The 57,344-nt window shown below is 57.4% G+C and carries 50 protein-coding genes (2 of these 50 only partly in view); 28 read left to right on the top strand and 22 right to left on the bottom strand.

From position 1 onward, the window contains the following. Together GNG27_RS00815 and GNG27_RS00810 are read right to left on the bottom strand one after the other, a co-directional pair. Positions 1-922, bottom strand: partial view of an MFS transporter gene (locus tag GNG27_RS00815; protein ID WP_142487795.1) — the 5' portion only. It extends 281 nt beyond the left edge of the window; 922 of the gene's 1,203 nt are visible here — the first part of the coding sequence; it begins with the start codon at positions 920-922; its stop codon lies off the left edge, out of view. 204 nt (positions 923-1,126) lie between these two features. Next, entirely contained in the window at positions 1,127-1,831 is a 705-nt protein-coding gene (locus GNG27_RS00810) for an autotransporter domain-containing protein (protein ID WP_156262665.1), read from the bottom strand. Between the two features lie 180 nt (positions 1,832-2,011). Here GNG27_RS00810 and tag point away from each other — a divergent pair, with 180 nt between their 5' ends. Next, positions 2,012-2,593, top strand: coding sequence for a DNA-3-methyladenine glycosylase I (gene tag, locus GNG27_RS00805; protein WP_156262664.1), 582 nt, complete (start codon positions 2,012-2,014; stop codon positions 2,591-2,593). Beyond that, a complete protein-coding gene (locus tag GNG27_RS00800) occupies positions 2,571-3,017 on the top strand; it encodes an N-acetyltransferase (RefSeq protein WP_142487792.1) in 447 nt (148 codons plus the stop codon). The genes tag and GNG27_RS00800 overlap by 23 nt, the downstream gene beginning before the upstream one ends. Here GNG27_RS00800 and GNG27_RS00795 read toward each other — a convergent pair. Beyond that, positions 2,980-5,307, bottom strand: coding sequence for a molybdopterin guanine dinucleotide-containing S/N-oxide reductase (locus GNG27_RS00795; RefSeq protein WP_156262663.1), 2,328 nt, complete (start codon positions 5,305-5,307; stop codon positions 2,980-2,982). The two genes, GNG27_RS00800 and GNG27_RS00795, sit on opposite strands and share 38 nt — an antisense overlap. A gap of 168 nt (positions 5,308-5,475) precedes the next feature. Here GNG27_RS00795 and GNG27_RS00790 point away from each other — a divergent pair, with 168 nt between their 5' ends. From GNG27_RS00790 to ghrB, 6 genes are all read left to right on the top strand, one after another. Then, positions 5,476-6,138, top strand: coding sequence for an OmpA family lipoprotein (locus GNG27_RS00790; RefSeq protein WP_142487790.1), 663 nt, complete (start codon positions 5,476-5,478; stop codon positions 6,136-6,138). A gap of 132 nt (positions 6,139-6,270) precedes the next feature. Continuing rightward, a complete protein-coding gene (locus GNG27_RS00785) occupies positions 6,271-7,287 on the top strand; it encodes a substrate-binding domain-containing protein (RefSeq protein WP_142487789.1) in 1,017 nt (338 codons plus the stop codon). Positions 7,288-7,389: 102 nt separating this feature from the next. Then, positions 7,390-8,139, top strand: coding sequence for a sugar phosphate isomerase/epimerase (locus tag GNG27_RS00780; protein ID WP_142487788.1), 750 nt, complete (start codon positions 7,390-7,392; stop codon positions 8,137-8,139). A gap of 4 nt (positions 8,140-8,143) precedes the next feature. After that, on the top strand, positions 8,144-9,082 hold the full coding sequence (locus GNG27_RS00775) for a sugar kinase (protein WP_156262662.1): 939 nt from the start codon (positions 8,144-8,146) through the stop codon (positions 9,080-9,082). Positions 9,083-9,158: 76 nt separating this feature from the next. After that, positions 9,159-10,439: an MFS transporter gene (locus GNG27_RS00770; protein WP_142487786.1), complete on the top strand. Its 1,281-nt coding sequence runs from the start codon at positions 9,159-9,161 to the stop codon at positions 10,437-10,439. Positions 10,440-10,466: 27 nt separating this feature from the next. Beyond that, positions 10,467-11,441 (top strand): glyoxylate/hydroxypyruvate reductase GhrB, encoded by a 975-nt coding sequence (gene ghrB, locus GNG27_RS00765; protein WP_156262661.1) that lies wholly within the window; start codon positions 10,467-10,469, stop codon positions 11,439-11,441. A gap of 55 nt (positions 11,442-11,496) precedes the next feature. Here the strand turns inward: ghrB and cspA are convergent, their stop codons facing one another. Then, positions 11,497-11,709: an RNA chaperone/antiterminator CspA gene (cspA, locus tag GNG27_RS00760; RefSeq protein ID WP_032615822.1), complete on the bottom strand. Its 213-nt coding sequence runs from the start codon at positions 11,707-11,709 to the stop codon at positions 11,497-11,499. A 269-nt stretch (positions 11,710-11,978) separates the two neighbouring features. Then, entirely contained in the window at positions 11,979-12,689 is a 711-nt protein-coding gene (locus GNG27_RS00755) for a DUF3053 domain-containing protein (RefSeq protein ID WP_142487784.1), read from the bottom strand. Positions 12,690-13,020: 331 nt separating this feature from the next. On the opposite strand from GNG27_RS00755, the gene GNG27_RS00750 reads away from it, so the two are divergent. After that, positions 13,021-13,311: an HTH-type transcriptional regulator gene (locus GNG27_RS00750; protein ID WP_142487783.1), complete on the top strand. Its 291-nt coding sequence runs from the start codon at positions 13,021-13,023 to the stop codon at positions 13,309-13,311. A gap of 41 nt (positions 13,312-13,352) precedes the next feature. Here GNG27_RS00750 and GNG27_RS00745 read toward each other — a convergent pair whose 3' ends face one another. The 4 genes from GNG27_RS00745 to GNG27_RS00730 form a co-directional block, all read right to left on the bottom strand. Continuing rightward, positions 13,353-14,972: an ATP-binding cassette domain-containing protein gene (locus GNG27_RS00745; RefSeq protein ID WP_156262660.1), complete on the bottom strand. Its 1,620-nt coding sequence runs from the start codon at positions 14,970-14,972 to the stop codon at positions 13,353-13,355. A 255-nt stretch (positions 14,973-15,227) separates the two neighbouring features. Continuing rightward, complete coding sequence (glyS, locus tag GNG27_RS00740) at positions 15,228-17,297, bottom strand: glycine--tRNA ligase subunit beta (protein ID WP_142487781.1); 2,070 nt, start codon at positions 17,295-17,297, stop codon at positions 15,228-15,230. A 9-nt stretch (positions 17,298-17,306) separates the two neighbouring features. Next, entirely contained in the window at positions 17,307-18,218 is a 912-nt protein-coding gene (gene glyQ / locus GNG27_RS00735; protein WP_003860141.1) for a glycine--tRNA ligase subunit alpha, read from the bottom strand. Positions 18,219-18,377: 159 nt separating this feature from the next. Beyond that, positions 18,378-18,674, bottom strand: coding sequence for a YsaB family lipoprotein (locus GNG27_RS00730; RefSeq protein WP_370462902.1), 297 nt, complete (start codon positions 18,672-18,674; stop codon positions 18,378-18,380). A 189-nt stretch (positions 18,675-18,863) separates the two neighbouring features. Between GNG27_RS00730 and GNG27_RS00725 the strand changes: the two genes are divergently transcribed. After that, positions 18,864-19,859 carry an acyltransferase gene (locus GNG27_RS00725; protein ID WP_156262659.1) on the top strand — a complete coding sequence of 332 codons (996 nt, stop codon included), beginning with the start codon at positions 18,864-18,866 and terminating at the stop codon, positions 19,857-19,859. 79 nt (positions 19,860-19,938) lie between these two features. On the opposite strand, the gene xylB is transcribed toward GNG27_RS00725, so the two are convergent. Both xylB and xylA read right to left on the bottom strand, forming a co-directional pair. After that, positions 19,939-21,393 (bottom strand): xylulokinase, encoded by a 1,455-nt coding sequence (gene xylB, locus GNG27_RS00720; RefSeq protein ID WP_156262658.1) that lies wholly within the window; start codon positions 21,391-21,393, stop codon positions 19,939-19,941. A 58-nt stretch (positions 21,394-21,451) separates the two neighbouring features. After that, positions 21,452-22,774, bottom strand: coding sequence for a xylose isomerase (xylA, locus tag GNG27_RS00715; protein ID WP_142487777.1), 1,323 nt, complete (start codon positions 22,772-22,774; stop codon positions 21,452-21,454). Between the two features lie 370 nt (positions 22,775-23,144). On the opposite strand from xylA, the gene xylF reads away from it, so the two are divergent. The 4 genes from xylF to xylR all read left to right on the top strand — a co-directional run bounded on the left by xylF (position 23,145) and on the right by xylR (position 28,130). Continuing rightward, positions 23,145-24,137, top strand: coding sequence for a D-xylose ABC transporter substrate-binding protein (gene xylF / locus GNG27_RS00710; RefSeq protein WP_142487776.1), 993 nt, complete (start codon positions 23,145-23,147; stop codon positions 24,135-24,137). A 71-nt stretch (positions 24,138-24,208) separates the two neighbouring features. Next, a complete protein-coding gene (locus tag GNG27_RS00705; RefSeq protein WP_142487775.1) occupies positions 24,209-25,750 on the top strand; it encodes a xylose ABC transporter ATP-binding protein in 1,542 nt (513 codons plus the stop codon). Then, complete coding sequence (xylH, locus tag GNG27_RS00700; protein ID WP_142487774.1) at positions 25,728-26,909, top strand: xylose ABC transporter permease XylH; 1,182 nt, start codon at positions 25,728-25,730, stop codon at positions 26,907-26,909. Before GNG27_RS00705 ends, xylH begins: the two co-directional genes overlap by 23 nt. Before the next feature lie 42 nt (positions 26,910-26,951). Beyond that, complete coding sequence (xylR, locus tag GNG27_RS00695; RefSeq protein ID WP_156262657.1) at positions 26,952-28,130, top strand: D-xylose utilization transcriptional activator XylR; 1,179 nt, start codon at positions 26,952-26,954, stop codon at positions 28,128-28,130. Positions 28,131-28,169: 39 nt separating this feature from the next. Here the strand turns inward: xylR and GNG27_RS00690 are convergent, their stop codons facing one another. Then, positions 28,170-28,994, bottom strand: coding sequence for a protein bax (locus GNG27_RS00690; RefSeq protein WP_142487772.1), 825 nt, complete (start codon positions 28,992-28,994; stop codon positions 28,170-28,172). Between the two features lie 313 nt (positions 28,995-29,307). Here GNG27_RS00690 and GNG27_RS00685 point away from each other — a divergent pair, with 313 nt between their 5' ends. Further along, positions 29,308-31,338, top strand: coding sequence for an alpha-amylase (locus GNG27_RS00685; protein WP_156262656.1), 2,031 nt, complete (start codon positions 29,308-29,310; stop codon positions 31,336-31,338). A gap of 176 nt (positions 31,339-31,514) precedes the next feature. Further along, positions 31,515-32,771: a valine--pyruvate transaminase gene (gene avtA / locus GNG27_RS00680; RefSeq protein ID WP_142487770.1), complete on the top strand. Its 1,257-nt coding sequence runs from the start codon at positions 31,515-31,517 to the stop codon at positions 32,769-32,771. 4 nt (positions 32,772-32,775) lie between these two features. Here the strand turns inward: avtA and GNG27_RS00675 are convergent, their stop codons facing one another. Both GNG27_RS00675 and GNG27_RS00670 read right to left on the bottom strand, forming a co-directional pair. Continuing rightward, positions 32,776-33,246, bottom strand: coding sequence for a 4Fe-4S binding protein (locus GNG27_RS00675; RefSeq protein ID WP_142487769.1), 471 nt, complete (start codon positions 33,244-33,246; stop codon positions 32,776-32,778). Between the two features lie 126 nt (positions 33,247-33,372). Then, positions 33,373-34,191: a helix-turn-helix domain-containing protein gene (locus GNG27_RS00670; protein WP_156265019.1), complete on the bottom strand. Its 819-nt coding sequence runs from the start codon at positions 34,189-34,191 to the stop codon at positions 33,373-33,375. Between the two features lie 226 nt (positions 34,192-34,417). Here GNG27_RS00670 and GNG27_RS00665 point away from each other — a divergent pair, with 226 nt between their 5' ends. Both GNG27_RS00665 and GNG27_RS00660 read left to right on the top strand, forming a co-directional pair. Beyond that, on the top strand, positions 34,418-35,818 hold the full coding sequence (locus tag GNG27_RS00665; protein WP_156262655.1) for an MFS transporter: 1,401 nt from the start codon (positions 34,418-34,420) through the stop codon (positions 35,816-35,818). A gap of 10 nt (positions 35,819-35,828) precedes the next feature. Beyond that, a complete protein-coding gene (locus tag GNG27_RS00660) occupies positions 35,829-37,784 on the top strand; it encodes a glycoside hydrolase family 127 protein (protein ID WP_156262654.1) in 1,956 nt (651 codons plus the stop codon). Positions 37,785-37,835: 51 nt separating this feature from the next. Here the strand turns inward: GNG27_RS00660 and GNG27_RS00655 are convergent, their stop codons facing one another. Beyond that, positions 37,836-38,576, bottom strand: a complete 741-nt coding sequence (locus GNG27_RS00655; protein ID WP_156262653.1) for a MipA/OmpV family protein — start codon at positions 38,574-38,576, stop codon at positions 37,836-37,838. Between the two features lie 119 nt (positions 38,577-38,695). Here GNG27_RS00655 and GNG27_RS00650 point away from each other — a divergent pair, with 119 nt between their 5' ends. Further along, on the top strand, positions 38,696-39,658 hold the full coding sequence (locus GNG27_RS00650; RefSeq protein ID WP_156262652.1) for a LysR family transcriptional regulator: 963 nt from the start codon (positions 38,696-38,698) through the stop codon (positions 39,656-39,658). On the opposite strand, the gene aldB is transcribed toward GNG27_RS00650, so the two are convergent. Next, positions 39,655-41,193 (bottom strand): aldehyde dehydrogenase AldB, encoded by a 1,539-nt coding sequence (aldB, locus tag GNG27_RS00645; protein ID WP_156262651.1) that lies wholly within the window; start codon positions 41,191-41,193, stop codon positions 39,655-39,657. The genes GNG27_RS00650 and aldB overlap by 4 nt on opposite strands. A gap of 167 nt (positions 41,194-41,360) precedes the next feature. Between aldB and GNG27_RS00640 the strand changes: the two genes are divergently transcribed. Beyond that, a complete protein-coding gene (locus tag GNG27_RS00640; protein ID WP_156262650.1) occupies positions 41,361-42,248 on the top strand; it encodes an ROK family protein in 888 nt (295 codons plus the stop codon). Here GNG27_RS00640 and selB read toward each other — a convergent pair. The 5 genes from selB to GNG27_RS00615 form a co-directional block, all read right to left on the bottom strand. After that, the gene (gene selB / locus GNG27_RS00635; protein ID WP_156262649.1) at positions 42,245-44,101 is read right to left on the bottom strand and encodes a selenocysteine-specific translation elongation factor; all 1,857 of its coding nucleotides are present in this window, start codon (positions 44,099-44,101) and stop codon (positions 42,245-42,247) included. The genes GNG27_RS00640 and selB overlap by 4 nt on opposite strands. Beyond that, positions 44,098-45,483: an L-seryl-tRNA(Sec) selenium transferase gene (gene selA / locus GNG27_RS00630; RefSeq protein ID WP_156262648.1), complete on the bottom strand. Its 1,386-nt coding sequence runs from the start codon at positions 45,481-45,483 to the stop codon at positions 44,098-44,100. Before selA ends, selB begins: the two co-directional genes overlap by 4 nt. A 103-nt stretch (positions 45,484-45,586) precedes the next feature. Next, on the bottom strand, positions 45,587-46,195 hold the full coding sequence (locus tag GNG27_RS00625) for a glutathione S-transferase (RefSeq protein WP_156262647.1): 609 nt from the start codon (positions 46,193-46,195) through the stop codon (positions 45,587-45,589). 93 nt (positions 46,196-46,288) lie between these two features. Next, a complete protein-coding gene (locus GNG27_RS00620; protein WP_142487759.1) occupies positions 46,289-47,425 on the bottom strand; it encodes an HlyD family secretion protein in 1,137 nt (378 codons plus the stop codon). 2 nt (positions 47,426-47,427) lie between these two features. After that, the gene (locus GNG27_RS00615) at positions 47,428-47,784 is read right to left on the bottom strand and encodes a DUF3302 domain-containing protein (protein ID WP_142487758.1); all 357 of its coding nucleotides are present in this window, start codon (positions 47,782-47,784) and stop codon (positions 47,428-47,430) included. A gap of 657 nt (positions 47,785-48,441) precedes the next feature. Between GNG27_RS00615 and GNG27_RS00610 the strand changes: the two genes are divergently transcribed. The 8 genes from GNG27_RS00610 to trmL all read left to right on the top strand — a co-directional run bounded on the left by GNG27_RS00610 (position 48,442) and on the right by trmL (position 57,183). After that, positions 48,442-50,355: a PTS mannitol transporter subunit IICBA gene (locus GNG27_RS00610; RefSeq protein WP_156262646.1), complete on the top strand. Its 1,914-nt coding sequence runs from the start codon at positions 48,442-48,444 to the stop codon at positions 50,353-50,355. Between the two features lie 108 nt (positions 50,356-50,463). After that, a complete protein-coding gene (gene mtlD / locus GNG27_RS00605) occupies positions 50,464-51,612 on the top strand; it encodes a mannitol-1-phosphate 5-dehydrogenase (protein ID WP_142487756.1) in 1,149 nt (382 codons plus the stop codon). Then, the gene (gene mtlR / locus GNG27_RS00600; protein ID WP_142487755.1) at positions 51,609-52,199 is read left to right on the top strand and encodes a mannitol operon repressor MtlR; all 591 of its coding nucleotides are present in this window, start codon (positions 51,609-51,611) and stop codon (positions 52,197-52,199) included. The genes mtlD and mtlR overlap by 4 nt, the downstream gene beginning before the upstream one ends. A gap of 59 nt (positions 52,200-52,258) precedes the next feature. After that, positions 52,259-52,621 (top strand): YibL family ribosome-associated protein, encoded by a 363-nt coding sequence (locus GNG27_RS00595; protein ID WP_156262645.1) that lies wholly within the window; start codon positions 52,259-52,261, stop codon positions 52,619-52,621. A gap of 270 nt (positions 52,622-52,891) precedes the next feature. Continuing rightward, positions 52,892-54,547, top strand: a complete 1,656-nt coding sequence (lldP, locus tag GNG27_RS00590) for an L-lactate permease (RefSeq protein ID WP_142487753.1) — start codon at positions 52,892-52,894, stop codon at positions 54,545-54,547. After that, positions 54,544-55,317: a transcriptional regulator LldR gene (gene lldR / locus GNG27_RS00585; protein ID WP_010436677.1), complete on the top strand. Its 774-nt coding sequence runs from the start codon at positions 54,544-54,546 to the stop codon at positions 55,315-55,317. The genes lldP and lldR overlap by 4 nt, the downstream gene beginning before the upstream one ends. Then, positions 55,314-56,501 carry an FMN-dependent L-lactate dehydrogenase LldD gene (gene lldD / locus GNG27_RS00580; RefSeq protein ID WP_156262644.1) on the top strand — a complete coding sequence of 396 codons (1,188 nt, stop codon included), beginning with the start codon at positions 55,314-55,316 and terminating at the stop codon, positions 56,499-56,501. Before lldR ends, lldD begins: the two co-directional genes overlap by 4 nt. A 211-nt stretch (positions 56,502-56,712) precedes the next feature. Then, a complete protein-coding gene (trmL, locus tag GNG27_RS00575; protein ID WP_142487751.1) occupies positions 56,713-57,183 on the top strand; it encodes a tRNA (uridine(34)/cytosine(34)/5-carboxymethylaminomethyluridine(34)-2'-O)-methyltransferase TrmL in 471 nt (156 codons plus the stop codon). Positions 57,184-57,215: 32 nt separating this feature from the next. Here trmL and cysE read toward each other — a convergent pair whose 3' ends face one another. Then, positions 57,216-57,344: the end of a serine O-acetyltransferase gene (gene cysE / locus GNG27_RS00570; RefSeq protein WP_103177740.1), read on the bottom strand. 693 nt of this gene lie beyond the right edge of the window; the window shows 129 of its 822 coding nt (coding positions 694-822); its start codon lies off the right edge, out of view; its stop codon occupies positions 57,216-57,218.

Raw genomic sequence — 57,344 nt, 5'->3', positions numbered from 1 at the left:
AGAAGGTCACTTCGTTGAGCGGGGCGAATAACAGCGCCGCCATGCCTACCAGCGACACCACCTGGCCGAGAGTAATTACGCGGATACGGGCAATCTTATCGGAGAGGATCCCCAGCACCAGGCGGCCAGAGAGGTTGGCGATAGAGATAATGGTGACCGCGTTGGCCGCCGTTGCGGCATCCAGTTTCACCATCCCCTGAGCGATATCTTTCGCCACGCCAATCACATACAGACCACTCATGCAGGCGGTCAGGAACATCACCGCCAGCATCCAGTACTGTGGTTTACGCATGGACTGGGCCAGGGTGAAGTCGTTCTCAACCACGCCGTTAACGGATTTAACTTCCTGCTGTGGGGCATCTTTCATCAGCGTGGCCCCGAACAGGATCATCACCAGCACGATAGCGCCCCAGATCATGAAGGTCTTTTCCAGACCGACGGTGGCCAGCAGATGGCTGTCGATAAACTTAAAGCCCAGGCTGCCGAGACCATAAGAGCCAATGGCGAAGGCGGAGATCAGCCCCTTACGCTCCGGGAACCATTTCACGCAGTTCGACAGGGTTAACAGGTAGCCAGCGCCATCCGCCAGCCCCACCAGCACCCCGGCGCTCAGCCACAGCATCATCAGGTTGCTGGAGTGGGCTGTCAGGAAGAAGCCGACCCCCAGCAAAATCCCGGAAGCCATAGTGACGCGCTTCACGCCGAAGCGTTCCTGTAATTTACCGGCAATGGAAGATGAGAGCGCCAGACCCAGGCTCAGCAAGCCAAAGGAGAAGGCGACCTGGCTGACCGGGGCATCGAGTTTTTCGGAGAGGGCGCTGTTAAACAGACTCCAGGTGTAGACTGAACCCAGGGCAAACTGGGTCACGATGGTGCCGATAAGGGTCAGCCAGCGGGTGCGGTTGTAATTTGAGGTATTCATGGCAGTTGTCCTGCAGCAGAAAAAAGGGAAATTCACTGCTGACAACGATAACCAAAACCCTACATGAGCAGGGGTAAAACGGCATGAAATGCAGAGGTGCCGGAATGAAATGCCGAAAATCAGGAATGAATGACCTGGACTGCTGTCTGAACCCGCCCCGAAAAAGATGAACCCGGAGTCGCTCAGGTCATTCATCCACGGGTTTCAGAACCTCGCGCTGACGCCGAGGGTATAGAGATAATCTTCTCCGGTGGACATGTTTTCGGCCTGCGACATCGAAGCATAGGCCGCCATATATGGGTTGATCAGCATATCGGCCCCGACAGTGACATCCATCCAGTTGCCGTACTGCGTTGAGGGTGCCAGGCGCCCCAACCCGGACTGCATCTTCCACTGGTTATCGCCGAACTGCTGGTTATAGCTGATTTGCGCCCAGGGCCGCACATCGCCCAGGCGCGTATCGACGCGCCAGCCCAGCGTACTCACGCTGGCATGCCACAGCGGATCGGTGAGCGACTGCGTGTTCACGCTGTCGCCAAACTCGTTATACATATTGGGCGTGGAGCCATCGTAATGCCAGGCGGCAACCGGTCCGGTGGTGAAACGGCGGGCAACGGGAATACTCCAGCCCACGCTCATCGTGCTGGTCGCCTCTGCCGGTGACGAATCGGGCAAATTCAGCGCCAGACCGGGCATATTCTGTGAAGAGAGGATCCGCTCTTTGAGAATATCCTCGTAACGCGGTTGGTGATCGTCATCCCATGTATAACGCTCAGTGGTATTACTTTTTGTATCCGAAACGATATATTCCTGTTGCCAGGCATTTGCTGTGTTGCCTGTCAGCAGACAGGCCAAGAAACTCACCAGATCGGTTACGGCATGGCGGCCACTTATTTTTTTTATAATCATCAAAGCGACTCCAGAGAAGAGCCGAATTCGGCGATATTTGTGATTGTTTATAGTGAGGCTACGCGGCTACATGAAGAATGTTGCGTATCAGCCTGTATTAACTATTGTCTCTTTAGGTGACACGTCAAGCCGGGTCGATTGAAATTTTTGTAATTTCAGGAGCAACAAGGGAGAGAACCGATGCAACGTTGTGGCTGGGTTAGCCAGGATCCGCTCTACATCGCCTATCACGATAAGGAGTGGGGCGTGCCGGAAACTGACGGAAAGAATTTGTTTGAGATGATCTGCCTTGAGGGCCAGCAGGCCGGATTATCCTGGATCACCGTGCTTAAGAAACGGGAAAACTATCGCCAGGCCTTCCACCGGTTCGATCCGGTTCTTGTCGCCGGGATGACCACTGCGGACGTCGACAGGTTAGTGCTGGATGCAGGCATTATCCGCCATCGTGGCAAAATCGAGGCCATCATTGGCAACGCCCGGGCTTACCTGGCGATGGAAGAGAACGGCGAGCGGTTCTGTGATTTCGTCTGGTCCTTCGTCGATAACACCCCGCAGGTGACCCAGGCGGCAACGCTGGCAGAGATCCCCACCTCTACGCCCGCCTCTGATGCCCTGTCGAAAGCGCTGAAAAAGCGCGGCTTTAAGTTCGTCGGCACCACCATCTGTTACTCCTTTATGCAGGCCTGCGGGCTGGTTAACGATCACGTCACCGCCTGCCACTGTCATCCTGGAGGTCAACATGATCCGCAAATGGCTCAGTGACGATGTCGAACCTCTGCTGACCCTCTGGCTGGAGAGCACCACCGTCGCCCACCCGTTTATTGATGCGCAGTACTGGCAGGAGAGCGAGGCGGTCGTGCGGGAAGTCTATCTGCCGTCGGCAGAGACCTGGGTGTGGGAAGAGGAAGGCCAGCTTCGGGGCTTCATCAGCGTGATGGAGTCGGCCTTTGTCGGCGCGCTCTTTGTCGATCCGGCGTATGCCGGAAAGGGGATCGGGCATGCGCTGATCCACCATGTGCAGCAGCGCTACCCGTCGTTAAGCCTGGAGGTTTACCAGAAGAACAGCCGGGCGGTGAATTTCTACCATGCTCAGGGCTTTCGGATTGAAGATAGCGCCTGGCAGGAAGATACCCAACACCCGACCTGGCTTATGAGCTGGCAGGCGGATCAAACGCCGTCAGCGTAAGCGTCGGCCCCTGATATTTTTCCAGCCACGCCAGCGCGGTATTCCCCGCACAGCCGTTCCCCAGCTTCGAGCTGGGGAGATCTTTGGTCAGCACGTTGACCGCCCCGTTCTTACAAATTCCGCCATTTTCAGCATCCAGGTCCGGCCACGCCCCCTGATGAATGCAGATCACGCCCGGCTTGATGCCATCGCTGACCACCGCCCCGGCCAGCACCTGACCGCGATGGTTCCAGACGCGCACCACGTCGCCATCGGCAATGCCGCGCGCTTTGGCATCATCCGGGTGTAGCGTCACCGGCTCGCGCCCGGCCACTGCATACTGCTCGCGCAGTGAGGAGTAGTTCAGCTGGCTGTGCAGACGGTGCGCCGGGTGAGCAGACAGGATCTGCAGCTGCTCCGGCTCGCCGTTACCATGCCATTCGTCCGGCTCCAGCCACATCGGGTGCGGCGGACAGTCGGCATACTGGTAGCTGGCGATACGCTCGGAGTGGATCACAATTTTGCCGCTCTCGGTTTTCAGCGGATGGCTCCCGGGATCGCGACGGAAATCAGCGAAGCGCACGAACTTCGCGTTCTCGTCAGACTCCGGCATTTCAACGATGGCATTGGCTTCCCAGAATTCGGCAAAGGGTGCCAGCGTCACTCCCTGTGCCGCGCCGCGCTGCCCGGCAATCTGATAGAAGGTCTCAAGCCACTCCAGATCGGTTTTGCCCTCGGTAAAGCGCTCACCGCCGCCCTGCTCCCAGCGCTCGCTCAGCTCGGCAAATACCTCAAGATCGTCACGCGCTTCATCGCGCGGCGGCACGACCCGCTTCATCGGCACCATATGCTGGTTGCTGTAGTCGCCGGTCATGGTCATGTCGTTACGTTCAAACGAGGTGGTGGCTGGCAGCACGATATCGGCATGCTTCGCCGCCGCGGTCCAGAAGCACTCGGAGATCACCACCAGCTCCGGCTTTTGCCAGGCGCGGATCAGACGGTTAGTGTCCTGGTGATGGGTAAAGTTGGCGCCGCCCGCCCACCAGACGAAGCGAATGTCCGGGAAATGGCGATCCAGCCCGTTGTGCTGATAGAAGCCGCCCGGGTTTTCCAGCGCCTCCACGATGCGGGCGACCGGGAATTTATCCACCGCGTCCGTCCCGCCCTTGACCGAGCCCTGCATGGAGGCCAGCACCGCCGCGCGCCGCGTCGGGTTTCCGCCGTTGGCAAAGTGGTACGAAAGACCAAAGCCGCCGCCCGGGGTGCCGATCTGACCGAGCATCGCCGCGAGGGTGACCAGCATCCAGTGTTTCTGCTCGCCAAACTGCTGGCGCTGCATGCCCCAGCCGGACATCAGCATAGTGGTATTGCTGTGGAACAACGCTGCCAGTTCACGAATTTTCGCTGCCGGAACGCCGCAGATGCCGGCAGCCCAATCGGCGGTTTTGGCGACACCGTCCGTTTCCCCGGTCAGGTAGTCGGCAAATTTTTCATAACCGCTGGTACAGCGCGCGAGGAATTCCTCGTCCTGCCAGCCGTTCTCCACCAGCGTATGGGCGATACCGAGCATCATCGCCACATCAGTGCCCATATGCGGGGCGATCCACTCGGCGCTCTCGCCAAAGAAATCCATGGTTTCGGAGCGCATCGGATCGATACAGATCAGGCGCTTGCCGCTTTTACGCAGCGCGTCGAAGTACGGAATCCCCTGCTCGTCGCTGGCGTTCCAGGCTATTTTCAGGGTGTTAAGCGGGTTGGCACTCCACAGCACCACCACGTCGCTGTGCTCCAGCACCAGCGGCCAGCTGGTCTGCTGCTGGTAAACCTCGTTGCCGCCCACCACATAAGGCATGATGGCCTGTGCCGCGCCGGTGGAATAATCCCCCAGATGACCGGTGTAGCCGCCCGCCAGGCTCATATAGCGTTGAAGCAGGGTCGCCGCCTTGTGCAGCACGCCGTTCGAGCGCCAGCCATACGACCCGGCAAAAATGGACGACGGACCATAGTTCTCACGAATACGTTTGTGCTGCGCGTCGATAAGATCCAGCGCTTCATCCCAGCTGACGCGCACAAACTCATCCTGCCCACGCATGCCCTGTGGATTATCCGGCGACGCCAAAAAGCCCTTACGGACCATCGGCCAGCGCACGCGGGCTTTGCTGTGCACCTGGTCGCGCACTGCGGTTTGCAGGGAGTTAGGGTGCTGCGTCGGCAACGCGCCACGGGATGAGATCACCGTATCGCCGTCGGTTTCGACCAGCATGGGCCCCCAGTGGGCTGCCGTCAGAATGGTTTTTGTAGAAGTGGTCACAGCGTGTGCTCCTGGATTGCCGGTTGCAGGTTTTCTCAGCCTTCATTGAGACTGTTTATGATTTGACACAAATTTAAGAGTTATCCCCGGAATTTTCTCCGTAACTGCACGTCATAATCAACCGCCACGCCCGTCGTGGCAAAGAATAAAAAAGCTTAAGGAAAGAAGATGAAAAAAAGCGCACTTATGATTGCCGCCGTAGTCAGCGGCGCACTGGTTGTTTCAGGCTGCACCACCAACCCATACACCGGCGAACGCGAAGCGGGTAAATCAGGCATTGGCGCAGGCATCGGCTCCCTGGTAGGCGCAGGTGTAGGTGTCCTCTCCTCCTCGAAAAAAGATCGCGGTAAAGGCGCCCTGATTGGTGCCGCAGCAGGCGCCGCGCTGGGCGGCGGTGCCGGTTATTACATGGACGTGCAGGAAGCGAAGCTGCGCGACAAAATGCAGGGTACCGGCGTGAGCGTCACCCGTAGCGGCGACAACATCATTCTGAATATGCCGAATAACGTCACCTTCGACAGCAACAGCGCAACGCTGAAACCGGCGGGTGCCAACACCCTGACCGGCGTGGCGATGGTGTTGAAAGAGTACGAAAAAACCGCGGTGAACGTGCTGGGTTATACCGACAGCACCGGCAGCCAGGATCTGAACATGCGTCTCTCCCAGCAGCGTGCGGACGCGGTAGCCAGCGCGCTGATCACCCAGAACGTCGCGGCGACCCGCATCCGCACCAGCGGCATGGGCCCGGCGAACCCAATCGCCAGCAACAGCACGGCGGAAGGCAAAGCGCAGAACCGCCGCGTTGAGATCACCTTAAGCCCGGTGCAGTAAGTTTATTGCCGGGTGGCGGCTTCGCCTTACCCGGCCTGGAAAATCTCGCTCTGACTCCGTAGGCCCGGTAAGCGTAGCGCCACCGGGCATTTTCGCGCTAAGGTGTACGCACCAATAGCAAGGAAATCAGCGATGAGTAAATCAACACGGCCCACCATCAGCGACGTGGCGAAAGCCGCGAAAACCGGTAAAACCAGCATCTCCCGTTATCTCAACGGCGAAAAACACCTGCTTTCCGACGCGCTACTGGCCCGTATTGAACACGCTATTGCCGAACTCGACTACCGCCCGAGCCTGATGGCCCGGGGTCTGAAGCATGGCCGCACCCGTCTTATTGGGCTTATCATCGCCGATATCACTAATCCCTACTCCGTTAATGTCCTTAGCGGCATCGAAGCCGCCTGCCGGGAAAAAGGATTCACCCCGCTGGTGTGTAATACCAACAACGAAGTCGATCAGGAGCTGCACTACCTCGATCTGCTGCGCAGCTATCAGGTGGAGGGCATCGTGGTCAACGCCGTGGGGATGCGCGAGGAGGGGCTGAACCGCCTGCAACAGTCCGCCCTGCCGATGGTGCTGATTGATCGCAAAATCCCCGATTTCGCCTGCGATGTGGTGGGACTGGATAACACTCAGGCCGCCACTACCGCCACCGAGCACCTGATTGAACAGGGCTTTGAAGCGATCCTGTTCCTGAGCGAGCCGCTGGGAATGGTCAATACCCGCCGCGAGCGCCTGAGCGCCTTTCGCACCACCCTGGCCCGCTATGCCGGCGTGGTTGCTGAAAACGTCGAAATCCCCCTTCACGAGTCTGAGCAGCTGGACAACGCCCTGCGCCAGTTTCACACCCGCCATCGCGGGATGCGCAAGGCGGTCATCTCCGCTAACGGCGCGTTAACGCTACAGATCGCCCGTTCGCTGAAGCGCATTGGCCTGCACTGGGGCAGCGACATCGGTCTGCTGGGCTTTGACGAGCTGGAGTGGGCCGAGCTGGCAGGCGTGGGTATTACCACCCTCAAACAGCCCACCTGGCAGATTGGCTTTGCCGCCGTCGAGCAGGTAGTCCGCCGGATCAACGGTGCCGATGAGGCCGTGCGCGAGCAGGTCTTCTCCGGCGAACTGATCGTACGCGGTTCCACGGCGCGTTAAGTCCCCTTCGTGATGGCGATCATAAATCCAGCATACTGAACTTTTCTTTGGAACCGGTTCCATCTAGCGTAAAGAGTATCAGCTACGTGATGGAGTCCGCCAATGGGCAGAAAAATTATTGTTGTCACCGCCGCGTATGGCGCTGACAAGGTACGTGAGGCAGGTGGCCAGCGCGCCATGCTGCACGTGATCGCCGGCGCGGGTGCCGACGGGGTCGAGATCCGCCGGGAGTTATTCAGCGACGCCGAACTGGCGTCCCTCCCTACGCTTGCCGGATCCATTGAACTGCTTGGTCTGCTGGCCTGCTACTCCGCCCCCGATGCCCTCTTTACCCCGGACGGCACCCTCAATCCCATGCTGCCCCGCTACCTTGCCGAAGCCGCGACACTCAACGCCCTGTGGCTGAAAGTCTCTCTCGGCCACTTCAGCGATAAGCAGCAGCTCGATGCGCTGCGCGTCCTGCTCGATGAAACCGGCATGACGCTGGTGGTGGAAAACGACCAGACGCGCTGCGGCCAACTGGCCCCGATGCAGCGTTTCAAGGCGGCGTGCCGGGTGATGAATCTGCCGGTCACGCTGACCTTTGATATGGGCAACTGGCTGTGGGTAGGTGAATCTCCGGAGGAGGCCGCGAAGCATCTGGCGCCTGCGGTGAGCTATATCCACGTTAAAGCCGCCGTTCCCCATCAGCAACAATATCGTGCCGTGCCGCCGGATAACGACGATGCCCGCTGGCAGGCGCTGCTGGATCAGCTCCCCTCCGACGCCCCGCGCGGAATCGAATTCCCGCTGGAAGGACCAGACCTGACGGCTGTCACCCGTCACTACGTCAATTTACTGCGCGAGGAGTAATCCCATGCCGCACGCTCTGGATGTCATCACCATTGGCGAAGCCATGGCCATGTTTGTCGCCACCAAGACCGGCGAACTCAGTGCCGTCGACCACTTTCTCAAGCGCGTTGCCGGTGCCGAACTGAATGTCGCCACCGGGCTGGCGCGCCTTGGCCTGAAGGTGGGCTGGGTGAGCCGCGTGGGCAATGACAGCTTCGGTCAGTTTGTGCTCGACACCCTGAAAAAAGAGGGGATCGAAACCGCAGGCGTGACCCTGGACGACCGGTATCCGACGGGCTTCCAGCTCAAATCGAAAGTCACGGATGGAACCGATCCCATTGTGGAGTACTTCCGCAAAGGCTCGGCGGCCAGCCACCTGTCGGTAGAGGACTTCAACCCCATCTGGTTTACCGCGGCAAGGCATCTGCATCTGAGCGGCGTGGCGGCGGCGCTGTCTGCCAGCTCATACGCGTTGCTCGATCACGCTGCGGGCGCGATGAAGGCCGCGGGTAAGACCATTTCGTTCGACCCGAACCTGCGCCCGGTGCTGTGGAAAAGCGAAGCGGAGATGGTGGAAAAGCTGAACCACCTCGCCTTCCAGGCCGACTGGGTATTACCCGGCGTGAAAGAGGGCCAGATCCTGACCGGGGAAAAGACGCCGGAAGGGATCGCGGATTTTTACCTGAACCGGGGCGTGAAGTCGGTGATCCTGAAGACCGGGGCCGACGGCGCCTGGTTTAAAACCGCCAACGGTGAGCAAGGAGCCGTAGCGGCGGTGAAGGTCGAAAACGTCGTCGATACCGTCGGCGCGGGAGATGGCTTTGCCGTTGGCGTGGTCAGCGCCCTGCTGGAGGGGAAAACGCTCCATCAGGCTATCACTCGCGGCAATATCATCGGCTCGCTGGCGATCCAGGTTCAGGGCGACAGCGAAGGATTACCCACCCGGGAACAGTTAGGGGAATAATTCCCCGCCACATAATTAAGCCACCCTGTACCCTACAGACAGCGGCGGTTACTCCCTCAACCACAGAGGCAAGCCTATGAACAGTGCAACAAATGCAGTAAAACGCTGGTGGTACATCATGCCTGTCGTGTTCATCACGTACAGCCTGGCGTATCTCGACCGCGCGAACTTCAGCTTCGCGTCCGCCGCAGGCATCACCGAAGATCTGGGGATCACTAAAGGCGTCTCCTCGCTGCTGGGCGCCCTGTTCTTCCTCGGCTATTTCTTCTTCCAGATCCCCGGCGCGATTTACGCCGAACGCCGCAGCGTGCGCAAACTGATCTTCGTTTGCCTGATCCTCTGGGGGGCCTGTGCGTCACTCACCGGGGTAGTGAATAATATCCCGGCGCTGGCGGCCATTCGCTTTATTCTCGGCGTGGTGGAAGCGGCAGTTATGCCCGCGATGCTGATCTACATCAGCAACTGGTTTACCAAATCCGAACGCTCGCGCGCCAATACCTTCCTTATTCTCGGTAACCCGGTCACGGTGCTGTGGATGTCGGTAGTCTCCGGGTATCTGATCCAGTCCTTCGGCTGGCGCGAAATGTTCATTATTGAGGGCGTTCCGGCGGTGATCTGGGCCTTCTGCTGGTGGGTGCTGGTGAAAGACAAACCGGCACAGGCCAAATGGCTCTCTGAAGATGAAAAAGCGGCCCTGCAGGCGCAGCTGGATAAAGAGCAGCAGGGACTGAAAGCGGTGCGCAACTACGGCGAAGCCTTCCGGTCACGCAACGTGGTGCTGCTGTGCATGCAGTACTTCACCTGGAGCATCGGGGTTTACGGTTTTGTTCTGTGGCTGCCTTCCATCATCCGTAGCGCGGGCGATAACCTCGGTATGGTCGAGGTGGGCTGGCTGTCATCCGTGCCGTATCTGGCCGCGACCATCGCCATGATCGTGGTCTCCTGGGCGTCGGATAAACTGCAAAACCGTAAGCTGTTCGTCTGGCCGCTGCTGTTAATTGCTGCCTGCGCCTTTATCGGTTCCTGGGCGGTGGGCGCAAACCACTTCTGGGTTTCCTATACGCTGCTGGTGATCGCCGGTGCCGCAATGTACGCCCCTTATGGTCCGTTCTTTGCCATCATCCCGGAAATGCTGCCGCGTAACGTGGCGGGCGGCGCGATGGCGCTGATCAACAGCATGGGTGCGCTGGGCTCGTTCTTTGGTTCATGGTTCGTGGGTTATCTGAATGGCGCAACCGGCAGCCCGTCGGCCTCGTACATCTTTATGGGGGTGGCGCTTTTTGCCTCAGTGTGGCTTACTTTAATTGTTAAGCCTGCTAATAATCAGAACCTTCCCGTCGGCGCACGCCACGCCTGAACCCTTTTAAAATCAACGGAGATTAGCATGAAGCCGTCCGTCATTTTGTACAAAGCCCTGCCTGATGCGTTACAGCAGCGCCTTGAAGATCATTTCACCGTTACCCGGGTCAACAACCTGAGCCCGGAGACGGTGCAGCAACACGCTGACGCGTTCGCCGGTGCCGTCGGGCTGCTTGGCTCCAGCGAAAAAGTGGATGCCGCGCTGCTGGAGAAAATGCCGGCGCTTCGTGCAACCTCCACTATTTCGGTGGGCTATGACAACTTCGACGTCGATGCACTGAATGCCCGTAACGTCCTGCTGATGCACACGCCAACCGTACTGACCGAAACCGTGGCCGATACGCTGATGGCGCTGGTGCTCAGCAGCGCGCGTCGGGTGGTGGAAGTGGCCGAACGCGTTAAGGCCGGGGAGTGGACCAAAAGCATCGGCCCGGACTGGTTCGGCACCGACGTGCACGGCAAAACGCTGGGTATCGTCGGGATGGGCCGCATCGGCCTGGCGCTGGCGCAGCGCGCCCACTTCGGTTTCAATATGCCGATCCTCTACAACGCACGTCGCCAGCATAAAGAGGCTGAGGAGCGCTTCAACGCCCGCCACTGCGATCTGGATACCCTGTTGCAGGAAGCGGACTTTGTCTGCCTGATCCTGCCCCTCACCGATGAGACGCATCATCTGATGGGCAAAGCGCAGTTTGAGAAGATGAAGAAGTCCGCCATCTTTATTAATGCGGGTCGTGGGCCGGTGGTGGATGAGCAGGCGCTGATTGCAGCGCTGAAAAATGGTGAGATCCACGCCGCAGGGCTGGACGTGTTCGAGCAGGAGCCGCTGCCGGCCAGCTCAGAGCTGTTGAAGCTGCCTAACGTGGTGGCGCTGCCACATATTGGCTCTGCGACGCACGAGACGCGCTACAACATGGCAGCCTGTGCGGTGGACAACCTGATCGACGCCCTGCAGGGCAAGGTCGATAAAAACTGCGTGAATCCACAGGCCAAACCCTGAACGAAAAAAACCCGCCAGAGGCGGGTTTTTAAATTCTTGTAGCTGAGTTGGAAGCTTACAGGCTTACAACGTTACCAGCTGCTGGGCCTTTAGCGCCGCTTTCGATGGTGAAGGAAACTTTCTGACCTTCGTCCAGAGATTTGTAGCCATCGTTCTGGATAGCAGAGAAGTGTACGAACACGTCTTTAGAGCCATCGTCAGGAGTGATGAAGCCGAAACCTTTATCAGCGTTGAACCATTTTACCAGACCAGTCATTTTACCAGACATAGATATTACCTTTTTAAAAATTTGTTTTGCCTTCCGGCGCGATGATGGAATGTGTTACAGATTTTTAAGCGATGAAGGAAGGGTCACTACGAAGGGTATCTAAGGATAACGCATCTGGACTGCTTAACTAAACTGCTTTAGGTCTGTGTAACAAACCGACGAGGACTATTAAACATAGTTACGGGATCAAAGACAAGCTTTATTTTCTGGCAGAATAAAAAACCCGCTTTTCAGCGGGGTTTTTATTCTGGAAATGTGCGCGTCTGACGTTATTCCGTTGCGGCCATCGCCGCGCCCCAGGCCTGGCTAAACGCCTGGTGCTGTGCTGCAAGCGGCCCAATCAGCGTATTGTACTGGCTGGCCTGCTGCGAGGTCGGGAACTGGATGCCGTTCGAGACAAAGCTTACCTGGGTACCCTGCTGCGAAATATAATCCGCCACCTGTACCAGCTGCTGAGTGAAGATCTGCGCGGCCGGAATGAGTGGCTGCAGCGCATCGGCAGGTTTGGTCACCACCTTTTCATACACTTTGTCGAACACAGGTTTCAGGTCTTCGCCCTGTTTCAGCGCAGAGCGCGCGCCATCGGCCTGCATTTTGGCGTTCTGCAGCTGCTGGCCCAGCACACCCAGTGCGCCGTTTGACTGGCTCAGCGGCTCACGCTGGGTCACATAGTCCTGCGGGACGCGAATCGCATTCACGCTGTCCACCACCGGACGCAGACCGGCGTCCATCGCCTGATTCACCTGCTGTGAATAGCCGTACAAAATGGCATAGTCGGAAACGAAGGGACCAAACTGTTTTTTCTGATCCGCAGTCAGCGTTGGCAAACGCTCGCCACTGCGCATCGCAGTATTTTGCAGGAAATCGATAAACGCTTTGCGCTGATCGCCTTCCTTATCGAAACACCCACTCAGGCTAACCACCATTAATAACGCCGCAAGCGGCGCAAACCAGCGAGAGCAGGGCTTTCCTGTCGCCATTGTTATTACTCCTTTCACCCAAAAAAGCGCACACCGGCACAGGCGTGCCCGACGCTGACAAGAATAGTCCAGGTCAGGCCTGCAAGATACCCTTTTCATGTAAAACGGCTATTGCCATATAAATTCTTACGATTTACAAAAATATACCTGATGCTATTGCGCTACTGAATAATCAAGTCATTAGCACTGGTGCTCACACCGAAAACAAGCGAGCGAAACGTATCTCTCAAAATTAATCACGTACGTTACGATCTCCTGTCAGTTTTAGCGACTATTCTTAAATTGCTCTCTATGTTCACGATCCCGCAGTGTGATTTAAGAGGAGTCCTCAATGGAATTAAAAGATCCTATGTTCGATCTGCTAAGCAGTCTGGAACAGATTGTTTTTAAAGATGTACCGCAGACGGTGACCCGTTCGCAAAAGTCTAACCCCTTTACGGAATTTGAGCGCTTACGCAAAGGGACAGGGATGAAAACAGATGATTTCGCCCGAGCAATGGGTGTCAGCGTAGCAATGGTTCAGGAGTGGGAATCGAAAAGAGTGAAGCCCTCTATGACCGAGCTGAAGCTGATGAGTCTGATTCAGGCTAACCCGGCACTCCGCAAGCAGTTGACTGAATGAAGTTGTTTTTGCCCCCGCATTTGCGGGGGTTTATGTTTTTGTCACCGCCGTTCAGCACGCCACTCCCCGTCCAGCCATACCAGTTCATCCGTCAGGTTCAGCCCGTTGAGAAAATGATCGTCATGCGACACCACCAGCAGTGCGCCTGCAAAGCCTGCCAGCGCCGCCTCGATAGCCTGCGTTGAGGCCAGGTCCAGGTGGTTGGTCGGTTCATCAAGCAGCAACAGCTGCGTCGCTTCTTCCCGCCACAGAACGCAGGCAAGCGCTGCTTTTAACCGCTCGCCGCCGCTCAGCTCTGCCAGCGGCAGCGTAACTTTCCCGGCACCCAGCTGGAGTTGCGCCAACCGGCTGCGCAGCACGCCCTCCTCAAGCGGCGTGTTGTGCAGATTGAGATGGCTGATAACCGACAGCGTCAGATCCAGCTGCGATAAATGCTGGTCGAGGTACGCCGTGTTGACCGACACGCGGCAGGTCCCGGCGACGGGCGCGCACTCCCCGAGGATCGCTTTCAGCAGGGTAGATTTCCCGCAGCCGTTCGGCCCGCGCAGGGCCACCCGCCTCGGCCCGTCCATGCGCCAGGTGAGCGGCAGCATCGTGACATACGGCAGCACCAGATCGTCCAGCACCAGCACCTGTTTGCCCTCCGCAATCTGGCTGCCCGGCAGGGTAAACATCACCGGGTTTTCCTCTTCGACCCGCTCCCGCGCCTGATTGACCGCAGCATTCAACGCATCCTGTTGATCGTGATGCTGTTTGCGCCATGCGCCTGGACGCTCCTTTGCCGCCCCTTTATATTTCACGCGCTCAAACGAGGCGATATTAAGGGTATCCACCGTGCGCAGGGTTTTAGCCGAGCGGCGCAGGCTGTCGTCATGCTCTTTCTGCTGACGTGTGCGGGTGCGTTTGCGCTCGTGAGTTGCATGATCCAGCGCCGCTCGGGCAGCCTGCTGTTCCGCATCCCGCTGACGCTGATAATCGGCATAATTCCCGCCATAGCTGTGCAAACCGGAAGCGCTGAGTTCCAGTATGCGCGGCACCTGCGCCAGCAGCTCACGATCGTGGGATGCGACCAGCACGCCGCCGGTATGGCGGGCAAGCTGAGCGTAAAACCACTCCCGCCCCTGTCGGTCGAGGTGGTTGGTCGGTTCATCCAGCAGCAGATAATCCGTATTCGCCGTAAACGCGCCGCACAGCAGAGCGCGAATCCGCTCACCGCCGCTCAGTTCGGAAGCCGGTTTGTCGGGTGTAAACGTCGGAAGCTGCGCGTCCCTGAATGCCTCGCTCAGCCGTTCGGCGATATCCCAGAAACCCTCCAGGCGCTCCAGATCGTCAGGCTGGTAATCACCGCTATCGATCCGCGCCCGGGCCGCAAAGATATCCTCATAGCCAAGTAGCCCGGCCAGCGTGGTTTGCGGAGAAATATCGTGCTGTTGCGCAACATAGATATGCGTGCCGAAACGTTCGATATGACCGCTGGCGGGCTCGTCCAGACCGGCCAGCAGGCGCAGGAGACGGGTCTTACCACTGCCGTTGCGGCCAACCAGCGCGCAGAGCGACGACTCCAGCGAGAAATTCAGCGGACCAAAAAGGGTATCCCCCGTCGCAAACTGACAGGTGACCTGATGCAAAATAAAAGAAGGGGATTGCGCAAAATGAGCCATAAGCACTCCTGAATGAAATCAAAACATCCCCTGCCGACGCGGTGGCGTTTAGCAAGGATCGAAATTCATCAGTCGTGGTTGTTCATTTTTGGGGGGCGCTCCAGGGGAGAAAGTTAACGTGGATAAGGATAACGGTAATTTGTTGACCGTTTCAAGGTTAAATCTTCAACGGCACGGCATAAAAAAACCCGCCGAAGCGGGTTTCTAGCACTCCCGGTGCCCGTGCAAGCGTAGCGCCGCCGGGAAAAGGGCGCATTACTGCAGCAGGGAAATATCCGCCACGCGCAGGAACAGCTCGCGCAGTTTTTCGAGCATCGAGAGACGGTTGATACGCAGATCTTTATCTTCTACGTTCACCATCACTTTCTCGAAGAAGGCGTCGATCACGTCGCGCAGTTCGGCCAGCTCCACCAGCGCTTCCTGGTAGCGACCTTCCGCGAAGACCGGCTCCAGCTTGTCGCGCAGTACCACAACCTGCATCGCCAGGGCGATCTCTTCCGGCTCTTTCAGCGTCGCGGCGTTGACACGCTCGTTCAGCTTTTCATCGGACTTCGCCAGAATATTGGATACACGCTTGTTGGCCGCCGCCAGAGCAGACGCCGCTTCCAGGGTACGGAAGTGGGAAACCGCCTTCATACGGGCATCGAAATCAGCCGGACGGGTCGGACGACGCGCCAGCACCGCCTGGATGGTGTCGACGGTGTAACCTTCGTCCTGATACCAGGCGCGGAAACGGCCCAGCATAAAGTCGATAACATCATCTACCACGTTGGCGTTGGTCAGCTTGTCGCCGTACAGACGCACCGCTTCTTCAGTCAGGGTTTGCAGATCGAGGTTGAGGTTCTTCTCAACGATGATGCGCAGCACGCCCAGCGCAGCACGACGCAGCGCAAACGGGTCTTTATCGCCTTTCGGATGCTGACCGATACCGAAGATACCCGCCAGGGTGTCCATCTTGTCGGCAATCGCGACGGCACAGGCCACCGGGTTGGACGGCAGATCGTCACCGGCAAAGCGCGGCTGATACTGCTCGTTCAGGGCGACAGCTACGTCTTCCGCTTCGCCATCGTGACGCGCATAGTGCATGCCCATCACGCCCTGAGTGTCGGTAAATTCGAACACCATGTTGGTCATCAGGTCGCACTTGGAGAGCAGGCCTGCGCGGGTGGCGTGGTTGACGTCCGCGCCGATTTCACGGGCGATCCAGCCGGACAGCTCCGCGATACGGTCGGTCTTGTCGCGCAGCGTACCCAGTTGCTGCTGGAACAGCACGGTCTGCAGGCGCGGGAGGTGATCTTCCAGACGCTTTTTACGGTCGGTATTAAAGAAGAACTCGGCATCCGCCAGACGCGGACGCACCACTTTCTCGTTACCGGAGATAATCTGAATCGGATCTTTCGATTCAATGTTGGCCACGAAGATGAAGTTCGGCAGCAGTTTGCCGTCATTGGCATAGACCGGGAAGTACTTCTGGTCGCCCTTCATGGTGTGAACCAGCGCTTCTGCCGGTACCGCGAGGAATTTCTCTTCAAACTTCGCGGTCAGGACCACCGGCCATTCCACCAGCGAGGTCACTTCTTCCAGCAGGCTTTCGCTCAGATCGGCGTTACCGCCAATCTGACGTGCCGCTTCTTCCGCGTCCGCTTTAATACGGGCTTTACGCTGTTCATAGTCAGCGATGACCTTACCGCGCTCCAGCAGGATTGAAGGATACTGGTCGGCATTGTCGATGGTGAACTCCGGCTCGCCCATAAAGCGGTGGCCGCGGATCACGCGATCGGACGCCACGCCCAGAATGGTGGCAGGGATCACGGTGTCGCCCAGCAGCAGGGTCACGGTGTGAACCGGACGCACGAAGTGGACGTCGCTTGCGCCCCAGCGCATCAGTTTTGGGATCGGCAGCTTAGCCAGCGAGGTGGCGATCATGTTTGGCAGCAGCGCTTCTGCGCTCTCGCCCTTCACATGGGCGCGATACAGCAGCCATTCGCCTTTGTCGGTAGTCAGACGCTCGGCCTGGTCAACGGTGATCCCGCAACCACGCGCCCAGCCTTCTGCCGCTTTGCTCGGCTTGCCTTCAGCGTCGAACGCCTGAGCAATGGCCGGGCCGCGCTTTTCAACTTCGCGATCGGGTTGGGAAGCAGCCAGGTTTGCCACTTTCAGCGCCAGGCGGCGCGGGGCAGCAAACCATTCGATTTTACCGTGTGCGAGGCCAGCGTTATCCAGCTCGGCAGTCACGTTCGCAGCAAAGGACTCCGCCAGGCTGCGCAGGGCTTTTGGTGGCAGCTCTTCGGTGCCGATTTCCACCAGGAAAGTTTTCTCAGACATGGCCGCCTCTTATTTGTTTCGGTTGCACATCGGGAAGCCAAGGGCTTCACGGGACGCATAGTAAGCTTCTGCAACGGCTTTGGTCAGGGTACGAATACGCAGAATGTAGCGCTGACGTTCAGTCACGGAGATCGCTTTACGGGCGTCCAGCAGGTTGAAGCTGTGGGCGGCCTTCAGAATACGCTCGTAGGCGGGCAGCGGCAGCGGAGTCTCCAGCGCCAGCAGCTGCTGGGCTTCTTTCTCGTACTGCTCGAAGCAGGTGAACAGGAAGTCCACGTCCGCGTATTCGAAGTTATAGGTGGATTGCTCCACTTCGTTCTGATGGAACACGTCGCCGTAGGTGGTTTTACCCAGCGGGCCGTCGCTCCAGACCAGGTCGTAAACGCTGTCTACGCCCTGAATGTACATGGCCAGACGTTCCAGACCGTAGGTGATTTCACCGGTGATCGGCTTACATTCCAGACCGCCCACCTGCTGGAAGTAGGTGAACTGCGTCACTTCCATACCGTTCAGCCACACTTCCCAGCCCAGACCCCAGGCACCCAGCGTTGGGTTTTCCCAGTTATCTTCCACGAAACGAATGTCGTGAATGGTTGGATCCATACCCAGCTCTTTCAGCGACCCAAGGTACAGCTCCTGAATATTGTCCGGTGATGGCTTAATGACCACCTGGAACTGATAGTAGTGCTGTAAGCGGTTCGGGTTTTCACCGTAGCGACCATCGGTCGGACGACGGGATGGCTGCACATAAGCGGTCGCCATTGGCTCTGGCCCCAGCGCGCGCAGGCTGGTCATCGGGTGTGAGGTGCCAGCGCCGACTTCCATGTCCAGTGGTTGAACAATGGTGCAGCCCTGACGAGCCCAGTAATCCTGTAAGGTCAGGATCAGGCCCTGGAAGGTCTTAGTATCGAACTTTTGCATAGTATTTCGTGCTGGATACGTGTGGTTTTAAATGGAAGGGATCAGTATACCCGTCGGATGCAAGATATACAGTACGAAACGGCGTTGTTTAGGGAAAATTGGGAAATAAGCATAGCTGACAACGCCCTCGGGACACAGCCACCTCATGACGCGACGGCCTTAACGCATCGAAAGATGTAAAAAATGGCCTTCTGGGTCAAAAGAACAGATGAAACTCTCATTGCGGGCAGTGAAACCCTGCATTTCATAGCTACCCTGGAACTGTTCGAATGCGGTGACGTCGATTTTTTGCGCACCGGTATTGTAGCGCTGAGCCGCCCGATCCTTACACAGCTGTTCCATGTCCAGCGAACGCACCGGACTGACTTTCTTCGTTTGCGCTTTTTGCGCGGGGGACGTCTCCTGAGCCGCGCAGCCGGCCAGTAACGCGGGGATCAGGATCCACATTGCACGCATCATCATTTTTATTACCGCCCTGTGCTGTGGCTATTATTTTTAAACTCTAAACTTTATAGATTATGGCCCGGCATTCTGCGAATCTCACCGCCCGGGCACAAGCAGGGCGATGCAAACTCAGAATTTTCCAGTGAGCGTCTTTAGCAATACCACAGTCAGACTCTTTTTAATGCGAAAACAGAGGGATGGATGCAGGAAAAAATTAACTGGATTGATAATCTGCGGGGAATTGCCTGTTTAATGGTGGTGATGATCCATACCACGACCTGGTATATCACCAATGCCGCAAGCGTCAGCCTCGTTAACTGGGATATCGCCAATATTCTCAACTCCGCTTCACGCGTGAGCGTGCCGCTGTTTTTCATGATCTCCGGCTATCTCTTTTTTGGTGAGCGCAGCGCGCAACCGCGCCACTTTTTACGCATCGGGCTGTGTCTGCTGTTTTACAGCACCGTGGCGTTCCTTTATATCGTGCTGTTTACTTCGATCAACAGCGAGCTGTCGCTGAAATACCTGCTGCAAAAGCCGGTGTTCTATCATCTGTGGTTTTTCTTCGCCATTATCGTCATTTACCTGCTCTCCCCGCTGCTGCAGGTGAAGAGCGCGAACGGCAAAATGCTGCTGGCGCTGATGATCGTGATCGGCATCGTGGCCAACCCCAACACCGTCTCGCAAAAAATAGGCGGATTTGAATGGCTGCCGATCAACCTGTATATCAACGGCGACACCTTCTATTACGTGCTGTACGGTATGCTGGGCCGCGCTCTGGGTATGATGGATACCCGTAAACGCTGGCTGAATGGGATTTGCGCCGCGCTGTTTATTGCTGCGGTTGCGATCATCTCCCGCGGTACGCTGCATGAACTGCAGTGGCGCGGCACCTTCGCCGACACCTGGTATCTCTACTGCGGCCCGATGGTCTTTATCTGCGCGATGTCATTATTTACCCTGGTGAAAAACACGCTCAATGCACGCCCCCTGCCGCTGCTGGGGTTAATTTCGCGTAACTCACTGGGGATTTATGGTTTTCACGCGCTGGTGATCCATGCTCTGCGCACGCGTGGCGTGGAGTTAAAGAGCTGGCCGCTGCTGGATATTGTCTGGATATTCTCGGCCACGCTGGTGGTCAGTTTGCTGCTGTCTATGCTGTTGCAGCGGATTGATACGCGCAGGTTTGTCAGTTAAGCACGGCTTGCTTGCCCGGCGGCGCTTCGCTTGCACGGGCCTACAAGGCTGTGCAAACGAAACGCCACCCGGCAACGTTTCACGACATCAATGGCAGAAGCTGCTGATAGATCTTGCGGAACACATCGCGTTGCCCGGCATAGCGGACATGACGCGCGGTATCAGGGATGTGCTGCTGTTCCAGCGCCAGCTGTGGCAGCAGCGCCGACAGCGGTTTATCCGGATTCATCGCGATCTGCGCCAGTCGCGCCGCACCGAGAGCAGGTCCGACGTCACCACCGGTACGGTAATCCAGCTGCTGACCGCTGATATCCGCCAGCATCTGACGCCAGTACGGGCTACGCGCCCCGCCGCCAATCAGCGTAATGCTGGTTGGTTTGAGTCCGCATTCATGTACTACATCCATGCCATCAGCCAGGGCATAACCTACCCCTTCCAGTACCGCGCGCGCCAGTTCGGCCGGACCGTGCTGATGGGTTAAGCCAAAGAACACCCCTTTCGCCTGCGGGTTGTTATGCGGCGTGCGCTCGCCGGAAAGATAGGGCAGGAACCAGAGGGTACCCGCGTTTTCATCGGCCTGCTGCGCAGCATCGAGCAGGGCCGGAACGCTGCCTAAGCCGGTCAGTTTTGCCGCCCAGTCCAGGCACGACGCCGCGCTGAGCATCACCGACATCAGATGCCATTTGCCGGGTAACGCATGGCAGAAGCTGTGCACCGCGCTGTCAGGGTTACTGCGATAACCGTCGCTGACGGCAAAGTAGACGCCGGATGTGCCCAACGACAGCATGGCCTGTCCGGCATCGGCCATCCCCACACCAACCGCGCCCGCGGCGTTATCACCGCCCCCCGCCACGACCGGAACGGCCGGCATATCCCACCGTTGCGCGACCGACGGCAGCAGCGTGCCGGTCTGCTCACAGCCTTCGAACAGAGCAGGCATATGGTCGCGGGTGAGATGGCAGGCGTCGAGCATCGTCTCGCTCCAGTCGCGTTTAGCGACGTCGAGCCACATAGTGCCTGCCGCATCGGACATATCGCTGGCGTACTCGCCGGTCATCCGCAGACGCAGATAATCTTTTGGCAGCAGCACCTTCGCCACCTGGCTAAAAATCTCGGGCTCGTGGCGCTGGACCCACAGCAATTTGGGTGCGGTAAAGCCCGGCATCATCAGGTTGCCGGTGATCTCCCGGGATGTCGGCACGCGTTCTTCCAGCAGGGCGCACTCTTCACCGCAGCGGCCGTCATTCCATAAAATGGCCGGACGCAAAACACGGTTGTCCTTGTCCAGCAGCGTAGCGCCATGCATCTGCCCGGCAATTCCCAGGGCTTTGACTTCCCTCAGCGAATGCTGCTCGCCAAGCGCCTTCAGAGCGCGATCCGTTGCCAGCCACCAGGCTTCAGGATCCTGTTCAGACCAGAGCGGATGTGGCCGTGAAACCTGCAATTTTTCTGTTTGCGCTGCCAGCACGTCGCCCTGTTCATTTAACAGAATGGCTTTCACACCCGATGTGCCAAGATCGATCCCGATATACATGCCCTGGGCTCCTTAAAATTGTAGGCCGGGCAAGCGTAGCGCCGCCCGGCGATACCCGTTACTTGTCGAACAGGTAATGATTCACCAGATTTTCCAGCAGCTCCTGATGACCACTCTGGTGCTGCGGCGCCAGGTTATGCTGTTCAGCGTACTTCGCCAGTTCCGTCAGCGATAACTGGCCTTTCAAAATTTGCTGACCCAGTTCACTGTTCCAGCCGCCATAGCGTTTCGCCACGCGCTTATCCAGCTCGCCGTCTTCAATCATGCGGGCGGCCACTTTCAGCGACAGCGCCATGGTGTCCATCGCCCCAATATGACCATAGAACAGATCGTATTTATCGGTACTCTGACGGCGCACTTTGGCGTCAAAGTTCAGGCCGCCGGTGGTAAACCCACCCGCTTTAATGATTTCGTACATCACCAGCGCGTTTTCTTCCACGCTGACCGGGAACTGATCGGTATCCCAGCCCAGCTGCGGATCGCCGCGGTTAGCATCCACGGAGCCGAAAATGCCCAGCGCGATAGCGGAGGCGATCTCGTGGTGGAACGAGTGGCCGGCCAGGGTCGCGTGGTTGGCTTCGATGTTCACTTTGATCTCTTTTTCCAGCCCGAACTGCTTGAGGAAGCCGTACACCGTTGCCACGTCGTAATCGTACTGGTGCTTGGTCGGCTCCTGCGGTTTTGGCTCAATCAGCAGCGTGCCCTGGAAACCGATTTTGTGTTTATGCTCCACCACCATTTGCATGAAGCGGCCAATCTGCTCGCGCTCCTGGCGTAAATCGGTATTGAGCAGCGTTTCGTAGCCTTCGCGCCCGCCCCACAGGACGTAGTTTTCGCCGCCCAGCTGATGGGTCGCGTTCATCGCTGTCACGACCTGGGTGGCCGCCCAGCTGAACACTTCAGGATCCGGGTTGGTGGCAGCCCCTGCGCCATAGCGCGGATGGGTAAAGCAGTTGGCGGTGCCCCACAGCAGCTTCACGCCGCTCTGCTGCTGTTTTTCAGCCAGTACGTCGACCATCTGCGCAAAGTTATTCAGGTACTCTTTCAGCGAGGCGCCTTCCGGGGAGACGTCCACGTCGTGGAAGCAGTAGTAAGGCACGTTCAGCTTGTGGAAGAATTCAAAGGCAACGTCCGCTTTGCGCTTCGCCAGCTCAAGCGCGTCGCCCGGCTGCTGCCAGGGACGATCGAACGAGCCCACGCCAAACATATCGGCCCCGCTCCAGCAGAAGGTATGCCAGTAGCAGGCGGCGAAACGCAAATGATCTTCCATGCGCTTACCCAACACCAGCTCGTCCGGGTTGTAATGACGAAACGCTAAAGGATTAGAGGATTTCGGGCCTTCATAACGAACGCGATCGAGTTGATCGAAATAAGCTTGCATAGTGAGCTCCATAATCAGGGGTGCGGCGAAGAGTAGATACTGGAGTAATAGTGAATAGTGATCGCAGCTTGCTCAATTACGTTATTTCACACTGCTATTGAGAGAATGCACAAACGTGCGCTGGCTCGCAAAATCAATTTGCAGTCAAAGGAATTTCACAGCGTAAATTCCAGAATCATGTGTAATTAAGAAGTTATGTAATTTAAAATAAGATCGCGGTCATAAATTCGAAAATAAACCAAATATCATAACGAGAAGATAAAAATCTGTAATTGCCAGTCTGCCGTTCCCCGTTAAGAATTTGCTACGTCTCTTGCAATGATTGTTTCTTTTATCTCAGTTACCTAACCCTACAAAAGGCAATACAATTATGAAGATAAAGAACCTGTGCCTCACTCTTTGTGCATCGCTGCTGCTGGCGAGTACGGCGAGTCATGCAAAAGAAGTCAAAATCGGCATGGCGATCGATGACCTCCGCCTGGAGCGCTGGCAAAAAGATCGCGATATTTTTGTCAATAAGGCAGAAGCATTAGGAGCAAAAGTTTTTGTCCAGTCTGCCAATGGCAATGAAGAAACCCAAATGTCGCAAATCGAAAATATGATTAACCGCGGCGTCGATGTGCTGGTTATTATTCCCTATAACGGTCAGGTTTTAAGTAACGTGGTAAAAGAAGCCAAACGCGAGGGCATTAAAGTATTGGCCTATGACCGCATGATTAATAACGCCGACATCGATTATTATATTTCCTTCGACAATGAAAAAGTCGGTGAATTACAGGCGCAAAGCCTGGTAGCGAAAGTGCCACAGGGGAACTATTTCCTGATGGGCGGCTCGCCAGTAGACAACAACGCCAAATTATTCCGCGCCGGGCAGATGAAAGTGCTGAAGCCGTACATTGACGAAGGCAAAATCAAAGTGGTTGGCGACCAGTGGGCAGATGGCTGGCTGCCAGAAAACGCACTGAAAATTATGGAAAACGCCTTAACTGCCAACAATAACAAAATTGACGCCGTGGTCGCGTCTAACGATGCCACCGCTGGCGGCGCAATTCAGGCGCTCAGCGCTCAGGGGCTGGCCGGAAAAGTGGCGATCTCCGGGCAGGATGCAGACCTGGCCGGGGTGAAACGCATTGTGGCCGGCACCCAGACCATGACGGTGTATAAACCGATCACCGAGCTGGCCACCACCGCCGCAGAAATTGCCGTTGAGCTGGGCAATGACCAGCAGCCTAAAGCCGACACCAGCTTAAACAATGGCCTGAAAGATGTGCCGTCCCGACTGTTAACCCCTATCGAAGTCAATAAAGAGAACATTGACGCCACCGTTGTGAAAGACGGTTTCCATAAAAAAAGCGAACTGTAGTCCATCATCGCCCCTGCCTAGCGGGGGCGCATCGACTTGCACTGTTTTCCTTCGGGTCATGTGGGGCAGTTATGTCTTATCTCCTTGAAATGAAAAGCATCACTAAGGCGTTTGGCGCGGTGAAGGCCGTGGACAACGTCAGTCTGCGTTTAAATCCCGGCGAGATCGTCTCGCTGTGCGGTGAAAATGGCTCCGGCAAATCGACGTTAATGAAAGTGCTGTGCGGCATTTACCCCCACGGCAGCTATGACGGCGAAATTATTTTTTCCGGCGAAGCCCTGCAGGCCACGCACATCCGCGATACCGAACGTAAAGGCATCGCCATCATTCACCAGGAGCTGGCGCTGGTGAAGCACCTCACCGTGCTGGAGAACATCTTCCTCGGCGCCGAGATCGCCCGTCACGGGGTGCTGGATTACGACACCATGACCCTGCGCTGCGAAAAGCTGCTGGCACAGGTGAGCCTGGCGATCTCTCCCGATACCCGGGTGGGCGAGTTAGGTTTGGGGCAACAGCAGCTGGTGGAGATCGCCAAAGCGCTCAACAAACAGGTGCGCCTGCTGATCCTCGATGAACCGACCGCTTCGCTGACGGAACAGGAAACCGCGGTATTGCTGGACATCATTCGTGACCTGCAAAACCACGGTATTGCCTGCATTTACATCTCCCACAAGCTCAACGAAGTGAAAGCTATTTCGGACACGGTCTGCGTCATTCGCGACGGGCAGCATATCGGCACCCGCGAAGCGCAGGGAATGAGCGAGGATGACATCATTACTATGATGGTGGGCCGGGAGCTCACTGCGCTCTACCCAAATGAACCGCATACCCTCGGGGAGGAGGTGCTACGCGTGGAGCATCTCACCGCCTGGCATCCGATCAATCGTCATATCAAACGGGTGAACGACGTCTCCTTCTCGCTGCATCGCGGTGAAATTCTTGGCATAGCCGGGCTGGTCGGCGCCGGGCGTACCGAGGCCGTGCAGTGTCTGTTCGGCGTCTGGCCCGGTCGCTGGGAAGGCCGTATCTTTATTGACGGGCAGCCGGTCGATATCAAAAACTGTCAGCAGGCGATTGCCCACGGCATCGCGATGGTGCCGGAAGATCGTAAGAAAGACGGCATCGTGCCGGTGATGGCGGTAGGTAAAAATATCACCCTCGCCGCCTTAGATCAGTTCAGCGGAAAGCTAAGCAGCCTTGATGACGCCGCCGAGCAGCACTGCATTCTGCAGTCCCTTCAACGGCTGAAGGTCAAAACGTCTTCCCCGGACCTCGCCATTGGTCGTCTTAGCGGCGGCAATCAGCAGAAGGCCATTCTTGCCCGCTGCCTGTTGCTCAACCCGCGCATCCTGATCCTTGATGAACCCACCCGCGGGATTGATATCGGTGCGAAATACGAAATCTACAAGCTGATCAACCAGCTGGTTCAGCAGGGTATTGCCGTAATTGTGATTTCGTCAGAGCTGCCTGAAGTGCTGGGTCTGAGCGACCGGGTGCTGGTGATGCACGAAGGAAAACTGAAAGCCAACCTGAACAACCAGAACCTGACGCAGGAACAGGTGATGGAAGCCGCATTAAGGAGCGAACGCCATGTCGAAAAGCAATCCATCTGAATTAAAAGCCACGGCGCCCGCACCGGGTCTGTTTTCAGGGTTGAAAGCGCTTAATCTGCAGGTCTTTGTCATGATTGCCGCCATTGTAGCGATCATGCTGTTCTTTACCTGGACCACTGACGGCTCGTATCTCAGCGCCCGTAACGTCTCCAACCTGCTGCGTCAGACCGCCATTACCGGCATTCTGGCGGTGGGGATGGTGTTTGTGATTATCTCGGCGGAGATCGACCTCTCCGTAGGTTCGATGATGGGCCTGCTCGGCGGCCTGGCGGCGATTTTCGACGTCTGGCTGGGCTGGCCGCTGCCGCTCACCATCGTGGTTACCCTGCTGCTCGGTTTACTCCTCGGCACCTGGAACGGCTGGTGGGTGGCCTATCGTAAAGTGCCGTCGTTTATCGTCACCCTGGCGGGGATGCTGGCCTTCCGCGGCATTCTGATTGGCGTGACCAACGGCACCACCGTCTCTCCCACCAGCGCCTCCATGTCGCAGATTGGTCAGAGCTATCTCTCCAGCGGGGTCGGTTTTAGCCTCGGCGCAATTGGCCTGATGGCGTTTGTTGCCTGGCAGTGGCGGAGCAGAATGCGTCGTCAGTCCTTAGGGTTAGCCACGGCGCCATCCACCTCGGTGGTCGGACGCCAGGCGCTGACGGCGGTGATTGTCCTCGGGGCGATCTGGCTGCTGAACGACTATCGCGGCGTGCCGACGCCGGTGCTGCTGCTGGTTCTGCTGCTGCTGGCCGGGATGTTTATGGCCACCCGCACCGCCTTTGGTCGGCGCATTTATGCCATCGGCGGCAACCTCGAAGCCGCGCGCCTGTCCGGCATCAACGTTGAGCGCACCAAGCTCGCGGTCTTTGCCATTAATGGCCTGATGGTCGCCGTGGCGGGTCTGATCTTAAGCTCGCGCCTGGGGGCAGGCTCGCCGTCGGCAGGGAACATTGCCGAACTCGACGCCATCGCTGCCTGCGTCATTGGCGGAACCAGTCTGGCGGGCGGGATCGGCAGCGTCGCCGGGGCGGTGATGGGTGCCTTTATTATGGCGTCGCTGGATAACGGAATGAGTATGATGGACGTCCCGACATTCTGGCAGTATATCGTTAAGGGTGCCATTCTGTTGCTGGCAGTATGGATGGATTCCGCGACCAAAAGGCGCGCCTGAGGATGCTTTATCGTCTGTCACTGATTCTGGAAAAAGAGCGCCATGTTTGAGAAGCGTCACCGCATAACGTTGTTATTCAATGCCAATAAAGCTTATGACCGTCAGGTCGTAGAGGGTGTGGGTGAATACTTGCAGGCGTCGCAGTCCGAGTGGGATATCTTCATCGAAGAAGATTTCCGGATGCGTATCGATAATATTAAAGAGTGGCTGGGCGACGGCGTTATCGCGGATTTTGACGATGCCGTTATCCAGCAGCTACTGGTCGATGTCGACGTCCCCATCGTCGGCGTCGGCGGCTCCTACCACAAGCCGGAAAATTACCCTCCCGTGCACTATATCGCGACGGACAACTACGCTCTGGTGGAGAGCGCCTTTCTCCATCTGAAGGAGAAAGGGGTGCACCGCTTCGCCTTTTATGGCCTGCCCGTTTCCAGCGGCAAAGGCTGGGCGGCGGAACGTGAGTATGCGTTCTGTCAGCTGGTGGCAAAGGAGAAGTATCGCGGCGTTGTCTATCAGGGGCTGGAGACGGCCCCGGAAAACTGGCAGCACGCGCAGAATCGTCTCGCCGACTGGCTGCAAACCCTGCCGCCGCAGACCGGGATTATCGCCGTGACCGATGCCCGCGCCCGGCACGTGTTACAGGTGTGCGAGCATCTGCACATTCCGGTACCGGAAAAGCTGTGCGTCATTGGTATCGATAATGAGGAACTAACGCGTTACCTGTCACGGGTGGCGCTCTCCTCCGTGGCCCAGGGAACGCGTCAGATGGGCTATCAGGCAGCCAAACTGCTGCACCGGCTGCTGGATAATGAAAACCTGCCGCTGCAACGGCTGCTGGTACCGCCGATGCGCGTTGTGGAGCGGCGATCGACCGATTACCGTTCACTGAACGATCCGGCGGTGATTCAGGCGATGCACTACATTCGTAACCACGCCTGTAAAGGCATCAAAGTGGACCAGGTGCTGGATGCGGTAGGGATTTCACGTTCAAATCTGGAGAAGCGTTTTAAAGAAGAGGTGGGCGAGACGATCCATGCGGTGATTCACGCCGAGAAACTGGAGAAAGCCCGCAGCCTGCTAATTTCGACGTCGCTTTCGATTCATGAGATTTCGCAGATGTGCGGTTATCCCTCTCTACAATATTTCTATTCGGTATTTAAAAAAGAGTATGACACCACGCCGAAAGAGTATCGCGATCGCTACAGTGAAGTGCTGATTTAAATAAAAAAAGGCCTCCCGGATGGAAGGCCTTTTTTACTATTACATATGTGCGGCGATTAAGCGCTGGTTATCCTGGTACATCGCAAACAGATAGTTGTTATAGCGTTGGCCCTGGGTTGAGTAACCTTTCAGCTTATGGATCATGGTGCTTGCCGTCACTTCCTGGTCTGCTTTACGCAGCTGCGCGCGCGACTTACGGAAGGATTTATAAGCAGGATGCGTGTTCAGATTCACAACATAAGCATTCACGGAATCTTTTACCGATTCAAACTGTGAGTAGCCTTTCACCTTGCCCGGCGCATTGTTACAACGCCCTTTCGCACATTTCATGCCGAAGAGGTTGTTATTACTGCGCGCCAGCTTCGAGGTACCCCAGCCACTTTCGGCTGCAGCCATCGTTGCGACCATGCTGCCTGGAATAATATCTACGCGCTCTAAGAGAGAGTTCCACGGCACACGACGCGTGTTTCCGTTCCAGCTCACTTTATAGCGTTTTGAAATTTCTTTCAGACGCGTGCGTTCTGATGGCGACCAGCGGCTATCGTACTGCTTGGAGATCAACCAGTTACGATCCGCCGTAATCGCGGCATTTTGACTTGTAATATAAGGCATTACCGTCCGGAGAAACGCTTTTTTCCTTGGTGTCCCGGAAGGGTATTTTCGCAAATCAGGAAGTGAACTACTCTTTGCACTATTGCGAGAATACTCTTGTTTACTGCTAACCTTACTACTTGTCGTCTTTATGACGTGGGCCTTCTTACTCGTTGTATCCGTGTGCGTCTTCGCAAGCACCTCACCAGAAATTGCCATGGTGAGTAACATGAGTATCGCGGCCCCATATCGTCGAATGGGAGTCGATATCATTAAGTCTCCTGGTCGGATAGAAACATTCCAACACCTTATTTTTTTCGTAAAATGAGAAGCGAATCTCAGATCCTAGCAAAAATAGACGAGAAGAGCATTCAAAGAAATAGTCTAAATCCGAAACCCTGTCATCCAGAAAGCGTTCGCTTAAGCATCATTTTCACCAAAATGTGCTCAATATCGCAGTTAATACGCCCGTTTAGCGTGAGATCACTCACCCTCATTGCTCCTCCCTGCGCGATAGCGCCAGGGGAGGAGTTAGCCTTCTACAATAGATGGCAAACTGAGCAAAACGCTGTGACAGGAAACCGGTATGAAACGTTCCGCTCTCGCTCTTCTCCTCTTGCCTGCCATGGCCAGCGCCGACTGGTCAGCCCCGGGTTTTTCGACCTTTACGGCTGAAGGCTCGGGGGTCTTCACGGCACAGGCAAAGCTGACGAAGGGTATCCGCCCGCTGACGGTGAATCTTGACAAGACGTGCTGGCAGCCTACAAACGCGATAAAACTCAACGAGATGATGTCACTCAAGCCGTGCGAAGGGGATCCGGTGCAGTGGCGACTGTTCCGCGACGGTGATTATCAGGCACGGATTGATACCCGCTCCGGCACGCCTACCCTGATGTTGACCGTCGCCAGCGAGAGCGAAAAAGCGGTAACCAACGTGGTGCGCCAGTGCCCGAAATGGGACGGCACCCCCCTGACGGTCGACGTCAGCAACACCTTCCCGGAAGGAAGCGTGGTGCGTGATTTTTACAGCAAACAGACCGCCACCGTGCAGCAGGGCAAAATCACCCTGCAACCCGCCCCGGACAGCAACGGCCTGCTGTTACTGGAGCGTGCCGGGACGGAAAAACCCGCCCCGTTCAGCTGGCAAAACGCCACCGTCTATTTTGTCCTGACCGATAGGTTTGAGAATGGCGATCCGGGCAACGACAACAGTTACGGACGCCATAAAGATGGCATGCAGGAGATCGGCACCTTCCACGGCGGCGACCTGAAGGGGCTCACCAGCAAACTGGATTATCTGCAACAGCTCGGCGTCAACGCCCTGTGGATCAGCTCGCCGCTGGAGCAGATCCACGGCTGGGTCGGCGGCGGCACCAAGGGTGACTTCCCCCATTACGCCTATCACGGTTACTACACCCAGGACTGGACCCGACTCGATGCCAACATGGGCACGGAAGACGATTTACGCCAGCTGGTGGATGAAGCCCATCGTCGGGGGATCCGCATCCTGTTTGACGTGGTGATGAATCACACCGGTTATGCGACGCTGGCCGACATGCAGGAGTACCAGTTCGGCGCACTCTATTTACAGGGTGATGAGCTGAAGAAAACCCTGGGTGAACGCTGGACCGACTGGAAGCCTGCCGCCGGACAGAGCTGGCACAGCTTTAACGACTACATCAATTTTAGCGACAAAGCCGCATGGGAAAACTGGTGGGGCAAACAGTGGATACGCACCGACATTGGCGATTACGACAACCCCGGCTTCGACGATCTGACCATGTCGCTGGCCTTCCTGCCGGATCTGAAAACCGAATCCACCACTCCTTCGGGCCTGCCGAACTTTTATCGCCATAAACCCGACACCGGGGCAAAAGCCGTCGATGGCTACACGCCCCGGGACTACCTCACCCACTGGCTGAGCCAGTGGGTACGGGAATACGGGATTGACGGTTTCCGGGTCGATACCGCCAAGCACGTGGAGCTGGCAGGCTGGCAGCAGCTGAAGGACCAGGCCAGTGACGCGCTAAAAGCCTGGAAAGCGGCCAACCCGGAGAAAAAACTCGACGATGCGCCCTTCTGGATGACCGGTGAATCCTGGGGTCACGGGGTGATGCAGAGCGATTACTACCGTCACGGCTTCGATGCGATGATCAATTTTGATTATCAGGAGCAGGCGGCGAAAGCGGTAGATTGCCTGGCCGATATCGACCTGACCTGGCAGCAGATGGCAGAAAAGCTTCAGGGCTTTAACGTCCTGAGCTACCTCTCTTCCCACGATACGCGTCTGTTCCGCGAGGGCGACCACCGGGCGGCAGAGCTACTGTTACTCGCGCCGGGCAGCGTTCAGATATTTTATGGTGATGAATCCGCCCGACCGTTCGGCCCGACGGGCTCCGACCCGCTGCAGGGGACGCGCTCGGACATGAACTGGCAGGATATCAGCGGCGCGCAGGCCGCCACCGTCGCCCACTGGCAGCGGCTCGGGCAGTTCCGCGCCCGCCATCCGGCAGTGGGGGAAGGAACGCAAACCACGCTGTCCCTGCCCCAGGGCTATGGCTTTGTGCGTGAGCACCAGGGCGACAAGGTGATGGTGGTATGGGCGGGTAATCGCTGATCGTTACGTTCAGAATCCCTCTCCCGACGGGAGAGGGATAATACAGCATAATTCACTGCCTGATGGCAAACTGATAACACAAAGCAATCATTCTGTCTTTCCACGCTGATTTGCACCTGCGCAGTTGTAGCGTTATGGTGAGCCACTCTTAGAACAAGCCCGACAGAACACCTGCTATGACTTTTTCACTTTTCGGCGACAAATTCACCCGCCATTCAGGCATTACCCGCCTGATGGAGGATCTCAACGACGGTCTGCGCACACCGGGCGCCATCATGCTCGGCGGCGGTAACCCGGCACAAATTCCGGAGATGAACGCCTATTTTCAGACGCTCCTTGCGGACATGCTGGAAAATGGCAAAGCCACTGATGCGCTGTGCAATTATGACGGCCCGCAGGGGAAAACCGAGCTGCTCGCTGCCCTGGCAGAGATGCTGCGCGACACCCTCGGCTGGGAGATCGAACCACAGAATATTGCACTGACAAACGGCAGCCAGAGCGCGTTTTTCTACTTATTTAACCTCTTCGCGGGCCGACGTGCCGACGGCACCACCAAAAAGGTGCTCTTCCCGCTGACGCCGGAATACATCGGTTACGCCGATTCCGGCCTTGAGGATGACCTTTTCGTCTCCGCACGTCCGAACATCGAGCTGCTGCCGGAAGGCCAGTTCAAATATCACGTCGATTTTGAGCACCTGCATATTGGCGAAGAGACCGGCATGATCTGCGTCTCCCGGCCCACCAACCCAACCGGGAACGTGATTACCGACGAAGAGCTGATGAAGCTGGATGCGCTGGCGAACCAGCACGGCATTCCGCTGGTGATTGATAACGCCTATGGCGTGCCCTTCCCGGGCATTATCTTCAGCGAAGCGCGCCCGCTGTGGAACCCGAACATTGTCCTGTGCATGAGTCTGTCCAAGCTGGGCCTGCCTGGCAGCCGCTGCGGGATCATCATCGCCAATGAGAAAATCATCACCGCCATCACCAATATGAACGGCATTATTAGCCTGTCACCGGGTGGTATTGGTCCGGCGATGATGTGCGAGATGATTAAGCGCAACGATCTGCTGCGTCTGTCGAATGAGGTGATCAAGCCTTTCTACTATCAGCGCGTACAAGAGACGATCGCCACCATTCGCCGCTACTTACCGGAAAATCGCTGCCTGATCCATAAACCCGAAGGAGCGATTTTCCTCTGGCTGTGGTTTAAGGACCTGCCGATCACCACCGAGCTGCTGTATCAGCGTCTGAAAAAGCGCGGGGTGTTGATGGTACCGGGGGACTACTTCTTCCCGGGGCTGGATAAACCCTGGCCGCATACCCATCAGTGCATGCGCATGAACTACGTGCCGGACCCGGAAAAAATCGAAGCCGGCGTTAAAATTCTGGCAGAAGAGGTTGAGCTCGCCTGGCGGGAAAACGGCCAGTAACGTTTTACGCCAGATAACGCAGCCGTTCGGCGCGTAATCTGGCGGGATCGACGCAGCTTAACGCATAGGTGGGACAGGCCGCCACGCAGGCCGGTCCCGCTTCGCGGTGCGCGCAGCGGTCACACTTCAGGGCCTGAACCTGCTCAGCGCTCCCCGTCACCTGCATAGCCCCAAACGGACAGGCGACCATACAGCTTTTACAGCCGATACAGCGCGCCTGATCCACCTGCCACACTCCCGCCTGCCGCTGGATGGCCTGCGTCGGGCAGACGTTGGCGCAGGGCGCATCTTCACACTGATGACAGGTGACCGCCGTGGTAAAGGTCCCGCCTTTCACCACCCGAATGCGGGAAGTAAACGTCCTTGCCGTCACGGCCGCACAATTCTGATCTTCCTGATGCGATACCACACAGGCCACTTCGCAGGTGCGACAGCCAATACATTTCGCCGGGTCCGCAACAATAAACGGGTTCATCGCCTGCTCCATCCTTGCTGAAAAAAATCAGGTTGCCAGAGGGTTCGGGTTGAGCGCCTTGATCAGACAGGGTAAAAGCCCCGATTTGTGCGCCCTGCCGTGAAAACTGGCCATCTGCCAAAGAACTCAGGCAGAATTGATGTGTTCTTTACAGTAGCGGCGTTTCCAGACTCCGGGCGTTAAACCTGTATGCTTGCGAAAGATTTGCCGGAAGTAGCCGGCATCGTTAAAACCGCAGCGGGTTGCTACCTCTTTCAGCGATACGGCATCGTTGAGCAACAGCTTCTCAGCGGCCCTGACACGCTGGCGGTGGATCGCCTCGGTCAGGGTCAGATTGAAGACCCGTCGAAACACCCGCCCCAGGTAGTCCGCGTTGCAGTGCAGCTCTTTGGCAAGCATAGAGGTGGAGATCGGCAGGTGAAACTGGGTGCCGATTAGCTGCCGCGCCTTCCACGCCAGATTCACTCCCGCTTCATCCGGCGGCAGTTCCTGCCCGGCCGCCAGGGAGAGCTGCTGCAGTATCAGCAGCAGAAGAAATTCCAGCGCCGGGCTGCGCTGAAGCTTCTCCTGCTCGGTCAGAAATTGCCGGAAAAGCGCAACCATTGCCTGCGGATCGCCGGTTTTTCCGTGCTGTTGTACAGACAGCAGCGTGCTCCTGGCAGAGGGCAGGCTCTGCTCGTCGACCTCAAAATGCAGCCAGTAAAAGCGTAAATCGGCGGGAAAATCCTCAATGCCCTTATGCAGACGATGCGGCCAGAGCAGTAGGCTCTCACCGGCATGCACCTCAAACATGCTCCCCTCCTCCTGGATCGTTAATGTTCCCTTTTCGACAAAAATCACTTCCCACGAATCGAGCCTGCGTGCCGGATGACGCCCCACGCCCCGGGAGATGAAATACCCGCCATTCTGGACCCTGATCGGAAGTGCTATGGACAATTCGAGCATTGGCATTCACTTTTCCGCTATTAATAGACAATTTATGACGCTTTATTACTGATTATTAACAGATAATTTCCTTTCGCCCCGATCGAAATCACATTTTGAGAACAAGGTCGGAATCCTCACCTTTTTATACTTTTCCCTTCCCTTGTTGAGGCCGGGGATCGGTGCAAAATTAATCGGGTACCTGACAAAACAATATAAAAAATCCGATAACCCGAGGAGTTACCTCATGACTTCCACTCCGATTACGCAGACAGAGATTGCCCGGCAGGCCGTCAACGAGCGCCTTTCAGTACGAGAAAAAATTGGCTACGGCCTGGGTGATGCGGGCGGGACGGTCATCACCTGTCTGATCATGAATTTTCTTACCTTCTTCTATACCGATGTCTTTGGATTAACCCCGGCGCTGGTCGGCACGCTGTTTATCGCCCTGCGCATTTTCGACGCCATATCCGACCCGGTGATGGGGATCATTGCCGACCGCACCCAAAGCCGCTGGGGACGCTTTCGCCCTTGGCAGCTGTGGGTCGCCCTGCCGATTGGCGCGATCGGCGTCCTGACCTTCACCGTGCCGGATGCCGGAATGGGAGTCAAAATCGCCTGGGCGTTCGGCACCTATTTGCTGCTCTCGGTGGGCTATACCGCCATCAACGTGCCCTACTGCGCGCTGATCAACACCATGACCACCCGCCACAGCGAGGTGCTCTCCTGTCAGTCCTGGCGCTTTGTGCTGTGCGGCGTGGCCGGTTTCCTGGTCTCGGTCGGCCTGCCGTGGCTGGTCTCAGAGCTCGGCCAGGGCGACACGGCCCAGGGGTATCAACTGGGCGTGGGGGTGTTGTGCGCCATTGCGGTGGTGATGTTCCTGTGCTGTTTCTTCTGGGTGCGTGAGCGCGTGCCGCTGGCAATGATGGGGAAATTTACCCTCAGGGAGCATCTCGCCGGTCTACGCCAGAACGATCAGCTGCTGCTGATGCTGGTGATGTCCTTCCTGCTGATTAACGTCTTCAACATCCGTGGCGGCGGCTACATGTATTTCATCACCTACGTGCTGAAGGGCAGCACCGCGTATACCTCGCTGTTCTTCACCATGGTGACCTTTGCCGCCATTCTCGGGGCGGTGATCGTCAACCTGCTGTCGCGCCGCAGCGATACAGTCAAACTCTACTATTACACTAACCTGGTGCTGGCGGCACTGGCAGTGGGAATGTGGTTCCTGCCCGGCGGCCCGGCGCATCAGACCCTGTGGCTGGTGGTGATTCTGGCGAACGGGGTGATCCTTGGCTTTACCCTGCCGCTGCACTTCTCGTTAATGGCCTTTGCCGACGACTACGGCGAGTGGAAAACCGGCGTGCGCTCCTCCGGGATGAACTTCGCCTTTAACCTGTTTTTCATCAAGCTGGCCTGGGCATCCAGCGCCGGGATCATCAGCCTGGTATTCATTTTTGTCGCCTATCAGCCGGGCGCTGGTAACCAGACGGCCGCCTCGCTGCAGGGCATCACCACCATGGAAACCCTGCTGCCTGCCCTTTTCCATCTGCTGCTGGCGCTGGCGATCCGCAAGTGCCGGCTCAATAACCCGATGATGGCGCGCATTGCCACCGACCTGCGCCAGCGTCACGCTCAAGCCTGAGGAGAATATGATGTCCATAATGGAACCCGACCTGCATAAACTGAAAATCAGCGACCCGTTTCTGGGCCAGTATCAGCAGCTGGTGCGGGATGTGGTTATCCCCTACCAGTGGGATGCCCTGAACGATCGCATCACCGAGGCCGAACCGAGCCATGCAATCGCCAACTTCCGCATTGCGGCGGGCCAGCAGAGCGGCGAATTTTACGGGATGGTCTTTCAGGACAGCGACGTGGCGAAATGGCTGGAGGCGGTCGCCTGGTCGTTGTGCCAGAAGCCCGACGCTGAGCTTGAAAAGACCGCCGACGAGGTGATTGAGCTGGTGGCCGCTGCGCAGTGCGAGGATGGCTACCTGAATACTTACTTCAAGGTAAAAGCTCCGGACGAGCGCTGGACAAACCTGGCGGAGTGCCATGAGTTGTACTGCGCCGGGCATATGATTGAAGCGGGCGTGGCGTACTTCCAGGGCACCGGCAAGCGCCATCTGCTGGAGGTGGTCTGCAGGCTGGCCGACCATATCGACAGCGTCTTTGGTCCGGGCGAGCAGCAGCTGCACGGCTATCCGGGTCACCCGGAGATTGAGCTGGCGCTGATGCGCCTGTTCGATGTCACCCAGGAGCCACGCTATCTGGCGCTGGTGAAATACTTTGTCGAGCAGCGCGGGACTCAGCCGCACTTCTACGATATCGAATATGAAAAGCGCGGAAAAACCTCTTACTGGAACACCTACGGTCCGGCGTGGATGGTGCAGGACAAAGCCTACAGCCAGGCGCATCAGCCGCTGGCGGAACAGCAGACGGCCATCGGCCACGCGGTGCGCTTCGTCTATCTGATGACCGGCGTCGCGCACCTGGCCCGCCTGAGCCAGGACGAAAGCAAACGCCAGGACTGTTTGCGTCTCTGGAACAACATGGCCCAGCGCCAGCTGTATATTACCGGCGGGATTGGCTCCCAGAGCAGCGGCGAAGCTTTCAGCAGCGATTACGATCTGCCGAACGACACCGTCTATGCCGAGAGCTGCGCCTCGATCGGCCTGATGATGTTTGCCCGGCGGATGCTGGAGATGGAGGCCAACAGCCAGTACGCCGACGTGATGGAGCGGGCGCTGTATAACACCGTACTGGGCGGCATGGCGCTGGACGGGAAGCACTTCTTCTACGTTAACCCACTGGAGGTGCATCCGAAAACGCTGAAATTTAACCATATTTATGATCACGTGAAGCCGGTTCGCCAGCGCTGGTTCGGCTGCGCCTGCTGCCCGCCGAATATCGCCCGGGTGCTGACCTCCATCGGCCACTACATCTATACCGTCCGTGAGGATGCGCTGTTTATTAACCTCTATATCGGCAACAGCATGACCTTCCCGGTGGGTGACGAAGAGTTACAGGTACGGATCAGCGGTAACTATCCCTGGCATGAACAAATCAACATTGAGATCACCTCCCCGGTGGCGATCGACCATACCCTGGCTTTGCGTCTGCCGGACTGGTGTGATAATCCGCAGCTGACGCTGAATGGCGACCTCGTCGCCGGCGAGGTGCGTCAGGGTTATCTCTACCTAACCCGCCGCTGGCAGGAGGGCGACAGGCTGCAGTTAACCCTGCCGATGCCGGTACGTCGGGTTTACGGGAATCCGCAGGTACGCCAGCAGGCCGGGAAAGTGGCGATCCAGCGCGGGCCGCTGGTCTACTGTCTCGAAGAGGCGGATAACGGCGCCGGACTGCATAACCTGACCCTGCCCGCCGATAGCGAATTTAAGCTCGTGGAAGGAAAATGGATTTTTGCCCATAAGGTGCTGATCCAGACCCAGGGTTATGCCCGCCACGCCGCGAACGCGGAAAAGCGACCGCTGTGGCAGTACGATCGCGCCCCGACCATGCAGCAGGCGCAGACCCTGACTTTTATTCCGTGGTTTAGCTGGGCGAATCGCGGCGAGGGAGAGATGCGCATCTGGGTGGATGAGGCGTAAGAAGAAAACGATTGAGGCTGCCCTCGTCCCTGAGGGCAGATTGCTGAAAGATCAGAACTTCCAGGAGAGACCGGTCATCAGCGCGAAGCTGTCGTCACGGTCGATCATCGGGCTGTTTTTCACGTCGTCAGGCAGTACGATATAGACCGCGCTGGCGTTCAGATAGAGGTTCTGCGTCAGCGGGTATTTCGCCGCCAGGCCGATATAGGGGGTCACACTTTCACCGGCAGTGTACTGCTGCAGACCACTGCGGCGGGACTCTTTCGCAGAGACACCGTAGTAGTAATCGTTGAAGCTTTCGTCGTGGAAGAACACGCCCACCGACGGCGTCAGGGTCAGGCGCTCCATCCGGATCGGGCGGAAGTAAGACATCTCGCCCACCACGCCGCCGCTCTCGTCCATCGCATCGGCCGCCAGGGCAAACTTCAGGCTACCCCAGCTTTCGTGACGGTAGTAGGCCCCACCCAGCATCGCGGAGGCTTTACGCTCATCCAGTTGCTTCATCACGTGGTCGTCGTTATCTTCCGGGTCGAAGTGCAGCGGCATCCAGGAGGCGGTCAGGCTCAGTTCGTTTTTCGCATCTTTCCAGACGATCCAGCCGCCGGTGGTCTGACGCACGTAGAAATGTTCGCCTTCGTAGCTAATTAAAGGGGCAGCGGAGACGTTCTCGTTATAGCCTTTATAGGGTGATTCATTAAACACTGCGCCAGCGCCAACTGAAAAATCATCGGCCATTGCGGATGTCGCCGTAAATAAAGCGGCCGCGATGAGTAAATTCTTTTTAAACTTCATTGTTTGCAATCCATTAAATGTCATACGACGCGGCGCATAATAATGGTTACAAAAATCGCGATGCAAATGGGATATTTGTATAATATTATATATAAATTCATATAGATGGGCGTCAGGCAATGAACAAGCTGCAAATCAAACCGCGAGAATTAAAAATTATTTCCGTCATTGCCGCGACCCACAGCATCGGAGATGCTGCTGCATTGTTGGGAATGGCCCAGGCCAACGTCAGTAAATATCTCGCTGATTTCGAAACCCGCGTCGGGCTGAAAATTTTTGAGCGCACCACCCGCCAGCTGGCGCTGACCCAGTTCGGTGAATCACTGCTGCCCTTCGTCAATGCATCACTGGAAAAAAACGAACAACTGGTTAATTTTATTGCTGATTACAAACACGAAAAACGCGGCAAGGTCACCATTTATGGCCCGTCGGGGATCGTCACTTACCTGGCCCGCCACGTGATTCATGAGATCGAAAATATTGGCGATATTCGTATTAGCCTGAAGACCTACAACCTGGACAAGAATGAGTTTTTCGAAGGGGTCACCTTTCCCGATGATTGCGATATTTTAATTACCTATGCTCAACCGAAAGATGAAAATCTGGTTGCCAGCACCTTAACCAAATATTCTGTTACTGCTTTCGCCACGCCGGAATATATTAAAAAGCACCCAGTTAATCATCCTGACGATCTCATTAATCACTCCTGCATTCTTATCGATTCAATGATAATCGATGACGCTAATATCTGGCGTTTTCGCGTGAATAATAGCGAGCAGGTAATCGATTATAAAGTCACGGGTAATTATATTTGCGACAACACCCAGACGGCGCTGGAGCTGGCCCGCAATCATCTGGGGATCGTCTTTGCGCCAAAAGAGAGTCTGCTACGGGAGATAGAAGAAGGCTCAATGGTGCCCTGTTTCACCCATCAGGAGGAGTGGTGGCTGGATCTGGTAGCGATCTTCCGCAAACGTGACTATCAGCCGTGGCGGGTGCAGTTTGTGCTGGACGGGGTGTTGAATACCCTGCGTAAACAGATTGAGCAGACCCCCCTGGGGCGGCCTGCTCTCAGAGGTTAGAACAGGCCCAACGGTTTATCGGAGTAGCTGACCAGCAGGCATTTGGTCTGCTGGTAATGTTCCAGCATCATCTTGTGGGTTTCGCGGCCAATGCCCGACTGTTTGTATCCGCCAAACGCAGCGTGCGCTGGATAGGCGTGATAGCAGTTGGTCCAGACGCGTCCGGCCTGGATCCCACGCCCCATCTGATAGGCCAGATTGCCGTTACGGCTCCAGACCCCTGCACCCAGGCCATACTGCGAATCGTTGGCCAGCTCCAGCGCCTCCTCCATGGTTTTGAAGGTGGTCACCGCCAGCACCGGGCCGAAGATTTCTTCCTGGAAGACGCGCATGTTGTTTTTACCGGACAAAATCGTCGGCTCGAGGTAGTAACCCTCTTTCAGCTCGCCGTCCAGCTGCTTGCGCCGTCCGCCGGTTAAGAGCTCGGCCCCCTCTTTCTTACCGATATCGATATAGTTGAGGATGGTCTCCAGTTGCCCGTGCGACACCTGGGCACCCATCTGGGTGATGCTGTCCAGCGGGTTGCCGCTGCGGATCGACTCCACGCGACGAATGGCGCGCTCCATAAAGCGCTCGTAGATCGACTCCTGCACCAGCGCCCGGCTTGGGCAGGTGCAGACTTCGCCCTGGTTGAAGGCAAAGAGGGCAAACCCTTCCAGCGCCTTATCAAAGAAGGCATCCTCTTCGTCCATCACGTCGGCAAAGAAGATGTTCGGGGATTTGCCGCCCAGCTCCAGCGTCACCGGAATGATGTTCTGGGTGGCGTACTGCATGATCTGCTGACCCACTTCGGTGGAGCCGGTAAAGGCCACTTTGGCGATCCGTTTGGAGGTCGCCAGATATTCACCGATTTCGCCCCCGGCGCCGTTGACCACGTTCACAACCCCAGGCGGGAGCAGGTCGCCTACCACTTCCATCAGCAGCAGGATCGACAGCGGCGTTAAGCGCGCCGGTTTCAGTATCACGCAGTTACCGGCTGCCAGCGCGGGTGCCATTTTCCAGGCAGCCATCAGCAGAGGGAAGTTCCACGGGATGATCTGGCCGACCACGCCCAGCGGCTCATGGAAGTGATACGCCACTGTGTCCTTATCCACCTCGCTGATACCGCCCTCCTGGGCACGAATACAGGAGGCGAAATAGCGGAAATGGTCGATCGCCAGCGGCACGTCGGCGGCCATGGTTTCGCGGATCGGTTTCCCGTTGTCCCAGGTCTCTGCCGTGGCCAGCAGCTCCAGATTCTGCTCCATGCGATCGGCAATTTTGAACAGGATCGCAGCGCGATCCTGTACCGAGGTATGCGCCCATTTGTCTTTGATCTTGTGGGCGGCATCCAGCGCCAGATCGATATCGCGCTTCCCGGAGCTGGCAATTTCGCACAGCGGCTGGCCGGTCACCGGGGTCAGGTTCTGGTAATAATCGCCGTCGGCCGGGGGAACCCAGTCGCCGCCGATAAAGTTGTCATAACGGGCTTTCAGTTTGAGGGGGAAACCATATTCGCCGGGCAGGATACGTGCTGAGGGAGGGTTATTCGTCATGACTGTCTCCTTGCGTGAAGTGTCCTTCAAAGGTAGACCGCGGCGGTGAAAACATCGCCAGTCATCGCCTGCTTTGCGAGCCCCTTCACGCATTACCTTACTTTACGTTTGGTTTCCTGCCCTGAGCCATACTTAAAGCGCACAAACAGGGGAGAGGGTGAGGATAAATGCAGCTTTTTATCGGCTTTGACGTGGGCGGAACCCATATTAAACACGGCGTGATCGACGAGGACGGTAACGAACTCACCACCGATCAATTTGATACCCCAGAGGATGAAGAGACCTTTAAGCAACGATGGCGCGAGGTGGTCGAGGCGTACCAGAAAGAGCACGAGATTACGGCGATTGGGGTGAGTATCCCCGGCCACATCAATACCCATACCGGCGAAGCCGCGAAAGCCGGCGCGCTGGAGTATCTGGATAACGTCAACCTCTACACGCTTTTCGCAGAGCTGACTGACCTGCCGGTGGTGGCCGATAATGACGCCAGCTGTGCTGCGCTGGGCGAACGCTGGTGCGGCGCTGGACATGAGTACGAGAATTTTGTCTGCATGACGATCGGCACCGGGATCGGCGGCGGGATTGTGCTCGGGGGCGATCTCTATCGCGGCTCGCACTATCGCGCCGGGGAGTTCGGGGTTATCCCGGTCGGCAAAAACGGCGAAGGAATGCACGAGGTGGCCTCTGCCAGCGGACTGATGGCGACCTGCCGCCGGGCGCTGGGGGTTTCCGGGGAGGATATGCCGGAAGGCGAAGAGCTGTTCGAGCGGATGGAGAACGATCTGCACCTGCGCGAAGCGGTGGAAGAGTGGGCCCTGTTTCTGGCCCGCGGGGTCTATAGCGTGATCTCCCTGTTCGACCCGCAGGTGGTGCTGATCGGCGGCGGCATCAGCGAGCAGGAGAAAATTTATAAACTCCTCGACCGACACCTGCAAACCTTTGAAGAGTGGGAATCCCTGCAGGTGCCCATCCTGCCCTGTCAGCTGGGTAACCAGGCGGGCAGGCTGGGCGCCGTCTGGCTGGCGAAACAGAAGTTCGCCAGCAAAAAGGATTAACCTTGCTGCCCCTCGTCGGCAAAGAGCTGCGCATCCCGCAGAAGGTGATCGTTACCGCGGCGGCGGGTAAAGCCAATGCGGTTGAAGTATTCGAGGATCTGGATCGCCAGCTTACGGCCGACGTTCAGCCGGTCGCGGAAATCCGCCGCGCAGGTGGAGCCGCGCTCGTGGTCCAGCGCGCGGATCAGGTTCGCAAAGGTGACGATCCGATGGTGGCGGTAGTAGCGGTCTTTAACAATCGCGGTGATCAGCCCCTGCTGCGCCGCATGTTTCAGCACCTGACGCATGGTCTGCTCGTCAGTGGCGGTTTCACGGGCCAGATCGCGCACCCACCAGGGTTCATCGCCAAAGAGCGCGTCCGCTTTTTCCCAGACGGCCTGCTGCGCCGGGGTAAAGCCGGCTTTATGATCCGGCAGGTGCAGCCAGCCGTGGTAGCTGTGCAGTTCCCCGCTCTCGCGCATCCGCTCGATCAGCAGCAGGACGAGGGCCTCGTCTTCCATCGGCAGCGCCATCCGCCGCAGGCGCTCGCGCCCCGGACCGGGTTCATCCTGATGTTGCTGATGATAGGTCGTCAGCACCTCCAGAATCTTACGCTGCCAGCGCGCCGCGACGGCAGTGTTTAACAGGCTGACGCCGGCCTGGATAAACTCCGGCTGTTGGGTCAGCTGACGCAACCCTTCCCTGCTGAGCTGGCGTGCCCAGCCGAACGCATCCAGGTTTACCGCCCCGCGCTCCAGATGCGCCAGCAGCGCGGCACGATCATCCGTCGCCGGTGCCAGCGTGGCCAGCCAGTGCAGATACTCCGGTTTGCGCTTGCCGCGACGCGGCGGGTTGAGAGTGACCACCCGCGCCCCGGCGAGGGTGACGCGGGCAGAGATATCGCGCAGCACCAGCCGATCGTTGTCAGCCAGCCACAGCGGGGCATCGAAGACCAGTTCCGCCAGCGCCCCCTCCAGCAGCGAGACGCGTCCGGTGACGTGGCTGGCGGCATGGTGAATATGCAGCGGCTGCCACTGGGTCAGCGGCACATCGCCCTGCAGCGTGACGATGACGCGCGTGGTCGGCTCCGGCGGCGCTTCGGCCAGCAGCCAGTCCCCGCGGTTCAGCTCTGCTTTTTCCGTATCGCCCACCAGGTTCAGGGCAATGCGCTGCCCGGCGTGGGCCTGTTCAACAGGCTGGTTTTGCGCATGCAGTCCACGAATACGCATCGGCTTATTCACTCCGGTCAGCCACAGGCTGTCACCCACCCGCACCTCACCGGACAGCGCCGTGCCGGTGACCACCAGACCGGCCCCTTTCACGGTAAAGGCACGATCGATAGCCAGACGAAAGCGGTGATGGTCCGCATGAGCGCGGGCCGGGAGCTGTTGCAGATGGGCGCGCAGGGCATCAATTCCCCGCCCCTCGGTGGCCACGGTGACAAACAGCGTCGCGTCAGCAAAGCCAAAGTCGCGCAGGGTGGCGAGCACCTCGTCGCGCACCGCCTCCACCCGGGCGTCGTCGACGCGGTCGGCTTTGGTCAGGGCTACCGTCAGCTGCGGGTTGCCGGTCAGCTGGAGGATCTGCAGGTGCTCGCGCGTCTGCGCCATTACCCCGTCATCGCAGGCCACCACCAGCAGGGCATGGTCAATCCCACCGACCCCGGCCAGCATGTTGGACAAAAACTTCTCGTGCCCCGGCACGTCGATAAATCCCAGCACCTGGCCATCAGGCTGCGGCCAGTAGGCATAACCCAGATCGATGGTCATGCCGCGCTTCTTCTCTTCCGGCAGGCGGTCGGCGTTGACGCCGGTGATCGCCTGCAGCAGGGTGGTTTTGCCGTGGTCAACATGACCGGCGGTGGCAATAATCATTTCAACAACATCTCCAGAAACTGAGCTTCATCTTCCAGACAGCGTAAATCCAGCCACAGACGGCCGTCTTTTATCCGGCCGAGCACCGGCACCGGCAGGGATCGCCAGCGTAACGCCAGCGCCTCCAGCTGCGCGCCGCGCCCGTCTCGCGGGGTAAAAGTCAGGGCCGCTCCCGGCAGGCGATCCACCGGCAGCGATCCGCTGCCCGGCTGTGACAGGCAATCTTCTACGCGAACCTCAAAGTCGGGGTAGTGCGCTGCGACCTGCGCCAGCAGGCGCTCCCCCTGATGATGGATCGCGGCGGCGTCGCGGCTCAACAGGCGCAACGTCGGTAAGCGTTCGGCCAGCGTCTCCGGGTGGAGATAGAGGCGTAAGGTGGCCTCCAGCGCGGCAAGCGTCATTTTATCCGCACGCAGGGCGCGTTTCAGCGGGTGCTGTTGCAATCTGGCAATCAGGTCGCGCTTGCCGACGATGATCCCGGCCTGCGGGCCGCCCAGCAGCTTGTCGCCCGAGAAGCTCACCAGGCTGACGCCAGCGGCAATTAACGCCTGCGGCATCGGCTCTTTCGGCAGGCCATAGCGGCTGAGATCCACCAGCGAACCGCTGCCCAGATCGACGACCACAGGCACGTCTCTCTGCTGGCCGATGCGCACCAGATCCGCCTCGTCAACGGCATGGGTGAAGCCTTCAATATGGTAGTTGCTGGTGTGCACCTTCATCAGCAGGGCGGTGTTGTCATCAATCGCCGCCGCATAGTCCCGCTCGTGGGTGCGGTTGGTGGTGCCCACTTCCCGCAGCCGGCACCCGGCCTGCGTCATCACGTCCGGGATGCGAAACGCTCCGCCGATCTCCACCAGCTCACCGCGGGAAACCACCACCTCTTTACCGCTGGCGGTCGCGGCCAGCATCAGCAGCACCGCCGCGGCGTTGTTATTCACAATGCAGGCATCTTCCGCGCCGGTGAGCTGGCACAGCAGCGCCGCCAGCGGCCGGTCGCGGTGGCCGCGTCCGGCGCCGTCGAGATCGTACTCCAGCGTGACCGGCATCTGCATCGCCTGGGTGACCGCGGCTACCGCCTCCTGGGCCAGCAGCGCACGCCCCAGATTGGTGTGCAGCACCGTACCCGTCAGGTTGATGACCGGACGCAACCCCTGTACTTCATCCGTCGCTAGCCGCTTTTCGGTCTCCTGCGCCCAGTCGTCACACCAGGCCGGCAGGCGGTTGTCGGCGCGGATCCCGGCGCGGGCTTCGTCCTGCAACTGGCGCAAGGTTTCGACCGTTCGGCTGTGACCAAACCGGGCAATGATGGGCGTAAGACGGGCGTCGCGAAGCAGACGATCGGTCGCGGGAAGTTGGCTATAGAGAGCGTGCTGAGTAGTCATGAAAGCGCCTGACGGTTGGGTATCTTCCCCCCTCCCGACGGGAGAGGGAGTCAATGTCAGGGGCGATTGTACCGCGTCCGGCCAGGAAGTGTTATCGACGACATCAAGCCTTTGGCGGTTCGGTGCGGGCAAAACTTTCGCGCTGGAACAGGGTTTCCGCCAGCTTAACCAGCAGCGGGCGATCGACGCACCAGCCCGGCGAGACGCGACGGAAATTGAGGTAGCCAATAGCGCAGGCAATGGCGATGGTCGCCAGGTTAACGCTGTCGGTGGCAATTTTCCCTTCGCGGATGAGCTGTTCACAGTGATCCAGGCTGCGGGCGATTTTCTCCCGCTGACGCAGCAGCTCGCTCTCCGACTGTTGTGCCGCCGGACGCGCCTGCTCGCGCACCGAGGCCAGGGCCGCGTCCATGATCCCATCCGCCAGCGCCTCGATTTGCCGGATAGCCAGGGCGGCTCTGGGCTCACGGGGGATCATCGCCGGGGCGATATCCAGCAGCTCGATATAGCTGGCAATGATCGGGGAATCGAACCAGTGCTCCCCGTCATCGGTCACCAGCGCCGGGACTTTCCCCAGCGGATTGTAGTGCGCGACACCGTTTTCAGCCTGATAGGGTTGTTCATTCACAAATTCAAAAGTGATGCCTTTCTCCAGCAGGAGAATAGAGATTTTACGCACGAAGGGACTGGTATAACTGCCGATGAGTTTCATTGCCTGCTCCTTTTCCGCCAACAAAAGGATAAGTATGGCTCAGGCAAAGAAAAAAGGCAGGCACTGCGTATCGCGTGCCTGCCTTTAAAGGAATTAGTGGTCGAGATAGAGGTAGTGCATCCAGCTGGTCATACGCAGCAGGACTTTACGCATCACAGAGACGTGCGCGAAATGGTCGGAATAGACCGCGACCTGGGCGTAGATACCGTCAGGCAGCGCGTCCACGTCGGCGTTCGGATCCAGTTCGATAGTGCCCAGCACACCATCGGAACCCGGCACCATCGTCAGGGACTGCAGCGCACCCTGCGCCTGGTAAGTACCGCCCGGGACCACCGGCAAAATGCTGGTGAGCTTACCGGGGAAGACCTGCCCCGGCAGCGCGCTGAACACCACTTCCGCTTCATCGCCCGGCTTCAGACGCAGTAACGAGTTCTGGCGGAACTGCGCCACGATCATCCGTTTCTGTTCAGGAATAAACACCATCACCGGACGCAGCGGCAGAGACGCGGCGTAGGTGCCCGGACGAATCAATACCTGGGTGATATAGCCATTGCTGGGCGCACGAATAATGGTCTGATCCAGATTGTATTGCGCTTCTGCTAGCTGGGCGCGCAGGGAGGCGATCTGCGACTGCTCCCCGTTAGACATACTGTCTAACTGGCTCTGGATCTGGGTCTGCTCCGCCACTGAGGCTTTAACCATGGCGTCCTGCGCCAGGTAGTTTTGCCGCGCGTTATCGATATCGCTTTCAGAGAACGGATTCACCTTCGCCTGGCTGCCTTTTAAATAACGCTGATAGTCTTTGAACAGACGATCGCGCTCGGCAGAGACGCGGGTGGTATTCGATTGTGCTTCCGTCAGCTGTGCTTTCAGAACATCGATATTATGCGTCGCGGTGACCAGGTCAGCCTGCAGACGATCAACACGCGCTTTATACCTGCCCGGATCGATTTTAAATAACACCTCACCTTTTTTAATGAGCTGGTTATTTTTATCCGTCACTTCACTTACCACACCCGTCACCTGCGGCGTAATCGGTATTGAGATAACCGCTTTCTGCGCCGTGTACGTATACGGGTGGTTATAGTTCATTAATAAAATGAGACCGGCCACGAGAAATACCCCGCCCAGTGTCGCAGTCGCCAGCGTCCATTGGTTTACCGGAATACGAAATATTTTAAAGATGGCCCACGCAAACGCGACATAGGTCAATACGATCAACAGATCCATGATTATTGCTCCGAGGTGTTCTTATCAGCCACAGGGGGCACCGCGGCCAGTTTTTGTTCCAGCTCGGCTACGCGTCTTGCCAGCGCATCCACGTCGGGGCTGCGGTCTGGCGGCTGAATATGGTTCTGCATCCCCCAGCCGCGCTCTGGCTGGTAGAGCGTTGCCCAGATCCACAGAAACGGCCAAATGGCATGGAGCGTAAACAGGCTAATCCACCCCGCCGTATGAATAGCATCGGCATGGGGATGGTTGCGCTTTTTGGCCATGTTATATGGAATGTCATGAATAGCGATGATTCCATAAAAAAGAACCACGAAGACAAAAATCAACACACCCAGCGCAAAATAGTTGAGAAACATATTTGCCTCACTAAATAAATCGTAAACTCATTAAAATAATTAAATGGTAAGCAGCCACATTAATTCATGATTAAGTACACGAATATGTACTTATTATTTCAGAGCCGGGGAGTATGATTTTTTCTTATATCTCCATGCAAGTTTAGAAGCGTGACAAAATATATCCTGAATAATAATAGACTTAAGTTTACAGTATGAGCTTAATCCAGCTTAGCGCTTTTCGCCATACCATATTTCAGGACTCTTTTTTAACGATAAGTGTTGCTTACTTACATCCTGGCGTCGTTCGGTTAAACAGATGTTGCCGTCGATCACATCCAGAGAATTCTGCATAAAAATTTTTTGTGGATTTGATCACACTACAGAAACAAATCGCCGACAACGAAATGTGATTTAATTCACATTTTAGGGGTCAAACTACCGCTTTTGCGGTCATTGTATTTTTTTTACACTTCAATTTTGTGACATATGTCACTTCATTCCTCACCACACCCCCTACATTTACGTGACTGAGATCACACAATTTTTGCCTGTCTGGACAGTTAAAGTATTAAGTGCCAAATTTCACGCATCAGAACAGGGCTGGGCAACCTCTGCCACCGCATTAACAACAAACCTCGGGCTTAAGGCCTGCGTAAACAGAAGAAGGGGTGTTTTATGTCATCCGATTTTAAGATCAAAGTACAAAGCTTTGGTCGATTCCTCAGCAACATGGTGATGCCAAATATCGGCGCGTTTATCGCGTGGGGTATCATCACCGCGTTATTTATTCCGACAGGGTGGTTGCCTAACGAAACGCTGGCGAAACTTGTTGGCCCAATGATCACCTATCTGCTGCCGCTGCTCATCGGTTATACCGGTGGTCGTCTGGTAGGCGGGGACCGCGGTGGCGTGGTCGGTGCGATTACCACCATGGGCGTGATCGTCGGCGCGGATATGCCAATGTTCCTCGGTGCCATGATTGCCGGTCCTCTGGGCGGCTGGGCGATTAAGAAGTTCGACGTCTGGGTTGATGGCAAAATCAAATCCGGCTTCGAAATGCTGGTGAACAACTTCTCTGCCGGCATCATCGGCATGATCCTGGCGATTCTGGCGTTCCTCGGCATTGGCCCGGCAGTTGAAGTGCTTTCCAAACTTCTGGCGGCGGGCGTTAACTTCATGGTTGCCCACGACATGCTGCCGCTGGCGTCCATCTTTGTTGAACCGGCGAAAATCCTGTTCCTCAACAACGCCATCAACCACGGTATCTTCTCACCGCTGGGTATTCAGCAGTCTCATGACCTCGGCAAATCTATCTTCTTCCTGATTGAAGCTAACCCGGGTCCGGGCATGGGCGTCCTGCTGGCGTATATGTTCTTTGGTCGCGGCAGCGCGAAGCAGTCTGCTGGCGGTGCGGCTATCATCCACTTCCTCGGTGGTATTCACGAAATTTACTTCCCGTACGTGCTGATGAACCCACGTCTGATCCTTGCCGTTATCCTTGGCGGTATGACTGGCGTGTTCACCCTGAGCGTGCTGGGCGGTGGTCTGGTCTCCCCTGCTTCCCCGGGTTCTATCCTGGCGGTACTGGCGATGACCCCGAAAGGCGCCTACTTCGCTAACATCGCCGCTATCTGTGCGGCCATGGCGGTCTCCTTCGTCGTGTCGGCTATCCTGCTGAAAACCAGCAAAGTGAAAGAAGAAGACGATATCGAAGCGGCAACCCGTCGTATGCAGGACATGAAATCTCAGTCTAAAGGTGTTGCTGCAACGCCACTGGCTGCGGGCGATGTCTCTAACGACCTGAGCCACGTGCGTAAAATCATCGTTGCCTGCGACGCCGGTATGGGTTCAAGCGCCATGGGTGCGGGCGTACTGCGTAAGAAAGTGGCGGATGCCGGTCTGTCTCAGATCTCCGTGACTAATAGCGCGATTAACAGCCTGCCGCCGGATGTTGACCTGATCATCACCCACCGCGACCTGACCGAGCGTGCGATGCGTCAGGTTCCGCAGGCGCAGCACATTTCGCTGACCAACTTCCTGGACAGCGGGCTGTATACCAGCCTGACCGAACGTCTGGTGGCGGCGCAGCGTCATGAAGACAACGAAGTTAAAGTACGTACCAGCCTGCAGGACAGCTTTGACGAGAGCAACAGCCACCTGTTCCGACTGGGTGCGGAGAACATCTTCCTTGGCCGTACCGCGAGCCACAAAGAAGAAGCGATTCGCTTTGCCGGCGAGCAGCTGGTAAAAGGCGGCTACGTGCAGCCGGAATATGTTGAAGCGATGCTGGAACGTGAAAAACTGACCCCGACCTACCTGGGCGAATCCATTGCGGTGCCGCACGGTACGGTAGAAGCGAAAGATCGCGTTCTGAAAACCGGCGTAGTGTTCTGTCAGTACCCGGCAGGCGTGCGCTTCGGTGAAGAAGAAGATGACATTGCCCGTCTGGTGATTGGTATCGCGGCCCGTAACAACGAGCACATCCAGGTGATTACCAGCCTGACCAATGCTCTGGACGATGAAACCGTTATCGAACGTCTGGCAAACACCACCAGCGTCGAAGAAGTCCTGGCGCTGTTGAACAAGTAAGTCTTTCCCTTCCCTCTCCCCGTTGGGGAGAGGGCTAGGGTGAGGGGAAATTCGCGTGGTTCCTCACCCCAGCCCTCTCGGGTAACAACATTGATGAAGGTTAATACAATGAAAGCATTACATTTCGGCGCAGGTAATATCGGTCGTGGTTTTATCGGCAAACTGCTGGCAGACGCGGGCATTACGCTGACATTCGCAGATGTGAATCAGACGGTACTGGATGCCCTGAATGCCCGTCATAGCTATCAGGTGCATGTGGTGGGTGAAAACGAGCAGATCGAAACCGTCACCGGCGTGAATGCGGTCAGCAGTATTGGCGATGAGGTTATCGACCTGATTGCTAACGTTGACCTGGTCACCACTGCGGTGGGCCCGGTGGTGCTGGAGCGCATCGCCCCGGCCGTCGCCAAAGGGCTGGCCAAACGTAAGGCCCAGGGTAACGACGCCCCGTTGAATATTATCGCCTGTGAAAATATGGTGCGCGGCACCACTCAGCTGAAAGGCCATGTTATGGCCGCCGTGGCTGACGAAGATAAAGCCTGGGTTGAAGAGCATGTGGGCTTTGTCGATTCCGCCGTGGATCGTATCGTTCCGCCATCAGCCTCAGCGACCAGCGACCCGCTGGAAGTGACTGTTGAGACCTTCAGCGAGTGGATTGTCGACAAAACCCAGTTCAAAGGCGCGCTGCCGGAGATCCCGGGGATGGAATTAACTGATAACCTGATGGCATTTGTCGAGCGTAAGCTCTTCACGCTGAACACCGGGCATGCTATAACCGCCTACCTCGGTAAATCAGCCGGTCATCAGACCATTCGTGACGCCATTCTCGATGAGAACGTTCGCGCCGTGGTAAAAGGTGCGATGGATGAGAGCGGCGCGGTACTGATTAAACGCTACGGTTTTGATGCCGATAAGCATGCGGCATATATTCAGAAAATCCTCGGTCGTTTTGAAAACCCGTATCTGAAAGATGACGTTGAGCGCGTGGGCCGTCAGCCGCTGCGTAAACTGAGTGCGGGCGATCGTCTGATCAAGCCGCTGCTCGGCACGCTGGAATACGGTCTGCCGCACACCAGTCTGGTCAAAGGCATTGCCGCCGCGATGCACTACCGCAGCGAAGAAGATCCGCAGGCGCAGGAGCTGGCGCAGCTGATTGACGAGCAGGGTCCACAGGCCGCGCTGGCGCAGGTATCCGGTCTGGATGCCAACAGCGACGTGGTTGTGGAGGCGGTGACCGTATATAACGCAACCAAATGATGCAGGAACTGGCGCAGGTCATCCTGCGCCCGGAAGATAGATTGTCAGATATGCAGGCAATAATGGAACAAACCCAGGCCTTTGAAAACCGTGTGCTGGAGCGTCTGAATGCTGGCAAAACCGTTCGAAGTTTCCTGATATCCGCCGTCGAGTTATTAACCGAGGCGGTGAATATCCTGGTGCTTCAGGTTTTTCGCAAAGACGACTACGCGGTAAAATATGCAGTTGAACCGTTGCTCGACGGTGACGGCCCCTTGGGCGATTTATCCGTGCGTCTGAAACTGATCTATGGCCTGGGCGTCATTAGCCGTCATGAGTATGAAGATGCCGAACTGCTGATGGCGCTGCGTGAGGAGCTGAATCACGACGGCAACGAGTATGCATTCACCGACGACGAGATCCTCGGCCCGCTTGGTGAACTGCACTGCGTGACCGCCCTCCCCCCGACGCCGCATTTTGACACCAGCGACCCGGAGCTGTACGCGATGCAGAAGCAGCGCTACCAGCAGATCGTCCGCTCCACCATGGTCCTCTCCCTGACTGAGCTGATTTCCCGAATCAGCTTAAAAAAAGCGTTTCAGAAGTAAGCCTGCGCACATTGGTGTATCCTTCCCTGTAATCTCCCCTGTTTTTAGAGCTATTTGTGATGAAAGAAGTCGAAAAGAACGAAATTAAACGCCTGAGCGACCGCCTGGATCTGATCCGCCACCAGCAGGCCAGCCTCTCGCTGGTTGATGCCGCCGAGAAATATGCCGAGCTGGAAAAAGAGAAAGCGACGCTGGAAATCGAAATCGAACGTCTGCGTGGCGTGAAAGAGCAGAAGCTGAGCAAAGAAGCGCAGAAGCTGTCAAAACTGCCGTTCCGCCGTGCGATCACCAAGAAAGAACAGGCCGATATGGGCAAGCTGAAGAAAAGCGTGCGCGGCCTGGTGGTTGTCCATCCGATGACCGAGCTGGGCCGTGAAATGGGCCTGAAAGAGATGACGGGCTTCAGCAAGACAGAGTTCTGATTTTCAGCCGGGTGGCGCTACGCTTGCCCGGCCTGTTCCTTCCCCTCCCAAAAAATTGGCCCAACCAATTCCGCAACCAATCCTTCCCTGGTTCACATTTCCATAATCTTTGCTCACAAACACATTGCCGAACAATAACATTTGGTTAACCATTTGTTGTCATTAACCCTACATCACACTATTGGCAGGACCACTTTTACACATAATGTGACGCCGAGATGAGCACAGACTCACCGCGTCTCACCCTGTGTGGTCCTCAGGAGACCTGCAATGAGCCTCTGGCAACAAAATTACGATCCGGCAGGAAATATCTGGCTATCAAGCCTGATCGCCTCGCTACCTATCCTGTTCTTCTTCTTTGCGCTGATTAAGCTCAAGCTGAAGGGATACCTTGCCGCGACATATACCGTTGCCATCGCCCTGATGGTGGCGCTGTTCTTCTACAAAATGCCGGTCGATCGCGCGCTGGCCTCGGTCATCTATGGCTTCTTCTACGGCCTGTGGCCGATAGCGTGGATCATTATCGCCGCGGTCTTCGTCTATAAAATCTCGGTGAAAACCGGGCAGTTCGACATCATCCGCTCATCGATACTCTCGATTACCCCTGACCAGCGCCTGCAGATGCTGATTGTCGGCTTCTCCTTTGGGGCGTTCCTTGAGGGGGCAGCCGGATTCGGTGCGCCGGTGGCGATTACCGCCGCGCTGCTGGTTGGCCTGGGCTTTAACCCGCTGTATGCCGCCGGTCTGTGTCTGATCGTCAACACCGCGCCGGTAGCGTTTGGCGCGATGGGCATTCCGATTCTGGTTGCCGGCCAGGTGACCGGGCTGGACAGCTTTGAGATCGGCCAGATGGTGGGCCGTCAGCTGCCGTTCCTGACCATTATTGTGCTGTTCTGGATCATGGCGATTATGGACGGCTGGCGCGGCGTGAAAGAGACCTGGCCCGCGGTGATGGTGGCGGGCGGTTCGTTCGCGATTGCCCAGTATCTCAGCTCCAACTTCCTCGGTCCTGAACTGCCGGACATTATCTCTTCCCTGGTGTCGCTGGTCTGTCTGACGCTGTTCCTGAAACGCTGGCAGCCGGTGCGCATCTTCCGCTTTGCGGACATGGGTGCCTCACATGTGGATCAGACTCTGGCCCGCACCGGCTATACCGCCGGGCAGATCGTCCGCGCCTGGTCGCCGTTCCTGTTCCTGACCGCCACCGTGACGCTGTGGAGCGTTCCACCGTTTAAAGCGCTGTTCGCTCCTGGCGGCGCACTGTACGACATGGTGATTAACATCTCCGTGCCGTTCCTCGACAAGATGGTCGCGCGTATGCCGCCGGTGGTACACGACGCCACGCCGTACGCGGCGGTGTTCAAGTTTGACTGGTTCTCCGCCACCGGTACGGCCATCCTGTTTGCCGCGATCCTTTCCGTGGTGTGGTTGCGCATGAAGCCTGCCGCAGCGGTACAGACGTTTGCCGCAACCATTAAAGAGCTGATGCTGCCGATCTACTCCATCGGCATGGTGCTGGCGTTCGCGTTTATCTCGAACTACTCCGGCCTGTCTTCGACGCTGGCGTTAGCCCTGGCGCATACCGGCCACGCGTTTACCTTCTTCTCGCCGTTCCTCGGCTGGCTGGGCGTGTTCCTGACCGGTTCCGATACCTCATCAAACGCCCTGTTTGCCGCCCTGCAGGCGACAGCCGCCCAGCAGATTGGCGTGTCGGATGTGCTGCTGGTTGCCGCCAACACCACTGGCGGCGTGACCGGGAAGATGATCTCGCCGCAGTCCATCGCCATTGCCTGTGCGGCGGTAGGCCTGGTGGGTAAAGAGTCGGATCTGTTCCGCTTTACCGTGAAGCACAGCCTGATATTTACCTGCATGGTAGGGGTCATCACCACCCTGCAGGCCTATGTCTTAACCTGGATGATCCCATGATAGTGATGCCCAGACGCCTGTCCGACGAGATTGCCACTCGCGTGCGGGCGCTGATTGAAGAACAACATCTGGAGGCGGGCATGAAGTTGCCCGCCGAGCGCCAGCTTGCCGCCCAGCTTGGCGTGTCGCGCAACTCTCTGCGCGAGGCGCTGGCGACGCTGGTAAACGAAGGGGTGCTGCTGAGCCGTCGCGGCGGCGGCACTTTCGTGCGCTGGCAGCATGACGACTGGTCCGAACAAAACATCGTCCAGCCGCTTAAAACGTTGATGGAGAACGACCCGGACTACAGCTTTGACATCCTCGAAGCGCGCCACGCCATCGAAACCAGCACGGCCTGGCATGCGGCGATGCGGGCAACCGAGGCCGATAAAGAGAAGCTCAAAGCCTGCTTTGAGGCCACGCAAAGCAGCGACCCGGATATCGCCTCTCAGGCGGACGTGCGTTTCCATCTGGCGATTGCCGAGGCGTCGCATAACGTGGTTCTGCTGCAAACCATGCGCGGGTTCTTCGACCTGTTGCAATCCTCCGTGAAGCAGAGCCGACAGCGTATGTATCTGGTCCCGCCGGTTTTCGCTCAGCTGACCGAACAGCACGAGGCGGTGCTCAACGCCATTCTCGCCGGTGATGCCGAGGCCGCGCGTAAAGCGATGATGGCGCATCTGGGCTTCGTGCATACCACCATTAAACGATTCGATGAAGATCAGGCCCGACAGGCGCGCATTACCCGTCTGCCTGGCGACAACGACATTTCCAGGGAGAATAAAGCATGATCATTTCCGCAGCCAGTGACTATCGCGCCGCCGCGCAGCGCATCCTGCCCCCGTTCCTGTTCCACTATATCGACGGCGGGGCCTACTCTGAATACACCCTGCGCCGCAATGTGGAAGATCTGTCGCAGGTGGCCCTGCGCCAGCGCGTGCTGAAGAATATGTCCGACCTGAGCCTTGAGACGAAGCTGTTCAACGAAACGCTCTCCATGCCGGTAGCCCTTGCTCCCGTTGGCCTGTGCGGCATGTACGCCCGCCGGGGTGAAGTACAGGCCGCAGCGGCTGCCGATGCCAAGGGCATTCCCTTTACGCTTTCCACCGTCTCGGTCTGCCCGATTGAAGAGGTCGCTCCGACCATCAAGCGTCCGATGTGGTTCCAGCTGTACGTCCTGCGCGATCGCGGCTTTATGCGTAACGCCCTGGAGCGGGCCAAAGCGGCGGGCTGCTCCACCCTCGTCTTTACCGTTGATATGCCGACCCCCGGCGCGCGCTATCGCGATGCGCACTCGGGGATGAGCGGCGCGAATGCGGCGATGCGCCGCTACTGGCAGGCGGTGACCCATCCGCAGTGGGCGTGGGATGTGGGGCTCAACGGTCGCCCGCACGATCTGGGTAATATCTCTGCCTATCTGGGTAAACCGACCGGGCTGGAAGATTACATTGGCTGGCTGGCGAACAACTTCGATCCGTCGATCTCGTGGAAAGACCTGGAGTGGATCCGCGAATTCTGGGACGGCCCAATGGTGATCAAGGGGATCCTCGATCCGGAAGATGCCCGCGATGCGGTGCGCTTTGGTGCCGACGGCATCGTGGTGTCGAACCACGGCGGCCGCCAGCTGGACGGGGTGCTCTCGTCTGCCCGCGCCCTGCCCGCCATTGCCGATGCGGTTAAGGGCGATATTGCGATTCTGGCGGACTCCGGGATCCGCAACGGTCTGGACGTGGTGCGCATGATTGCCCTCGGCGCCGATACCGTTCTGCTGGGCCGGGCTTATCTCTACGCGCTGGCGACCCACGGCCAGGCGGGCGTGGCGAACCTGCTCAATCTGATCGAGAAAGAGATGAAGGTGGCAATGACCCTCACCGGGGCGAAATCCATTCGCGACATCAGCAAGGAGATGCTGGTGCAGGAGCTGAGTAAGATCCCTGCCGGGCTGGCACCGCTGGCGCAGGGGGATGCGGCTTAGCTCCTCATCCTCTCCCCAAAGGGGAGAGGGGATGATATCCTGCCCCGCAATTTTTTGCGCCTGTCCCATCAGGCGTATATTGTTGCAGCCAGTTTGGACACGGACAGCGCGCAACAACCGGAGCGTACACGTAGTACGTGAGGATTGTGAGCACTGCCCAGGTCCAAAATGGCAAATAAAATAGCCTGATGGGACAGGCTCAAGGGGCAGCATGCTTAACATCGTTCTATTCGAACCAGAAATTCCACCTAATACCGGCAATATCATCCGCCTGTGCGCCAATACCGGGTTCCGTCTGCATATCATCGAGCCAATGGGCTTTACGTGGGACGACAAGCGCCTGCGCCGCGCCGGGCTGGACTATCACGAGTTCACCGCCGTGGTTCGTCATCGGGATCAGGCCGCCTTTATGGAAACGGAAAAACCGGAACGGATCTTTGCCCTGACCACCAAAGGTACGCCTGCGCACAGCGCCGTAAGCTATCAGGAGGGGGACTATCTGCTGTTTGGCCCTGAAACGCGCGGCCTGCCGGCCAGCATTCTCGATGCCCTGCCTGCTGAACAAAAAATCCGTATTCCAATGATGCCGGACAGCCGCAGCATGAATCTGTCGAACGCGGTGTCAGTGGTAGTGTATGAAGCCTGGCGCCAGCTGGGGTATGCCGGCGCGATATTGCGGTAGGCCCGGTAAGCGCAGCGCCACCGGGCGTTTACTCAGATCCCGTCGCCATACTCAAAGGTATGGTGGATCCCGTTGAAGAACTGATCCATATCCATCGCGGGCTTATCGCTGTCCGGCTTGCCAACGATGCGCGCCGGTACGCCTGCGGCGGTGGTATGCGG

The sequence above is a fragment of the Leclercia sp. 119287 genome (genome assembly GCF_009734485.1).
Taxonomy (GTDB): domain Bacteria; phylum Pseudomonadota; class Gammaproteobacteria; order Enterobacterales; family Enterobacteriaceae; genus Enterobacter; species Enterobacter adecarboxylatus_C.
This window is presented reverse-complemented; position numbering and strand designations above follow the sequence as displayed.

What these genes read in the sequence shown, in the direction of transcription:
- xylB (WP_156262658.1), bottom strand. Translation starts at nt 21,393, where the DNA reads ATGTATATCGGGATCGATCTTGGCACATCGGGTGTGAAAGCCATTCTG.
- GNG27_RS00730 (WP_370462902.1), bottom strand. Translation starts at nt 18,674, where the DNA reads ATGCGTGCAATGTGGATCCTGATCCCCGCGTTACTGGCCGGCTGCGCG.
- selB (WP_156262649.1), bottom strand. Translation starts at nt 44,101, where the DNA reads ATGATTATTGCCACCGCCGGTCATGTTGACCACGGCAAAACCACCCTG.
- mtlD (WP_142487756.1), top strand. Translation starts at nt 50,464, where the DNA reads ATGAAAGCATTACATTTCGGCGCAGGTAATATCGGTCGTGGTTTTATC.
- GNG27_RS00800 (WP_142487792.1), top strand. Translation starts at nt 2,571, where the DNA reads ATGATCCGCAAATGGCTCAGTGACGATGTCGAACCTCTGCTGACCCTC.
- lldP (WP_142487753.1), top strand. Translation starts at nt 52,892, where the DNA reads ATGAGCCTCTGGCAACAAAATTACGATCCGGCAGGAAATATCTGGCTA.
- aldB (WP_156262651.1), bottom strand. Translation starts at nt 41,193, where the DNA reads ATGACGAATAACCCTCCCTCAGCACGTATCCTGCCCGGCGAATATGGT.
- tag (WP_156262664.1), top strand. Translation starts at nt 2,012, where the DNA reads ATGCAACGTTGTGGCTGGGTTAGCCAGGATCCGCTCTACATCGCCTAT.
- xylF (WP_142487776.1), top strand. Translation starts at nt 23,145, where the DNA reads ATGAAGATAAAGAACCTGTGCCTCACTCTTTGTGCATCGCTGCTGCTG.
- GNG27_RS00755 (WP_142487784.1), bottom strand. Translation starts at nt 12,689, where the DNA reads ATGGCGACAGGAAAGCCCTGCTCTCGCTGGTTTGCGCCGCTTGCGGCG.
- xylA (WP_142487777.1), bottom strand. Translation starts at nt 22,774, where the DNA reads ATGCAAGCTTATTTCGATCAACTCGATCGCGTTCGTTATGAAGGCCCG.
- GNG27_RS00615 (WP_142487758.1), bottom strand. Translation starts at nt 47,784, where the DNA reads ATGTTTCTCAACTATTTTGCGCTGGGTGTGTTGATTTTTGTCTTCGTG.
- GNG27_RS00790 (WP_142487790.1), top strand. Translation starts at nt 5,476, where the DNA reads ATGAAAAAAAGCGCACTTATGATTGCCGCCGTAGTCAGCGGCGCACTG.
- trmL (WP_142487751.1), top strand. Translation starts at nt 56,713, where the DNA reads ATGCTTAACATCGTTCTATTCGAACCAGAAATTCCACCTAATACCGGC.
- GNG27_RS00780 (WP_142487788.1), top strand. Translation starts at nt 7,390, where the DNA reads ATGGGCAGAAAAATTATTGTTGTCACCGCCGCGTATGGCGCTGACAAG.
- lldR (WP_010436677.1), top strand. Translation starts at nt 54,544, where the DNA reads ATGATAGTGATGCCCAGACGCCTGTCCGACGAGATTGCCACTCGCGTG.
- GNG27_RS00705 (WP_142487775.1), top strand. Translation starts at nt 24,209, where the DNA reads ATGTCTTATCTCCTTGAAATGAAAAGCATCACTAAGGCGTTTGGCGCG.
- GNG27_RS00610 (WP_156262646.1), top strand. Translation starts at nt 48,442, where the DNA reads ATGTCATCCGATTTTAAGATCAAAGTACAAAGCTTTGGTCGATTCCTC.
- GNG27_RS00620 (WP_142487759.1), bottom strand. Translation starts at nt 47,425, where the DNA reads ATGGATCTGTTGATCGTATTGACCTATGTCGCGTTTGCGTGGGCCATC.
- ghrB (WP_156262661.1), top strand. Translation starts at nt 10,467, where the DNA reads ATGAAGCCGTCCGTCATTTTGTACAAAGCCCTGCCTGATGCGTTACAG.
- glyS (WP_142487781.1), bottom strand. Translation starts at nt 17,297, where the DNA reads ATGTCTGAGAAAACTTTCCTGGTGGAAATCGGCACCGAAGAGCTGCCA.
- glyQ (WP_003860141.1), bottom strand. Translation starts at nt 18,218, where the DNA reads ATGCAAAAGTTCGATACTAAGACCTTCCAGGGCCTGATCCTGACCTTA.
- GNG27_RS00625 (WP_156262647.1), bottom strand. Translation starts at nt 46,195, where the DNA reads ATGAAACTCATCGGCAGTTATACCAGTCCCTTCGTGCGTAAAATCTCT.
- GNG27_RS00770 (WP_142487786.1), top strand. Translation starts at nt 9,159, where the DNA reads ATGAACAGTGCAACAAATGCAGTAAAACGCTGGTGGTACATCATGCCT.
- cspA (WP_032615822.1), bottom strand. Translation starts at nt 11,709, where the DNA reads ATGTCTGGTAAAATGACTGGTCTGGTAAAATGGTTCAACGCTGATAAA.
- avtA (WP_142487770.1), top strand. Translation starts at nt 31,515, where the DNA reads ATGACTTTTTCACTTTTCGGCGACAAATTCACCCGCCATTCAGGCATT.
- xylR (WP_156262657.1), top strand. Translation starts at nt 26,952, where the DNA reads ATGTTTGAGAAGCGTCACCGCATAACGTTGTTATTCAATGCCAATAAA.
- lldD (WP_156262644.1), top strand. Translation starts at nt 55,314, where the DNA reads ATGATCATTTCCGCAGCCAGTGACTATCGCGCCGCCGCGCAGCGCATC.
- GNG27_RS00775 (WP_156262662.1), top strand. Translation starts at nt 8,144, where the DNA reads ATGCCGCACGCTCTGGATGTCATCACCATTGGCGAAGCCATGGCCATG.
- GNG27_RS00810 (WP_156262665.1), bottom strand. Translation starts at nt 1,831, where the DNA reads ATGATTATAAAAAAAATAAGTGGCCGCCATGCCGTAACCGATCTGGTG.
- GNG27_RS00675 (WP_142487769.1), bottom strand. Translation starts at nt 33,246, where the DNA reads ATGAACCCGTTTATTGTTGCGGACCCGGCGAAATGTATTGGCTGTCGC.
- GNG27_RS00655 (WP_156262653.1), bottom strand. Translation starts at nt 38,576, where the DNA reads ATGAAGTTTAAAAAGAATTTACTCATCGCGGCCGCTTTATTTACGGCG.
- GNG27_RS00670 (WP_156265019.1), bottom strand. Translation starts at nt 34,191, where the DNA reads ATGCTCGAATTGTCCATAGCACTTCCGATCAGGGTCCAGAATGGCGGG.
- GNG27_RS00685 (WP_156262656.1), top strand. Translation starts at nt 29,308, where the DNA reads ATGAAACGTTCCGCTCTCGCTCTTCTCCTCTTGCCTGCCATGGCCAGC.
- mtlR (WP_142487755.1), top strand. Translation starts at nt 51,609, where the DNA reads ATGATGCAGGAACTGGCGCAGGTCATCCTGCGCCCGGAAGATAGATTG.
- GNG27_RS00745 (WP_156262660.1), bottom strand. Translation starts at nt 14,972, where the DNA reads ATGGCTCATTTTGCGCAATCCCCTTCTTTTATTTTGCATCAGGTCACC.
- GNG27_RS00595 (WP_156262645.1), top strand. Translation starts at nt 52,259, where the DNA reads ATGAAAGAAGTCGAAAAGAACGAAATTAAACGCCTGAGCGACCGCCTG.
- xylH (WP_142487774.1), top strand. Translation starts at nt 25,728, where the DNA reads ATGTCGAAAAGCAATCCATCTGAATTAAAAGCCACGGCGCCCGCACCG.
- GNG27_RS00640 (WP_156262650.1), top strand. Translation starts at nt 41,361, where the DNA reads ATGCAGCTTTTTATCGGCTTTGACGTGGGCGGAACCCATATTAAACAC.
- GNG27_RS00650 (WP_156262652.1), top strand. Translation starts at nt 38,696, where the DNA reads ATGAACAAGCTGCAAATCAAACCGCGAGAATTAAAAATTATTTCCGTC.
- GNG27_RS00665 (WP_156262655.1), top strand. Translation starts at nt 34,418, where the DNA reads ATGACTTCCACTCCGATTACGCAGACAGAGATTGCCCGGCAGGCCGTC.
- GNG27_RS00660 (WP_156262654.1), top strand. Translation starts at nt 35,829, where the DNA reads ATGTCCATAATGGAACCCGACCTGCATAAACTGAAAATCAGCGACCCG.
- GNG27_RS00785 (WP_142487789.1), top strand. Translation starts at nt 6,271, where the DNA reads ATGAGTAAATCAACACGGCCCACCATCAGCGACGTGGCGAAAGCCGCG.
- GNG27_RS00725 (WP_156262659.1), top strand. Translation starts at nt 18,864, where the DNA reads ATGCAGGAAAAAATTAACTGGATTGATAATCTGCGGGGAATTGCCTGT.
- GNG27_RS00750 (WP_142487783.1), top strand. Translation starts at nt 13,021, where the DNA reads ATGGAATTAAAAGATCCTATGTTCGATCTGCTAAGCAGTCTGGAACAG.
- selA (WP_156262648.1), bottom strand. Translation starts at nt 45,483, where the DNA reads ATGACTACTCAGCACGCTCTCTATAGCCAACTTCCCGCGACCGATCGT.
- GNG27_RS00690 (WP_142487772.1), bottom strand. Translation starts at nt 28,994, where the DNA reads ATGATATCGACTCCCATTCGACGATATGGGGCCGCGATACTCATGTTA.